51 protein-coding genes (2 of these 51 only partly in view) are annotated in these 57,671 nt (G+C 67.7%); 28 read left to right on the forward strand and 23 right to left on the reverse strand.

The features are described from left to right. From A6745_RS11705 to atzF, 6 genes are all read right to left on the reverse strand, one after another. Positions 1–286, reverse strand: the 5' end (the start) of a protein-coding gene (locus tag A6745_RS11705) for an anti-sigma factor family protein (RefSeq protein WP_066127111.1). It extends 536 nt beyond the left edge of the window; the window shows 286 of its 822 coding nt (coding positions 1–286); it begins with the start codon at positions 284–286; its stop codon lies beyond the left edge, outside the window. A gap of 1 nt (position 287) precedes the next feature. Next, the gene (locus A6745_RS11710) at positions 288–812 is read right to left on the reverse strand and encodes an RNA polymerase sigma factor (protein WP_066127118.1); all 525 of its coding nucleotides are present in this window, start codon (positions 810–812) and stop codon (positions 288–290) included. 20 nt (positions 813–832) lie between these two features. Next, on the reverse strand, positions 833–1,210 hold the full coding sequence (locus A6745_RS11715) for a COG4315 family predicted lipoprotein (RefSeq protein ID WP_066127120.1): 378 nt from the start codon (positions 1,208–1,210) through the stop codon (positions 833–835). 118 nt (positions 1,211–1,328) lie between these two features. Beyond that, on the reverse strand, positions 1,329–2,051 hold the full coding sequence (locus tag A6745_RS11720) for a GntR family transcriptional regulator (protein ID WP_082853027.1): 723 nt from the start codon (positions 2,049–2,051) through the stop codon (positions 1,329–1,331). Between the two features lie 13 nt (positions 2,052–2,064). Further along, positions 2,065–5,676: an urea carboxylase gene (uca, locus tag A6745_RS11725; RefSeq protein ID WP_066127129.1), complete on the reverse strand. Its 3,612-nt coding sequence runs from the start codon at positions 5,674–5,676 to the stop codon at positions 2,065–2,067. Between the two features lie 20 nt (positions 5,677–5,696). After that, positions 5,697–7,526 (reverse strand): allophanate hydrolase, encoded by a 1,830-nt coding sequence (gene atzF / locus A6745_RS11730; protein WP_066127132.1) that lies wholly within the window; start codon positions 7,524–7,526, stop codon positions 5,697–5,699. Positions 7,527–7,957: 431 nt separating this feature from the next. On the opposite strand from atzF, the gene urtA reads away from it, so the two are divergent. The 8 genes from urtA to A6745_RS11770 all read left to right on the forward strand — a co-directional run bounded on the left by urtA (position 7,958) and on the right by A6745_RS11770 (position 18,413). Beyond that, a complete protein-coding gene (gene urtA, locus A6745_RS11735; RefSeq protein WP_066127136.1) occupies positions 7,958–9,211 on the forward strand; it encodes an urea ABC transporter substrate-binding protein in 1,254 nt (417 codons plus the stop codon). Positions 9,212–9,232: 21 nt separating this feature from the next. Next, a complete protein-coding gene (urtB, locus tag A6745_RS11740; RefSeq protein ID WP_066127139.1) occupies positions 9,233–10,867 on the forward strand; it encodes an urea ABC transporter permease subunit UrtB in 1,635 nt (544 codons plus the stop codon). Further along, a complete protein-coding gene (urtC, locus tag A6745_RS11745; RefSeq protein ID WP_066127146.1) occupies positions 10,864–12,021 on the forward strand; it encodes an urea ABC transporter permease subunit UrtC in 1,158 nt (385 codons plus the stop codon). Before urtB ends, urtC begins: the two co-directional genes overlap by 4 nt. Positions 12,022–12,127: 106 nt before the next feature. After that, positions 12,128–12,961: an urea ABC transporter ATP-binding protein UrtD gene (gene urtD, locus A6745_RS11750; RefSeq protein WP_231886016.1), complete on the forward strand. Its 834-nt coding sequence runs from the start codon at positions 12,128–12,130 to the stop codon at positions 12,959–12,961. 170 nt (positions 12,962–13,131) lie between these two features. Next, positions 13,132–13,830 carry an urea ABC transporter ATP-binding subunit UrtE gene (gene urtE / locus A6745_RS11755; RefSeq protein WP_066127149.1) on the forward strand — a complete coding sequence of 233 codons (699 nt, stop codon included), beginning with the start codon at positions 13,132–13,134 and terminating at the stop codon, positions 13,828–13,830. A 270-nt stretch (positions 13,831–14,100) separates the two neighbouring features. Continuing rightward, on the forward strand, positions 14,101–16,107 hold the full coding sequence (locus A6745_RS11760) for a gamma-glutamyltransferase family protein (RefSeq protein ID WP_066127152.1): 2,007 nt from the start codon (positions 14,101–14,103) through the stop codon (positions 16,105–16,107). A gap of 156 nt (positions 16,108–16,263) precedes the next feature. After that, positions 16,264–17,355 (forward strand): tartrate dehydrogenase, encoded by a 1,092-nt coding sequence (locus tag A6745_RS11765; protein ID WP_066127155.1) that lies wholly within the window; start codon positions 16,264–16,266, stop codon positions 17,353–17,355. Positions 17,356–17,432: 77 nt separating this feature from the next. Then, complete coding sequence (locus tag A6745_RS11770) at positions 17,433–18,413, forward strand: Bug family tripartite tricarboxylate transporter substrate binding protein (protein WP_066127158.1); 981 nt, start codon at positions 17,433–17,435, stop codon at positions 18,411–18,413. Positions 18,414–18,688: 275 nt separating this feature from the next. On the opposite strand, the gene A6745_RS11775 is transcribed toward A6745_RS11770, so the two are convergent. The 8 genes from A6745_RS11775 to A6745_RS11810 all read right to left on the reverse strand — a co-directional run bounded on the left by A6745_RS11775 (position 18,689) and on the right by A6745_RS11810 (position 28,544). Further along, positions 18,689–19,834: a mechanosensitive ion channel family protein gene (locus tag A6745_RS11775; RefSeq protein WP_066127160.1), complete on the reverse strand. Its 1,146-nt coding sequence runs from the start codon at positions 19,832–19,834 to the stop codon at positions 18,689–18,691. 447 nt (positions 19,835–20,281) lie between these two features. Further along, entirely contained in the window at positions 20,282–21,199 is a 918-nt protein-coding gene (locus tag A6745_RS11780; protein ID WP_066127165.1) for a LysR family transcriptional regulator, read from the reverse strand. A gap of 23 nt (positions 21,200–21,222) precedes the next feature. After that, positions 21,223–21,705, reverse strand: a complete 483-nt coding sequence (locus A6745_RS11785; protein WP_066127169.1) for a YajQ family cyclic di-GMP-binding protein — start codon at positions 21,703–21,705, stop codon at positions 21,223–21,225. A gap of 208 nt (positions 21,706–21,913) precedes the next feature. Beyond that, entirely contained in the window at positions 21,914–23,503 is a 1,590-nt protein-coding gene (gene ggt, locus A6745_RS11790) for a gamma-glutamyltransferase (RefSeq protein WP_066127172.1), read from the reverse strand. 44 nt (positions 23,504–23,547) lie between these two features. Then, the gene (locus tag A6745_RS11795) at positions 23,548–24,525 is read right to left on the reverse strand and encodes a Bug family tripartite tricarboxylate transporter substrate binding protein (RefSeq protein WP_066127175.1); all 978 of its coding nucleotides are present in this window, start codon (positions 24,523–24,525) and stop codon (positions 23,548–23,550) included. A gap of 140 nt (positions 24,526–24,665) precedes the next feature. Then, complete coding sequence (locus A6745_RS11800) at positions 24,666–25,382, reverse strand: M23 family metallopeptidase (protein ID WP_082853029.1); 717 nt, start codon at positions 25,380–25,382, stop codon at positions 24,666–24,668. Between the two features lie 226 nt (positions 25,383–25,608). Next, on the reverse strand, positions 25,609–26,985 hold the full coding sequence (locus A6745_RS11805; protein WP_066127178.1) for a methyl-accepting chemotaxis protein: 1,377 nt from the start codon (positions 26,983–26,985) through the stop codon (positions 25,609–25,611). Between the two features lie 182 nt (positions 26,986–27,167). Then, a complete protein-coding gene (locus tag A6745_RS11810) occupies positions 27,168–28,544 on the reverse strand; it encodes a ClcB-like voltage-gated chloride channel protein (RefSeq protein ID WP_066127183.1) in 1,377 nt (458 codons plus the stop codon). Positions 28,545–28,827: 283 nt separating this feature from the next. On the opposite strand from A6745_RS11810, the gene A6745_RS11815 reads away from it, so the two are divergent. The 5 genes from A6745_RS11815 to A6745_RS11835 all read left to right on the forward strand — a co-directional run bounded on the left by A6745_RS11815 (position 28,828) and on the right by A6745_RS11835 (position 32,344). Further along, on the forward strand, positions 28,828–29,145 hold the full coding sequence (locus A6745_RS11815) for a glycine zipper domain-containing protein (RefSeq protein ID WP_066127185.1): 318 nt from the start codon (positions 28,828–28,830) through the stop codon (positions 29,143–29,145). A 61-nt stretch (positions 29,146–29,206) separates the two neighbouring features. Further along, positions 29,207–29,767, forward strand: a complete 561-nt coding sequence (locus A6745_RS11820) for a hypothetical protein (RefSeq protein ID WP_066127188.1) — start codon at positions 29,207–29,209, stop codon at positions 29,765–29,767. Between the two features lie 169 nt (positions 29,768–29,936). After that, positions 29,937–31,115 carry an MFS transporter gene (locus tag A6745_RS11825; protein WP_066127189.1) on the forward strand — a complete coding sequence of 393 codons (1,179 nt, stop codon included), beginning with the start codon at positions 29,937–29,939 and terminating at the stop codon, positions 31,113–31,115. A gap of 199 nt (positions 31,116–31,314) precedes the next feature. Then, a complete protein-coding gene (locus A6745_RS11830) occupies positions 31,315–31,689 on the forward strand; it encodes a hypothetical protein (RefSeq protein WP_066127192.1) in 375 nt (124 codons plus the stop codon). Between the two features lie 271 nt (positions 31,690–31,960). Beyond that, the gene (locus A6745_RS11835) at positions 31,961–32,344 is read left to right on the forward strand and encodes a DUF4148 domain-containing protein (RefSeq protein WP_066127193.1); all 384 of its coding nucleotides are present in this window, start codon (positions 31,961–31,963) and stop codon (positions 32,342–32,344) included. A gap of 105 nt (positions 32,345–32,449) precedes the next feature. Here the strand turns inward: A6745_RS11835 and A6745_RS11840 are convergent, their stop codons facing one another. The 3 genes from A6745_RS11840 to A6745_RS11850 all read right to left on the reverse strand — a co-directional run bounded on the left by A6745_RS11840 (position 32,450) and on the right by A6745_RS11850 (position 35,297). After that, positions 32,450–33,331, reverse strand: a complete 882-nt coding sequence (locus A6745_RS11840; protein WP_066127194.1) for a DMT family transporter — start codon at positions 33,329–33,331, stop codon at positions 32,450–32,452. An 8-nt stretch (positions 33,332–33,339) separates the two neighbouring features. After that, positions 33,340–34,302, reverse strand: a complete 963-nt coding sequence (locus tag A6745_RS11845) for a helix-turn-helix domain-containing GNAT family N-acetyltransferase (RefSeq protein WP_066127197.1) — start codon at positions 34,300–34,302, stop codon at positions 33,340–33,342. 131 nt (positions 34,303–34,433) lie between these two features. Beyond that, on the reverse strand, positions 34,434–35,297 hold the full coding sequence (locus tag A6745_RS11850; protein ID WP_066127200.1) for a pirin family protein: 864 nt from the start codon (positions 35,295–35,297) through the stop codon (positions 34,434–34,436). 291 nt (positions 35,298–35,588) lie between these two features. On the opposite strand from A6745_RS11850, the gene A6745_RS11855 reads away from it, so the two are divergent. Then, positions 35,589–37,673, forward strand: coding sequence for an EAL domain-containing protein (locus A6745_RS11855; protein WP_066127203.1), 2,085 nt, complete (start codon positions 35,589–35,591; stop codon positions 37,671–37,673). Between the two features lie 86 nt (positions 37,674–37,759). Here A6745_RS11855 and A6745_RS11860 read toward each other — a convergent pair whose 3' ends face one another. Next, positions 37,760–39,025: an MFS transporter gene (locus A6745_RS11860; protein WP_066127206.1), complete on the reverse strand. Its 1,266-nt coding sequence runs from the start codon at positions 39,023–39,025 to the stop codon at positions 37,760–37,762. An 83-nt stretch (positions 39,026–39,108) separates the two neighbouring features. Between A6745_RS11860 and A6745_RS11865 the strand changes: the two genes are divergently transcribed. After that, positions 39,109–39,819 (forward strand): ArsR/SmtB family transcription factor, encoded by a 711-nt coding sequence (locus A6745_RS11865; RefSeq protein WP_066127211.1) that lies wholly within the window; start codon positions 39,109–39,111, stop codon positions 39,817–39,819. Positions 39,820–39,896: 77 nt separating this feature from the next. Here the strand turns inward: A6745_RS11865 and A6745_RS11870 are convergent, their stop codons facing one another. The 4 genes from A6745_RS11870 to A6745_RS11880 all read right to left on the reverse strand — a co-directional run bounded on the left by A6745_RS11870 (position 39,897) and on the right by A6745_RS11880 (position 43,105). Continuing rightward, on the reverse strand, positions 39,897–40,160 hold the full coding sequence (locus tag A6745_RS11870; RefSeq protein ID WP_066127213.1) for a hypothetical protein: 264 nt from the start codon (positions 40,158–40,160) through the stop codon (positions 39,897–39,899). A 337-nt stretch (positions 40,161–40,497) separates the two neighbouring features. Beyond that, complete coding sequence (locus A6745_RS28670; protein WP_156513363.1) at positions 40,498–40,950, reverse strand: hypothetical protein; 453 nt, start codon at positions 40,948–40,950, stop codon at positions 40,498–40,500. Between the two features lie 111 nt (positions 40,951–41,061). Then, a complete protein-coding gene (locus tag A6745_RS28675; RefSeq protein ID WP_156513364.1) occupies positions 41,062–41,448 on the reverse strand; it encodes a hypothetical protein in 387 nt (128 codons plus the stop codon). Positions 41,449–41,773: 325 nt separating this feature from the next. Continuing rightward, a complete protein-coding gene (locus A6745_RS11880) occupies positions 41,774–43,105 on the reverse strand; it encodes an IS5 family transposase (RefSeq protein WP_066124824.1) in 1,332 nt (443 codons plus the stop codon). A gap of 199 nt (positions 43,106–43,304) precedes the next feature. Here A6745_RS11880 and A6745_RS11885 point away from each other — a divergent pair, with 199 nt between their 5' ends. The 7 genes from A6745_RS11885 (at position 43,305) to A6745_RS11915 (ending at position 50,350) form a co-directional block, all read left to right on the forward strand. Next, positions 43,305–43,964 (forward strand): response regulator, encoded by a 660-nt coding sequence (locus A6745_RS11885; protein WP_066127220.1) that lies wholly within the window; start codon positions 43,305–43,307, stop codon positions 43,962–43,964. Continuing rightward, complete coding sequence (locus A6745_RS11890) at positions 43,961–45,316, forward strand: ATP-binding protein (protein ID WP_066127223.1); 1,356 nt, start codon at positions 43,961–43,963, stop codon at positions 45,314–45,316. Before A6745_RS11885 ends, A6745_RS11890 begins: the two co-directional genes overlap by 4 nt. Before the next feature lie 93 nt (positions 45,317–45,409). Next, positions 45,410–46,861 carry a Do family serine endopeptidase gene (locus tag A6745_RS11895; RefSeq protein ID WP_066127230.1) on the forward strand — a complete coding sequence of 484 codons (1,452 nt, stop codon included), beginning with the start codon at positions 45,410–45,412 and terminating at the stop codon, positions 46,859–46,861. 175 nt (positions 46,862–47,036) lie between these two features. Beyond that, positions 47,037–47,711 carry a response regulator gene (locus A6745_RS11900; protein WP_066127233.1) on the forward strand — a complete coding sequence of 225 codons (675 nt, stop codon included), beginning with the start codon at positions 47,037–47,039 and terminating at the stop codon, positions 47,709–47,711. Next, on the forward strand, positions 47,708–49,051 hold the full coding sequence (locus A6745_RS11905) for a sensor histidine kinase (protein ID WP_066127235.1): 1,344 nt from the start codon (positions 47,708–47,710) through the stop codon (positions 49,049–49,051). Before A6745_RS11900 ends, A6745_RS11905 begins: the two co-directional genes overlap by 4 nt. A 151-nt stretch (positions 49,052–49,202) precedes the next feature. Then, positions 49,203–49,889: a CPBP family intramembrane glutamic endopeptidase gene (locus A6745_RS11910; protein ID WP_066127238.1), complete on the forward strand. Its 687-nt coding sequence runs from the start codon at positions 49,203–49,205 to the stop codon at positions 49,887–49,889. Between the two features lie 116 nt (positions 49,890–50,005). Beyond that, the gene (locus tag A6745_RS11915) at positions 50,006–50,350 is read left to right on the forward strand and encodes a hypothetical protein (protein ID WP_066127243.1); all 345 of its coding nucleotides are present in this window, start codon (positions 50,006–50,008) and stop codon (positions 50,348–50,350) included. Between the two features lie 135 nt (positions 50,351–50,485). On the opposite strand, the gene A6745_RS11920 is transcribed toward A6745_RS11915, so the two are convergent. Continuing rightward, positions 50,486–50,950, reverse strand: coding sequence for a MarR family winged helix-turn-helix transcriptional regulator (locus tag A6745_RS11920; protein ID WP_197488142.1), 465 nt, complete (start codon positions 50,948–50,950; stop codon positions 50,486–50,488). Between the two features lie 276 nt (positions 50,951–51,226). Between A6745_RS11920 and A6745_RS11925 the strand changes: the two genes are divergently transcribed. From A6745_RS11925 to A6745_RS11950, 6 genes are all read left to right on the forward strand, one after another. Next, entirely contained in the window at positions 51,227–52,558 is a 1,332-nt protein-coding gene (locus A6745_RS11925; protein WP_066128756.1) for an MATE family efflux transporter, read from the forward strand. A gap of 206 nt (positions 52,559–52,764) precedes the next feature. After that, complete coding sequence (locus A6745_RS11930) at positions 52,765–53,652, forward strand: NAD(P)-dependent oxidoreductase (protein ID WP_066127246.1); 888 nt, start codon at positions 52,765–52,767, stop codon at positions 53,650–53,652. Positions 53,653–53,751: 99 nt separating this feature from the next. After that, complete coding sequence (locus A6745_RS11935) at positions 53,752–54,333, forward strand: amino acid synthesis family protein (RefSeq protein WP_066127252.1); 582 nt, start codon at positions 53,752–53,754, stop codon at positions 54,331–54,333. Positions 54,334–54,410: 77 nt separating this feature from the next. Beyond that, a complete protein-coding gene (locus A6745_RS11940; RefSeq protein WP_082853032.1) occupies positions 54,411–55,376 on the forward strand; it encodes a Bug family tripartite tricarboxylate transporter substrate binding protein in 966 nt (321 codons plus the stop codon). Positions 55,377–55,422: 46 nt separating this feature from the next. Beyond that, a complete protein-coding gene (locus A6745_RS11945) occupies positions 55,423–56,376 on the forward strand; it encodes a 2-hydroxyacid dehydrogenase (RefSeq protein WP_066127256.1) in 954 nt (317 codons plus the stop codon). A gap of 1 nt (position 56,377) precedes the next feature. Further along, a protein-coding gene (locus A6745_RS11950) for an aldehyde dehydrogenase family protein (protein WP_066127260.1) crosses the window boundary here: on the forward strand, positions 56,378–57,671 show its 5' portion. It continues 152 nt past the right edge of the window; 1,294 of the gene's 1,446 nt are visible here — the first part of the coding sequence; it begins with the start codon at positions 56,378–56,380; its stop codon lies beyond the right edge, outside the window.

Raw genomic sequence — 57,671 nt, forward strand, 5'->3', positions numbered from 1 at the left:
CCAGCGCTCCCCAGCGCCGCTCGGAAACCGACGTGCGTCGCGGTGGGGACAAGGGCAGGCGCAACGGCAAGGGCTCGTCCAGCACGGGATCGAGCAGCTCGCGCAGGGCATCGTTCTGCCGGCGCCAGCCATCGACGCGCTGGCGCGCCTCGGGCTGCTGCGCCAGGAAGGCGGCGACCTCGGCGCGGCGCGCCTCGGGCAGTTGGCCGTCCGCACAGGCATGCAGATCGGCTTCGGTGATGGGCGTCCCGGTGGCCGGGACGGCGCGCAGGGTTTCGTCGCTCATGTCATTTGACGCTTTGCAGCCGGCTGGATGGCCGGGCTTCCTCTTCAGGCCGCGCCATCAGCGCGGCCAGTCTTTCACGGGCCCGGGACAGGCGCGACATGACCGTGCCGATCGGCACGTCCAGCACCTGCGCGGCATCCCGGTAGCTGAACTCCTCGACGGCGACCAGCAGCAGCACTTCGCGCAGGTCGGCCGGCAGCCGTTGCAGGCAGCGGTCCAGGTCGCGCAGTTCCAGGCCATCGGCCTGCGCCGCGCGCACCGGAATCTCGGGCACTTCGGGTTCGGCGCCGTACTCGGCCTGGCGCCGCTGGGCGCGCAGGCCGTCGATGAAATGGTTGTGCATGATGCCGAACATCCATGCGCGCAGTTCGCCGCGCCGCTGCCAGCGCGAGAACCGGCCCCAGGCACGCTCCAGCGTGTCCTGGACCAGGTCATCGGCCTGCTCGCGGTCCGCGGTGAGGCCGCGCGCGTAGCGCCGCAGGCTGGGGATGCAGGCCACGATCCGGGCCTCGTCCTCGGCGCGCATGGCGATCCGGCCTCCCGCTATCAGGGCTTGATGACGTGCCAGACGCCGCCCACGCCGTCGCCGGTCTTGTCGCCCGCCTTGGTGTCCTTGATGAACAGGTAAACCGGCTTGCCCTTGTAGGCCCATTGCTTGGCGCCGTCGTCCCGCGTGGCGAGGCTCCAGTCGCCATCGGGCTTGGCGCCGGCGGCCGCCGCCACGGGCGGCCAGTTGGTGGCGCATTGGCCGTTGCAGACGCTCTTGCCGCTGTTGGCCTGGTCCTTGTCGAACGTGTAGAGGGTCATGCCCTTGTGGTCGACCAGGATGCCATCCTTGGTCATGGCGGGCGACTGGGCCTGGGCGCCGGCGGCGTACAGGGCGGAGACGGCGATGAAAGCGGCGGCTGCGGTACGGATGGACATGTCTGGCTCCTTTGGGGACGGGGCACCGGGCCGGGGTGGCCCATTGAGTAAGCACCTCACCCCTACAGACGATGGCGGGCCGCGCTTTATTCCAATCCTGCCCCGATCCATCGCCGGTTCAAGGATGGCCGCTCCTGGCCTGGTGCAGCATGTGCAGGGTGATCTTGCGTACCTCGGCCTTGCTGATCTCGATATGCGACTTCAACATGATGCGCGCGGGCTCGGCATTGCGGGCCAGGATGGCACGCAGCACCGCGGCGTGCTCGTCATAGGTCGCGTCCACCCGGTACTCCTTGGTGAAATCCAGGCGGCGCACCAGGCGGATCTTCTCGGTGACGTCGCGATGGATCTGCGCCATTTCCGAATTGCCCACGGCGGCGACCAGCGCGCAATGAAAGGCCTCGTCGAGCTGGGCCACCAGTTTCCCATCACGGATGCGCTGGTCCGGCGGCACGAGCCAGACATCCTGAAGGGCGCCCAGGATGCCGGTCGGATCCATCTCGGATCGCCCGCAGAGGCGGTCCACCGCGGCCAGCTCCAGCACGATGCGCACGTCGTACAGGGCCTCGAACCGCTCGAAATCGAACGGACGGACCTGCCAGCCGCTGCGCTGGCGCACCAGCAGGAAGCCCTCTCGTTCCAGGCGCGCCAACCCCTGCCGGATGGGCGTGCGGCTGACGCCCAGGCGCGCCACCATGTCGGCCTCGCTGAACATGTCGCCCGGCAAGAGGCGGAACTCGAACAGGTCCTCTTTGACACGCTCGTACACGGCATCGGCCAACGACCCCGTGCCAGCCACCAGCGGACGCAGGCCCGTCGCCATCAATAGGGTCGTTCGCATGTCAGGTCTCGCCTCAATCGGTATCGTCATCCAGCACGACGAGCGGATCGCCCATGTCGACCCGCTTGCCCGGGCCGCAGTGTATCGCGGCGACCGTGCCCGCCCTCGGCGCGGCCACGACCAGTTCCATCTTCATCGCCTCGATCACCACCAGCGGATCGCCCGCCCGCACGGACTGGCCGACCTCGACCGGAATCTTCCACACGCTGCCGGACATGTCGGCGGCCACCAGGCTCTGGCCTGCGGTCAGGGGCACATCGAGGATGTCGGCGGCCGGCTCCGGCGCCGGCGCAACGCCGTCCTCCGCCTGCCAGAGCGCCACCTCCGCCTCGAACGCCGAACGTTGCCGCGCACGGAACGATTCGATGCTGTCGGCCTGCTCGGCCAGGAAGCGTTCGTATTCGGCGAAGTCGAACGTCTCCTGTTCGAGACGCAGGCCGATACGACCCGCGCGGAAATCCGCTCTCATCCCATCCAGCTCGGCCTCGCTGACCGGATAGAAGCGCACCTGGTCGAAGAAGCGCAGCAGCCAGGGCTTTTCGTCCTGGAATACCGGATTCTTCAGGAACTTGTTCCAGATGGGCAGCGTGCGGCCGACCAACTGATAGCCGCCGGGCGAGTCCATGCCGTAGATGCACATGTAAACCCCGCCGATGCCTACCGTGCCCTCCGCCGTGAAGGTACGCGCCGGGTTGTACTTCGACGTCAACAGGCGATGGCGCGGATCGATCGGCACCGCGCACGGCGCGCCCAGATAGACGTCGCCCAGGCCCATCACCAGGTAACTGGCGTCGAACACGATGCGCTTGACCTCCTCCCGCGAGGACAGGCCATTGATCCGCTGGATGAAGTCCACGTTGTTCGGCAGCCACGGCGCCTGGGCGCGCACGGTCTCGCGATAGCGGTCGACCGCGCCCAGCGTCGCGCTGTCCTCGAAAGCCATGGGCAGGTACACGACACGCGTGGGCACCTTGACCTGCGACGCATCGGGCAGCGACTGCTCGATCTGCAACAGACGGGCCACCAGCTCCGATTGGGCGATGCGCCGTCCCTCGTAGCGGATCTGCAGCGAGCGCACGCCGGGCGACAACTCCTGCACACCCGGTATCGGATCGGCCTGCAGCGCCTGCATCAGCAAATGCACGCGCAGCCTCAGCGCCAGGTCCAGCACGTTCTCGCCGTACTCCAGCAGCAGATAACCGTCCCCCGCCTGCCGATAGGCGACCGCCGGCCGACCTTGCGCCGCCGGCAGGCGGGCGACGATCGCGGACGTCTCGCTGCCAGGGGCCGGCACGTCTGGCCGCAGGGGCGCCAGGCTCTCGATACTGGCATCCTGGGCACGCTCCAGCGCGACGGCCCGCGCATAGTCGATCCGCTTGAAGCGGATGCGGTCTCCCGGCTTGACCTGGCCCACCTTCCACAGTTCCGCGCGGGCGATGGTCACGGGGCAGACGAACCCGCCCAGGCTGGGGCCGTCGCGCGTCAGGATCACCGGGCTGTCTCCCGTGAAATTGATGCTGCCGACCGCGTACTCGCAATCATGGATGTTCGAGGGGTGCAGCCCCGCCTCGCCACCGTCCTGGCGCGCCCAGGTCGGCCGGGGCCCCGTCAGCCGGACGCCCAGGCGATTGGAGTTGTAGTGCACCTCCCAATCAGCGCGGAAGAAGGCATCGATGGCTTCCTGCGTGAAAAAATCAGGAGCGCCATGCGGGCCGTACAACACCCCGATCTCCCAGTGGCTGCCGTACTCGGGCGCCAAGTCCGCGGCGGGCGCCTGCGGCGCGCGCGTGGCGCAGGGAGCATCCGACAACCTCGAATCCCCCCTGCCCAGCGGCAGCATGTCCCCCATGCGCAGGATGCGTCCGGCATGTCCGCCGAACTGGCCCAGCGCGAACGTCGAGCGGCTGCCGAGATACACCGGCACATCGAATCCCTGGCGTACGGCCAGGTAGACGCGGCATCCGCTGGACACCCGGCCCGTCTCCAGCGTCTGGCCCGCACGCACGCCGATGGGCCGCCACATCTGCACGGGCTTGCCGTCCAGCATCGCGGCGCACGTCCCCCCCGTCAGCGCGATGACCGTGTCGCAGTGAAAGCGCAGCGTCGGTCCCGCCAGGGTGGCTTCCAGCCCGGCCGCCTCGGGCGCATTGCCCACGATGCGGTTGGCCAGCCTGAAGGCGTAGTCGTCCATGGGGCCGGAAGGCGGCACGCCGATGTCCCAATAACCCGTGCGGCCAGGATAGTCCTGGATGCTGGTGTAGGTGCCCGCCTGCAGCACCTCGACCGCGGCAGGGCGGTAGGCGAACGACTCCAGGAAGCGCGTGGAGACCTTGCCCTCGCGAAAGGCGGGGTCGTCCACGATCTGCCGCAGATAGTCCAGGTTGGTGGCGATGCCGTGCAGGCGTGTCCGCGCCAGTGCGTCGGACAGGCGGTCCAATGCCTCCTGCCTGTCCTTGCCGTGCACGATCAGTTTGGCCAGCAACGGATCGTAGAAGGCAGGCACATCGGTGCCCGTCTCGATCCATCCGTCCACCCGCGCATCAGCCGGAAAACGCACTTCGGTCAGCACGCCCGGCGACGGCTGGAACTGGCGTAGCGGATCCTCGGCATACAGCCGCACCTCGATCGACGCGCCGGCGGGCCGCACCTGCATCGCCTGCCAGTCCAGATCGCCCGCGGCCACGCGCAGCATGCACGCGACCAGATCCAGCCCGGTGACCGACTCGGTGACGGGATGCTCGACCTGCAGCCGCGTATTCACCTCCAGGAAATAGAAGCTGTCGCGGGCGCCGTCGTAGATGAATTCGACGGTGCCGGCGGAACGATAGGACACCGACTCGCCCAGCCGCACCGCGGCCTGCAGCAGACTCTGCCGCGTGGCCTCGGGCAGCAGCGGCGCCGGGGTTTCCTCGATCACTTTCTGGTTGCGCCGCTGCACCGAGCAGTCGCGCTCGCCCAGCGCGGCCACGCGCCCCTGGCCGTCGCCGAATATCTGGACCTCCACGTGGCGTGCGCCGTCCACGTAGCGCTCGATGAAGACGCCGCCGTCGCGAAAGAAATGCGTGCCCATGCGCTGCACGCCCTCGAAGGCGGCGCGCAGCTCGGCGGGATCGGCGCAACGCGACAGGCCGATGCCGCCACCGCCCGCGGTGCTCTTCAACATGACCGGGTAGCCAATGCGTTCGGCCTGCGCAAGCGCATCGTCCAGCCCCTCCAACAGACCCGTGCCGGGCGTCATGGGCACGCCCGCGGCGGCCGCCAGTTCCCGGGCACGGTGCTTCAAGCCGAACTCGCGGATCTGCGTTGGCGTGGGCCCCACGAAGGCGATGCCGGCGGCCTCGCAAGCCTCGGCGAACTCGGCGCTCTCGGACAGGAAACCATAGCCGGGGAAGATCGCCTGCGCCCCTGTCCGACGCGCGGCGTCCAGCAACGCGTCGATGCGCAGGTAACTGTCGGCGGCTTTCTCGCCGCCCAGCGCCACGGCCACGTCCGCGGCGCGCACGTGCGGCGCATCGCGGTCCGGGTCGGAATAGACGGCCACGCTGCGGATGCCCAGCGCCTTGAGCGTGCGAATGGCCCGCACGGCGATCTCGCCACGGTTGGCGATCAATACGGTATCGAACATGCCTGTCGCTCCTGGTTCGCTCAACGTGCCGTCGTGGTGTTCAGGCTGGCGATGAACGCCCGCCACCCACCGAATTCGGTGATGTCGCGGGCGCCCTGCAGCGCACGCGGTTCGCAGATGAATCCCTTGACGAGACGGCCATCGGCCAGTTCCAGCGTGCCGATGCCCAGCGGTGCGGGCACTTCGGCCACGAAACCGCCGAAGGCCGCGGCGGGCACATCCCACAGTTCGACGATGAGGGATGCGCCGCGATCGCTGTGGACCAGGCCCGGCTTGGGCGGCATGGTGTTGGCCAGCGCGTACAGGCGATAAGTCGCGGCGGTGAGGGTCTGCTCGGCCAGCACCGCGCCGCGCGAGGTCAGTTGATGGTTCAGCGGCATGCCGGTCAGGTGCGCGCCCACCACGGCGACTCGGATCGTGCCCGTCTGCGGCACGCCGCGGGCAGGCTCGGCGGCAGGCGCCGGCGCGCCCGTGGCGCCCAGCGGCAAAGCGCGGCTGGCCTGCCAGGCGCGGCCGAAGACAGCCAGCGCATCGTCCTGCCACGCGGCGCCGATCAGCGTGATGCCCGTGGGCAATCCGTCCTCGCGCATGCCGGCGGGCAGCGCCAGCGCGCTCAGGTCGGCCAGGTTGGCGAAGTTGGTGTAGTGACCCAGCCGCGAGTTCAAGGCGATGGGGTCGGCCAGCAGTTGCTCGATGGTATAGATCGACGGGGCTGTCGGCACCACCAGGGCATCGAAGCCGGACAGCGCGGCGTGGATGACGCCCGTGAGTTCGGCGCGGCGATACTCCGCGCGGAAGGCGTCGGCGGCGGTATAACGCGATGCCTGCTCGACAATGGACCGCACCACGGGATGAATGGCCTCGGGTTGTTCGCGCCACAGGCTTTCCACCGCGCAGAACCGCTCGGCGACCCACGGTCCCTGATAAAGCAGGTCGGCCAGCTCCATGAAGGGCGTGAAGTCGATGGGCTCGATGACCGCCCCCAGCGCCTGCAGGTCTCTCAGCGATTGCTCGAAGGCGCGGCGCGACTGTTCGTCGCCATGGAACTCGGGATGAGCCGGCACGGCAAGGCGGGGCGCACTCGGCCAAGGCAATGCCGAATCGGGACGGACGCGCGAGTATGGATCGCGCGGGTCATGGCCGCCGGCGATGCCGGCGACCAGGCTCGCGTCATCCACGGTCAGCGCGAACACGGAGACGCAGTCCAGCGTGCGGCAGGCCGGCACCACGCCCGCCGTGCTGAGCCAGCCTCGCGTGGGCTTGAGCCCGACCAGATTGTTGAATCCCGCCGGCACGCGGCCCGAGCCCGCCGTGTCCGTGCCCAACGAGAAGACCGCCAGTCCGCGCGCCACGACCGATGCCGAGCCCGAGCTGGATCCCCCGCTGACGTAGGCCGGGTCGAAACTGTTCGCCACGGGTCCGTACGGCGAACGCGTCCCCACCAGGCCCGTGGCGAACTGGTCCAGGTTCGTCTTGCCCACCAGCACCGCGCCCGCCGCGCGCAACCGGGCGACGACGGTCGCGTCCTGCTCCGGCACATACGCGAACTCGGGGCAACCCGCCGTCGTCGGCCAACCGGCCGCGTCGATGTTGTCCTTGATGGCGAACGGCACGCCGTACAGCGGCAGCCGGGCCCGATCACCGCCTGCGGCTTCCAGCCGCTCGTCCAGCTCGCGCAACTGCGCGGCAAGGCGGCTGTCATCCAGCCTGGCGATCCACGCGTTGTCCTGCGGATCGAGGTCGAGATAGGGCGCCAACAGGTCGCCGGGCGCGGCGCCGGCCGCATAAGCTTGCTGCCATCGCGCAACGGTCCAGCCGGACCGGGACTGAGTATCTGTGCTGGCGTTCATTGAAGGATTCCATCTGGGATTCAAGTACGGATTCATTAAGCAACAGCCATGCCAAATCACGCATTCCCCAAGAAACAAGCCTGTATGAACGGATTTTCAGAGCGGCAAGCATGCGATTCCCTCCAACCAGCAATGAGCCGAGACGGCGCGTATCGCACCATTTACGAGCATGAAATGCACCCCATCGAAGCGTCATGCACCACAGCGGCCGACCTCCCCGGCCAAGGGTTATCCCGGTTCGACGCCCCTCGCGCCGAGTGGCGAATACGGCTTTTGACGTATTGGCATGGGTCTTGCTTTTGTCCCCTGGTCCGCACTCGATACGCCGCCCCTTCGCCGGCGGATGAAGACCCCGCGGACTGTCGGGTAGTCGTTCCCTTCTCGGAAAACAAGCATGCCGGCACGAGCCGGCCTCTATCACAGGAGTCACCATGCAACGCAGACTAGTCCTCAAACAACTCACCGCGGCGAGCCTGCTGGCCATGGCTGGAGGATGGGTGTCGACCGCGGCTGCCGCCGACACCATCAAGGTCGGCATCCTGCATTCGCTGTCCGGCACCATGGCCATCTCGGAAACGTCGCTGAAGGACGTGGCGCTGATGACCATCGACGAAATCAACGCCAAGGGCGGCGTGATGGGCAAGAAGCTCGAGCCCGTGATCGTGGACCCGGCCTCGAACTGGCCGCTGTTCGCCGAGAAGGCCCGCCAGTTGCTCAGCCAGGACAAGGTCGACGTGGTGTTCGGCTGCTGGACCTCGGTGTCGCGCAAGTCGGTGCTGCCGGTCTTCAAGGAACTGAACGGCCTGCTGTTCTACCCCGTGCAGTACGAGGGCGAAGAGCTGGAGAAGAACGTGTTCTACACCGGCGCCGCACCCAACCAGCAGGCCATCCCGGCGGTGGAATACCTGATGAGCGAGGACGGCGGCGGCGCCAAGCGTTTCGTGCTGCTGGGCACCGACTACGTCTACCCGCGCACCACCAACAAGATCCTGCGCGCCTTCCTGCATTCAAAGGGCGTGAAGGACAGCGACATCGACGAGGTCTACACCCCGTTCGGCCATTCCGACTACCAGACCATCGTGGCGAACATCAAGAAGTTCGCGGCGGGCGGCAAGACGGCCGTGATCTCCACCATCAACGGCGACTCGAACGTGCCGTTCTACAAGGAACTGGGCAACGCGGGCCTGAAGGCCACCGACGTGCCGGTCGTCGCCTTCTCGGTGGGCGAAGAGGAACTGCGCGGCGTGGACACCAAGCCGCTGGTCGGCCACCTGGCCGCGTGGAACTACTTCCAGTCGATCAAGAACCCGGTCAACGCCGAGTTCGTGAAGAAGTGGAAGGACTACGCAAAGGCCAAGAACCTGCCGAACGCGGCCACCGCCGTCACCAACGATCCGATGGAAGCCACCTACATCGGCATCCACATGTGGAAGCAGGCGGTCGAGCAGGCCAAGACCACCGACGTCGACAAGGTGATCGCGGCCATGGGCGGCCAGAAGTTCACGGCGCCGGACGGCTACACCATCGAGATGGACAAGACCAACCATCACCTGCACAAGCCCGTGTACATCGGCGAAGTGCAGGCCGACGGCCAGTTCAACGTGGTCTGGAAGAGCAAGGGCCCGATCCGTGCCCAGCCCTGGAGCCCGTACATCCCTGGCAACGAAAGCAAGCAAGGCCTGTAAACGCGGACTAAGGGCGCAGCCATGCGACTTGCGGCACTCACCGGCCGGTTGGGCCGGTTCCTGCTGGGCTGCGCGCTCGGCCTGGCGGCCTTGGCCGCCAGCGCCGGCGCGCAGGGCCTGGACCCGGCGTTGCTGGCCCCCCTGGCCGGCGACGAGACCGACGCCAAACTGGACGCCATCGACCGCCTGGGCCGCCTGCCCGATCCCCAGGCGGCCGAGGTGCTGAAGGCGCTGGGCGACGGCCAGTTGCTGGCCACGCCCGCTGGCCGCGTGCTGATAGAGCGCGACGGCGGGCAGGTGCTGGACGCCGCCACCGGGCAGCCGCAGGCCAGGCCCGATGACGCCGACAGCGTCATGATCAACAATCGCCTGCGCCGCGCCATCAGCGGCGCGCTGGCGACGTCCCAACTCTATTCCAAGGAGCCCGCCGAACGCCTGGCCGCCGCGCAGCGCCTGCAGCAGAGCAGTGACGCCAGCCGCCTGCCGCTGCTGGGCGAGGCGTTGAAGCGCGAGACCGACGCGCAGGTGCGCGGCGCGCTGGAGATCGCGCAGGCCCGCCTGCAACTGGCCTCGGACGATCCCGCCCTGCGCCGCGCCGCCGCGCAGGCCCTGGGCGAAACGCGCAACGCGGCCTTCCGTCCGATGCTGGCGGCGCTGGTGCAGACCAATGCCGACGGCAGCCACGCCGAACCCGACGCCGGCGTGCGCGAGGCCGCCGAGGCCGCGCTGCGCGCGATCGACCGGCACATGGCCACGCTGGAATGGGCGGGCAATCTCTTCTACGGCATCAGCCTGGGCAGCGTGCTGCTGCTGGCCGCGCTGGGCCTGGCCATCACCTTCGGGCTGATGGGCGTGATCAACATGGCGCACGGCGAACTGCTGATGATCGGCGCCTATACCGCCTACATGGTGCAGACGGTGTTCCGCCAGTACCTGCCGGGCTGGATCGACTGGTATGTGGTGGCGGCGCTGCCCGTGGCCTTCCTGGTGACGGCACTGGTCGGCATGGCGCTGGAGCGCACCGTGATCCGCTGGCTGTACGGACGGCCGCTGGAAACCCTGCTGGCCACCTGGGGCATCAGCCTGATGCTGATGCAGACCGTGCGCACGCTGTTCGGCGCGCAGAACGTCGAGGTCAGCAATCCCAGCTGGATGTCGGGCGGCATGACGGTGATGGGCGGACTGGTGCTCAGCTACAACCGCATCGCCATCATCGTCTTCGCCATGCTGGTGGTGTTCTTCGTGTGGCTGCTGCTGAACCACACGCGCCTGGGACTGTTCGTGCGCGCCATCACGCAGAACCGCCGCATGGCCGACTGCGTGGGCGTGCCCACGGGCCGCATCGACATGCTGGCCTTCGGCCTGGGCGCGGGCATCGCCGGCCTGGCGGGCGTGGCGCTGTCGCAGCTGGGCAACGTGGGCCCCGACCTGGGCCGCGGCTACATCGTGGATTCGTTCATGGTGGTGGTGCTGGGCGGCGTGGGCCAGCTTGCCGGCACGGTGATCGCGGCGCTGGGCCTGGGCGGCGTCAACAAGTTCCTGGAGCCCTACGCGGGCGCGGTCATGGCCAAGATCATCATCCTGATCCTCATCGTGCTGTTCGTCCAGAAGCGGCCGCAAGGCCTGTTCGCCCCACGCGGCCGGAGCGTCGAATGAAACCCGCCTCGTTTCCTCCCGATCTGCTGGCCTGCGCGCACCGGCCGCTGTTCGCGCCGCGCGCGTGGCTGGCGCTGGCCATCGTGGTCGGCCTGCTGGCGCTGCTGCCCGCGCTGAACCTGTTCTTCGCGCCGGGCCATGCCCTGCACGTGTCCTCGTACATGGTGGCGCTGGCCGGCAAGTTCATGTGCTACGCCCTGGCCGCGCTGGCGCTGGACCTGGTGTGGGGCTACGCCGGCATCCTGTCGCTGGGGCATGGCCTGTTCTTTGCCCTGGGCGGCTATGCCCACGGCATGTACCTGATGCGCGCCATCGGCCGCGATGGCGTCTACCAGAGCGACCTGCCCGACTTCATGGTGTTCCTGAACTGGAAGGAATACCCCTGGTACTGGGCCTTCACCGAGCACTACGCCTACGCCCTGCTGCTGGTGGTGCTGGTGCCGGGCGTGCTGGCCTTCCTGTTCGGCTACTTCGCGTTCCGCTCGCGCATCAAGGGCGTGTACTTCTCGATCATCACGCAGGCGCTCACCTACGCGGCCATGCTGCTGTTCTTCCGCAACGACACGGGCTTCGGCGGCAACAACGGCTTCACCGACTTCAAGCGCATCCTGGGCTTCGACATCACCGCGCCGTCCACCCGCGCCGTGCTGTACTGGATCACGTTGCTGGCGCTTGCCGGCTCGCTGGTGGCGGCGCGCATGGTCACGCAGTCCAAGCTGGGCCGCGTGCTGACCGCCGTGCGCGACTCGGAAAGCCGCCTGCGCTTCCTGGGCTACGAACCACTGGGTTTCAAGCTGTTCGTGTGGACGCTGTCCGCCGTGATGTGCGGCATCGCCGGCGCGTTGTACGTGCCGCAGGTGGGCATCATCAACCCGGGCGAGATGTCCACCGAGAATTCCATCGAGATGGTCATCTGGGTGGCCACCGGCGGGCGCGGCACGCTGGTCGGCCCCATCATCGGCGCGGGCGTGGTCAATGGCCTGAAAACCTGGTTCACCAGCGTGGCGCCCGAGTTCTGGCTGTATGCGCTGGGCCTGATCTTCGTGCTGGTCACGCTGTTCCTGCCGCAGGGCATCGTGGGGCTGGCGCGCCGCTGCGCGCAGCGCTGGCAAGCGCGGCGCGCGCCGGTGCCTGCGCGGGAGCAGAAGGCATGAACGCAGCCGCCCATTCCAGACACTCCCTTGGAGAACAGGCATGCCACGCCACGAAGGGACATACATGAACGCCCCGAACCGCCCCTCGCACATGGACAAGGTGATGATGGCCGATGCCGACGACGCCGCGCTGCGGGGCGGCGCGGGCGGCGACGCCAGCTATGGCCGCGTCAGCGCGGGCGGGCTGGACACCACGCACGGCGCCATCCTGTACCTGGAGGACATCACCGTCAGCTTCGACGGCTTCAAGGCGCTGAACCAGCTGACGCTGGACATCGGCGTGGGCGAGCTGCGCTGCATCATCGGTCCCAACGGCGCCGGCAAGACGACCATGATGGACGTCATCACCGGCAAGACCCGGCCCACCTCGGGCACCGCCTACTTCGGCCAGACCATCGACCTGACCACGCTGTCCGAAGCCGACATCGCCCATGCGGGCATAGGCCGAAAGTTCCAGCGGCCCACGGTGTTCGAACAGCACAGCGTGTTCGAGAACCTGGAGCTGGCGATGAAGACCGACAAGCGCGTCAGGCCCACGCTGTTCTCGCGCCTGTCCAGCGAACAGGGCGACCGCATCGCGCAGACGCTGGACCTGATCCGCCTGCGCGCGCACGCGGCGCGGCCCGCGGGCCTCTTGTCGCACGGCCAGAAGCAGTGGCTGGAGATCGGCATGCTGCTGATGCAGGAACCGCGCCTCTTGCTGCTGGACGAACCCGTGGCCGGCATGACCGACGCCGAGACGGAGCGCACCGGCGAACTGCTGAACGAACTGCGCGGCAAGCATTCGCTGATGGTGGTCGAGCACGACATGGATTTCGTCACGCAGATCGCCGGGCCGGGCAAAGTGACGGTGCTGCACGAAGGCTCGGTGCTGGCCGAAGGCACGATGGCCGCCGTGCAGGCGCATCCGCGCGTCATCGAAGTCTATCTGGGCAGGTGATGAATGACGCCCACCCCTACGCTCACTACGTTCGCTGCCCCTCAAGGGGCTCAGCCGCCTTCGGGCGGCCGGGCGGCGGCTGGTGGGCCCACCCCTGCGCTCACTACGTTCGCTGCCCCTCAAGGGGCTCAGCCGCCTTCGGGCGGCCGGGCGGCGGCTGAGGAACCTCAATGCTCGAAGTAACGTCAGTCAACCAATACTACGGCGGCAGCCACACGCTGCGTGGCGTCTCGCTGTCGTTGAAGCGCGGCGAATGCCTGGCCCTGCTGGGCCGCAACGGCGTGGGCAAGACCACGCTGCTGAAGTGCCTGATGGGCGTGCTGCCCGTGGCCAGCGGCAGCGTCACGCTGGACGGCCACGACGTGACGAAGCTGGCGCCGCACCAGCGCGCCGCGCGCGGCATGGCCTATGTGCCGCAGGGCCGCGACATCTTCGCGCGGCTGACGGTGGAGGAGAACATCGTGATGGGCATGGCGACGCAGCCCGCGTCGAAGGCTCGCCGCATCAAGGACGAGGTCTTCGAACTGTTTCCCGTGCTGCGCACCATGCTGAACCGGCGCGGCGGCGACCTGTCGGGCGGGCAGCAGCAGCAACTGGCCATCGCCCGCGCGCTGGTGGCCGAACCCAGCCTGATCATCCTGGACGAGCCGACCGAAGGCATCCAACCGTCCATCATCAAGGACATCGGCCGCGTCATCCACATGCTGCGCCAGCGCGGGGACATCGGCATCCTGCTGTGCGAGCAGTATTTCGACTTCGCCCGCGAACTGGCGGACCAGTTCGTGGTGCTGTCGCGCGGCGAAGTGGTGGCCAGCGGCGACCGCACGCACATCGACGGCGACGACGTCAGGAAGCATCTTTCGGTGTAGGCACCGGGGGCGCGGCACGGACCGCCAGCGGCGCCGGCTGCGTCACGCCGCATTTGCTTGACACATCAACAAAGGGAAAACTCCTGTGTCGGAAGCTCACCTTCTGTGGGAGGATTTTGCACGCCCATGGGTTAACGGTATGGCCTTGTTCAACAAGCAAGGGGAATTGCAGGACATCGCCAGCTCGATCCGTGATGCCATGCGGCATGCCGCGCCGCCGCCACAACGGCGCGGACCATCACTGCTATTCAACGCTATCAAGGATTCTCGATGAAGAAGAAAACCCTGCCGTTGCTCGTACTCATGGCCTTGAGCCTGCCGCTGGCAGGTTGCGGCGGTAGTGACTCGGACGACGAGTCGCCTCCCGTCGTCACCAACCCGCCGCCCACGCAGGAACCCACGATCATCGCCGACGCGGATCCGTCCAGCTGCTCCGTGGTGTCCAGCAGCGGCAGCGCGGTCGTGGTGGGCTCCGGCCAGGCCGGCGATCCGGCCGCGCCGGAACCCGCCTCGGGCTACCGCCTGGGCTACAAGGCCAAGTACGCCAGCAAGTACATGGTGGTCGCCAACACGCCGCTGGCCACCAAGGCGGGCTGCGACATCCTGCGAGCGGGCGGCACGGCCGCCGATGCCGCCATTGCCGTGCAGGCGGTGCTGGGCCTGGTCGAGCCGCAATCCAGCACCATCGCCGGCAGCGCGTTCATGATGTATTACGACGCGGCCACCAAGCAGGTCACCGCCTACGATGGCCGCGAGACCGCGCCGGCCGCCGCCACGGGCTACTACCTGGCCCGCCAGGACCAGGCCGATCCGGCCTCGCCCGGCCCCGTGCCCAGCGCGCGCCGCAGTGGCCGTTCCATCGGCGTGCCCGGCGTGATGCGCATGCTCGAAATGGCCCACAAAGAGCACGGCAAGCTGGAATGGAGCGAGCTGTTCGACGAAGGCATCCGCCTGGCCGACGACGGCTTCAAGATTCCCGGCCGCATGGGCAGCGCCCTGGCCAGTTCGGCCAACTCGCTGCGCCTGGACGCCGATGCGGTGGCGATCTACTTCGACGTGAACGGCAACGTCCGCCAGACCGGCGACACGATGACCAACGCGCCTTACGCCCAGACGCTGCGCGTCCTTGCGGAGAAGGGCGCGGACGGGCTCTACACCGGCCGCATCGCGCAGGACATCGTCAACAAGGCCAAACAGACGGTGGGCGCCGACCCGGCGCGCACGCCCATCACGCCCAGCCTGATGACCACCGACGACCTGGCCGCCTACCAGGCCAAGAAGCGCGAGCCGGTCTGCATCACGTACCGCAACGCCTACTACGTGTGCTCGATGTCCCCGCCTTCGTCCGGCGGCATCGCCATCGCGCAGACGCTGGGCATCCTGGAGAACTTCGACCTGTCCGGCTACGCCCCCACGGGTCCGCTGGACGAAGGCGGCATCCCCTCGGTGATGGGCGTGCACCTGGTATCCGAGGCCGAGCGCCTGGCCTATGCCGACCGCGACAAGTACGTGGCCGACACCGACTTCGTGCCCCTGCCCGCCCGCGGCGTGGCCAGCATGCTGGACAAGAACTACCTGAAGTCGCGCTCGAACCTGATCAACACCGCCGCCAGCATGGGCACCGCGACGGCCGGGGTATTCGACTCGGTCACGGCACGCTTCGGCATCGACAATACGGTGGAGTACGGCACCACGCACTTCTCCATCGTCGATACCTACGGCAACGTGGTGTCCATGACGACGACCGTCGAGTCGAGCATGGGGTCCTACCACATGACCAACGGCTTCCTGCTGACCAACCAGCTCACCGACTTCAGCTCGGCTCCGATCGGCAGCGACAGCAACCCCGTCGCCAACCGCGTGGAAGCCGGCAAGCGCCCGCGCAGCACGATGGCGCCCACGCTGGTCTTCAAGGGCACCGAACCGGGCGACTTCCTGATGGCCACCGGTTCGCCGGGCGGCGGCACCATCATCCAGTACGTGGTCAAGACGGTGGTGGGCGCGTTGGACTGGAAGCTCAATGCCCAGCAGGCGACCTCGCTGGTCGACTTCGGCGCCAGCAACTCGCCCAACACCAGCATCGACACCTCCAACACCACGCTGGACCTGACGCCCTTGCAGGACGGCCTGCGCTCCCTGGGCCACGGCATCAGCGCCGGGGCGCAGTCCAGCGGCATCTCGACCATCATGCGAGTGAGCAAGGATGGTGCGTTGCAACTGGAAGGCGGCGTCGATCCGCGTCGTGAAGGCATCGTGCTGGGCAACGGCGCGCTGTAAGCGCGATCGCATGCGCCGCGACGCCTGCTTGGTCGCGGCGCATTGTTAACTGTGGGTAAATGCAGTTTTGACCTGTCCGCGCGTCATCGCGCGGACAGGGCGCGTAGAGTCCGGCGATAGCCCCGCCGCGTCCGGCGGACGCAGGAGACCTACGCAATGAAGACGTACCGCATCGCCACCATCCCCGGAGACGGCATCGGCAAGGAAGTGATTCCGGCCGGCCGCCGCGTGATGGAAGCCCTGGCCGAGACCCAGGGCGAGTTCCGCTTCGAGTTCCAGGATTTCGACTGGGGCGGCGACTACTACCGCCAGCACGGCGTCATGATGCCCGACGACGGCCTGGACGACCTGCGCGACAAGGACGCCATCCTGTTCGGCTCGGCGGGCGACCCGCACATTCCCGATCACGTCACGCTGTGGGGCCTGCGCCTGAAGATCTGCCAGGGCCTGGACCAATATGCCAACGTGCGTCCCACGCGCATCCTGCCCGGCATCGACGCGCCTCTCAAGCGCTGCGCCCCGCAGGACCTGAACTGGGTGATCGTGCGCGAGAACTCCGAGGGCGAATACGCCGGCGTGGGCGGCCGCGTGCACCAGGGCCTGCCCATCGAGGCCGCCACCGACGTGTCGATGATGACGCGCGCCGGCGTCGAGCGCATCATGCGCCATGCCTTCCGCCTGGCGCAGTCGCGCCCGCGCAAGCTGCTGACCGTGGTGACCAAGTCGAACGCGCAGCGCCACGCCATGGTCATGTGGGACGAGATCGCCGTGCAGATCGCCGCGGAATTCCCCGACGTGAAATGGGACAAGGAACTGGTCGACGCCGCCACCGCGCGCATGGTCAACCGCCCCGCCTCGCTGGACACCATCGTGGCCACCAACCTGCATGCCGACATCCTGAGCGACCTGGCCGCGGCGCTGGCCGGCAGCCTGGGCATCGCGCCCACCGGCAACATCGATCCCGAGCGGCGCGGCCCGTCGATGTTCGAGCCCATCCATGGCTCGGCCTTCGACATCATGGGCAAAGGCCTGGCGAATCCGGTGGGCACGTTCTGGTCCGTCGTGATGCTGCTGGAGCACCTGGGCGAGCATGCCGCCGCGCAACGCGTGATGGCGGCGGTGGAGGCCGTGACGGCGGATAAGGCACTGCACACGCGCGACCTGGGCGGCCGCGCGGGCACCGAGCAAGTCACCGAGGCGGTCTGCCGGCACGTGCGGCAAGCCGGTTCGGCGCAGAAGGCGGCGTAACGCGCCTTCCGCACCATCCCCGCCCGCCAGACATCACACCAACAGCGGCGCGGGTTTCCATCCTGGAGGAGACACGCATGAACAAAACGCTGCAACACGCGCGCGGCCTGGTGGCCGTGGGCATCGCCCAACTGCTGCTGGCGGGCGCCGCGACGGCGCAATCGTATCCGGCCAAGCCCATCACGCTGATCGTGCCCTTTCCGGCGGGCGGCACCACCGACGTGCTGGCGCGCGCGCTGGGGCAGGACCTGGGCAAGCGGGTGGGCCAGCCGGTGATCGTCGAGAACCGGCCCGGCGCGGGTTCGACGCTGGGCGCCGACTATGTGGCGCGCACCGCGCCCGACGGCTACACGCTGCTGATGGGCGCGGTGCACCATACCATCGCCACCAGCGTGTATCGCAAGCTGAACTACGACTTCCAGAAGGACTTCGCGCCCATCACCACGGTGGCCCTGGTGCCCAATGTGCTGGTGGTGAATCCCGGCGTGAAGGCCACGTCCGTGCAGGAACTGCTGGCGCTGGCCAAGGCGCAGCCGGGCAAGCTGACCTTCGGGTCGAATGGCGTGGGCACCGGCCAGCACCTGATCGGCGCGCAGTTCGAGGCCCTGGGGGGCGTGAAGCTGCTGCACGTGCCGTACAAGGGCAGCGGGCCGCTGACGGCCGACCTGCTGGGCGGCCAGATCGACATGTCGTTCGACACCATCACGCCGGTGCTGCCGCACGTGCAGCAAGGCAAGCTGCGCGCGCTGGCGGTGACGACGGCCCAGCGCTCGAAGGCCCTGCCGGACGTGCCGACCCTGCAGGAAGCCGGATTGCAGGGCTTCGACATGGGCACCTGGTTCGGCGTGCTGGCGCCCAGGGGCACGCCCGATGAAGTGGTGAAGAAACTGAACGCCGAGATGGTGGCGATCATCCATTCGCCGGACTTCGGGCGGCGCATGGCGCAGATCGGAGCCGTGCCCGTGGGGAACAGTCCCGCGGAGATGGCCACGCAGATCCGCCAGGATACGCAGAAGTATGGAACGCTGGTGAAGGAGGCGGGGATTTCGTTGGATTAGCCCGCCGCCAGAAGCCCGGCTCGGGATCAGGCGGCCCCATCCATGCAGGCTTCCAGGTTCAGCAGCACCTCCTGGTCCGTCTGCAGGTACTGGGCGCTATCCCATTTGCGCAGCTTTTTTGCTTCCATGGAAGGTGTCCTGGTATTGCCTGGCCAATGACAGCGCGGCCTTGATTATCTTTTGATGGAGTGGACTTGTCCTCACCTGCCAGCAGGATCACTATCTCCGAGCCGCGCCGAGTGAAATAGGCGGTGGGCCCCACGGCCAGTGGCGGCTTACGCCGGCCCCAATGGCCCCAGCGCCCCCCCGCCCACCGCTCCTTCATCGGCCTTCTGGCTCGCCGGCGCGACATGATCGTGATGCGGTGGCTTCGGCTCGGCATCCTCTTCCTGCACCCGCACTCTCGGCAGATACTCGGGCCGGTTCTCGTGCACCCACGTGATCAGGCCCTCGCGGATCTTGCAGCGCAGGTCCCACGCCTCGCCCGAGCCGCGCGCGCTGACCAGCGCCCGGATCTGCATGGCGCGGTCGGTGGTGTCCGTGACCTGCAGCACGCAGACACGGCCGTCCCACTCGGTGGTGGCTTCGCATAGCCGCTTCAGCTCTTCGCGCAGCGGGTCCAGCGGTGTGCGGTAATCCACCCACAGGAACACCGTGCCGATCAACTGCGAGGTCGTGCGCGTCCAGTTCTCGAACGGGTTCTCGATGAACCACTGCAGCGGCACGACCAGGCGGCGTTCGTCCCAGATACGGATGACGACGTAGGCGCCGGTGATTTCCTCCACCCGGCCCCATTCGCCTTTCACGATCAGCACGTCGTCGATGCGGATGGGCTGCGTCAGCGCGATCTGCAGACCCGCGATCACGTTGCCCAGCACGGGCTTGGCCGCGAAACCCGCCACCAGGCCCAGCAGCCCGGCGGAGGCCATGATGCTGGCGCCGATCTGGCGCGCGCCGGGCAGGGTCAGCAACATGGCTGCGAGGCCGATCACCAGGATCATCAGGTTCACGCATCGCCCCAGCACGCGCGTCTGCGTCTGGATGCGGCGCGCGTCCAGGTTGTCGGCCACGTCGGCGGGATTGAGCATGACGATGCCGTCGGCCACGCCTTCGCAACTGCGCATGGCCAGCCAGGTCAGCATGCCGATCAGCACCAGGCGCGACACCATGGAGATCAGCGGCAAGCCTGGCAGCGTATCGGGCGCGCCCTGCAGCACGACGTGGAAGGCAAATGCGATCAACAGCCAGAGGCTGGGTACGTAGGCACGGCTGACGACCAGCGACGCCAGCGGCCGCTTGCGCGTGACGCGGCGCAGGACGACCGCGCCGACGCGGTGCGCCAGCCAGGCAAGGCCGACGCCGATCACCGCGGCGACGGCGAACACGAGCAGGGAATGGCGCGTGACGAACTCGGGTTCCATCGAAGGGGCTCCCGATGGCGATGAGACGGATACAGCCCATACCGTACCGAAGATTGCCGCACCGCAACACCGCTCTGGCAGTTTTTTTACAACCGGATCGATTTGGTCAAGGCGGCGGCCTGAGTGTCTGGCGATGCCCCGTGGGCCACCAGCGGCCCGCCGCCTTTGCCCCAGCGTCCGGGGCCGCGCAGCTGGAAATCGCGCCCTTCCTGAAGGTTGGGGCCGGAGGAGAATCCGGTGAAGGGCGCCTTGCGGTGCCCTCCAGCCCGTTCCCGCGTGAGGGCGGAAATAGGGGCCGGAGACATATTACCTGCTGTGATCGAATATTTAAGATCTCGACGCCATTGTTGACATTGCTTGTCGGATTGTTGACGTTGCTTGTCATTCGCGCACTTCTTGCGCAGACCGTTGCGCTATCCCCACGAGGGATGGGCTGCGCTGGCGCCGCTACCAGCTCTCGTCTTCGCCGCCCTGCCGCCGGGCCTCGAAGTGCTCGGCCAGGAAATCCACGAACAGCCGCACCTTGGCCGAAAGATGGTGCTTCTCGGGAAACACCGCGTAAATGTCCGCGGGCGGCAAGGCGTAGTCAGCCAGCACCTGCTCCAGCCGTCCGCTGCGCAGATAGCGCGCCAGATCCCATTCGGCGCGCTGCAGGATGCCCAGCCCCGCCAGGCCCCAGGTCATGGTGACCTCGCCATCGTTGCTGCTGAGGTTGCCGCGCACCTTCACGGTCTCGCTGGCGCGGCCCCGCGTGAAGCGCCACAGGTTGTAGGCGGCCTCGTTCTGGCGCAGCAGGATGCATTGGTGCCGCAGCAGGTCGTGCGGCGCATCGGGCCGGCCATGCTCGTCCAGATAACGCGGCGCCGCGCACACCAGGCGGCGGTTGGGCGCGATCTTGCGGGCGATCAGCCGCGTATCGGGCAGGTCGCCGAAGCGGATGGCCAGGTCGAAGCCATCGCGCACGAAATCCACGGCGTGATCGGTCAGCTCAAGCTGGATGCCCACCGCCGGATGCCGGCGGCAGAACACCGCCACCGCGGGCGCGATGTAGCTGCGGCCGAAGCCCAGCGGCGCGTTCACTTTCAAGAGCCCGCCGGGTTCGGCCTGGCGGCTGGAGATCAGCCGGTCCAGGTCTTCGAGCTCGCCCAGGATGCGGCGGGCGTTCTCCAGGTACAACTCGCCTTCGGCGGTCAGCCCGATGCGGCGCGTGCTGCGGTTCAGCAGCCGCACGCCCAGCCGGGCTTCGATCTGCGCCAGCCGTTTGCTGACGGCGGCGGGTGTCACGCCCAGTTCGCGCGCGGCGGCGGAAAAGCTGCCGGCGCGCACCAGCTCGACCACCAGCGCGAGTTCCTGGGAATGCCCCATGGCCGCCGGCGCGCGCGTGGGGCTCAGTCGCGGAAGTTCTCGAACTGCAGCGGCAGGTCGACGTCGGTCTTGCGCAGCAGCGCCATGACGGCTTGCAGGTCGTCGCGCTTCTTGCCGGTGATGCGCAGCTTGTCGCCGTTGATCTGGCTCTCGACCTTCATCTTGCTGGCCTTGATGGCGGCGACCAGCTTCTTGGCCGTGGCCTGCTCGATGCCCTGCTTGATGGTGACCTTCTGGCGCGCGCCGCCCAGGTTTTCCAGGGGGTCGGCGACGTCCATGCAACGCACGTCGATGTTGCGCGCCGACAGGCGGCCACGCAGGATGTCCAGCATCTGCTTCAATTGGAACGCGGATTCGGCGACCTGGGTCACGTCGTAGCCTTCCAGCTCGAAGCTGGCCTTCGTGCCCTTGAAATCGAAACGCGTGGACAGTTCACGATTGGCTTGGTCGACCGCGTTGGTCAACTCGTGCTTGTCGACCTCGGAAACGACGTCGAAACTGGGCATGGCAGTGATCCTCTTGCTTGCTTGAAGTTGGGAATACCGCAGTTTATGCCGATTCGCGGCGCGCCATCCGCCGCGCAGGCGCGCCAGGCATGGCTATCGGACCTGGACGGCCATGCCTGTACTGCGGGCCCAGCGCGAAGAATGCCTGCCGATCCTCCAGGCGATGCGGCCGGTGTTCATGGTTCCACAATCGCCACGCGGCCGGGATTCAGAACCCGACGGCCTGCCCGTCGCGGCGCGAATCCGACGCCGCGATGTAGCCGTATTCGCCGCGCTGGATCAACTGCGCCGCGCCGAAATCCAGGCTCAGCGGCGGCGCCACCGTCAGGTTGTGGCCACGGTCGCGCAGCGCCTGCGCCACGTCGGCCGGCAGATGCGACTCCACCGTCACCACCGGACCGTTCTCGACGCGGAAGCGCGGCGCGTCGCAGAGGGCCTGCGGGTTCTGGTGGAACGCGCCCAGGCGCGCCATCACCTGCAGGTGCCCCTGCGCCTGCATCGAGCCGCCCATCACGCCGAACGCCATCACCGGCTGGCCGGCGCGGGTGACGAAGCCCGGAATGATGGTGTGCAGCGGACGCTTGCCCGGCGCCACGCGGTTGACGTGGCCCGGCGTCAGCACGAAGCCGCAGCCCCGGTTGTGCAGCGAGATGCCCGTGTCCGGCACCACCACGCCAGACCCGAAGCCGTGGTAGTTGGACTGGATGAAGGACACCATGGTGCCATCGGCATCGGCCGCGGCCAGGTACACCGTGCCGCCCACCGGCGGCGCGCCCGCGCCCGGCGCGCCGGCGCGGTCCATCGACACCAGCCTGGCGCGCTCGGCCAGATAGGCCGGGTCCAGCAACTGCGACGTGTCCACCTTCATGGTGGCCGGGTCGGAGATGTGGTGATGCAGGTCGGCGAAGGCCAGCTTCATGGCTTCCAGGCCGACGTGATAGAAATCGGCGCTGTCGCGGCCCATCGATTCCAGGTCGAAGCGATCCAGGATGCCCAGGGCGATCAGCGCGGCGATGCCCTGGCCGCTGGGCGGGATCTCGTGCAGCGTGTAGCCGCGGAAATCCTGCGTCACCGGCTCGACCCACATCGGCTGGTGGGCCGCCAGGTCTTCGGCGCGCAACGCGCCGCCGGTGTTGCGGGCGTGCGCGTCGATGCGCGAGGCCAGTTCACCGCGATAGAAGCTTTCGCCGCCGCTTTCGGCGATCAGGCGCAGCGTGCGCGCCTGCTCGGGAAAGCGCCAGTGCTCGCCCGCGTGCGGCGCGCGGCCCAGGCGCAGGAACGCTTCCTTGAAGCCCGGCTGCCCGGCCAGCTTGTCCGCCTGCGCCGCCCATTGGCGGGCCACCGTGGGCGACACCGCGAAGCCCTCCTCGGCATAGGCGATCGCCGGTTCGAACAGGCGCGCGAACGGCAGCTTGCCGTGCCGGTCGGACAGCGCCTTCCAGCCCGCCACCTGGCCGGGCACGGTGACCGTGTCCCAGCCGATGGGCGGCATGGCGTCGCGGCCGGCGAAGTACTCGTCCGTCCAGCCCGCCGGCGCCACGCCGGTGGAGTTCAGGCCCTGCAACTGGCCGTCTTTCCAGACCTGCACGAACATGTCGCCGCCGATGCCGTTCATCACCGGCTCGACCACCGTCAAGGCCATGGCGGTGGCCAGGGCCGCGTCGACCGCGTTGCCGCCCTGCAGCAGCATGCGCAGGCCCGCCTGCGCGGCCAGCGGCTGGCTGGTGCTGACCACATTGCGCGCCAGCACGGGCATCTTCTGGGAGGGATAAGGGAACGACCAATCGCAGGACGACATGAATGAACTCGGCGATGAATGAAAAAAACGAACCTTGCTGCCGCTTACTGCAGCGACATGCCCGATTGCTTGATCAGGGCCTCGGTGCGCGGCAGCTCGGCGTCGACCATCTTCTCGAAGTCGGCGACCGAACCGCCGACCGGCTCGGCGCCGGTGGTGGCCAGCTTGGCACGGAAGTCCTGGTCCTTCAGGGCACGGTTGATCGAGGCGTTGAGCTTCTCGACGATCGGCTTGGGCGTGCCCTGGGGCGCGACGATACCGTACCAGGGCGCCACGTCATAGCCGGGGTAGCCCTGTTCGGCCACCGTCGGGACGTTCGGCGCCATTTCCGAACGCTTGGCGGTCGAGATGGCCAGCGCGTTCAGCTTGCCCGACTGCACGTAGGGCAGCGCGGTCATGATGGTGTCGAAGTACATGGAGACCTGGCCGCTGAGCAGGGCCGGGATGGCGTCGCCGGCGCCCTTGTAGGGCACGTGCACGATGTCGATGCCGGTCAGCTGCTTCAGCAGCTCGCCTGCCAGGTGCGAGGTGGTGCCCGCGCCGAACGAGGCGTAGGTCAGCTTGCCCGGGTTCTTCTTGGCGTACGCGATCATCTCGGGCAGCGTCTTGAAGGGCTCGTTCGGGTTCGACAGCAGGATGTTCGGCGTGATGGCCACGACCGCCACCTTCTCGAACGAGGCGGGATCGTAGCTCAGGTTCTTGTACAGGAAGCGGTTGGTGACCATCGAGGCCGGGCCCGACATCAGCAACGTGTAGCCGTCGGCCGGCGAGCGGGCGGCGGCCGAACTGCCGATGGCGGCGGCGGCGCCAGGCTTGTTCTCGACGATGACGCTCTGGCCGTATTCCTTGCCCAGGGCCTGGCCCAGTTGGCGCGAGATCAGGTCGGTGGCGGCGCCGGCCGAGAACGGCACGATGATCTTGATGGGCCGGTCGGGCCAGTTGTCGGCGCTTTGCGCCGAGACCGGCAGAATGGTCGCGCCAGCCAGCAGGCCCAGGCCCAGCACGTAATGTTTGATGCCCATGGCAATCCCCTTGTGCGTTATCGAATGATCGCGCTGGTCAGTGCCAGGCGCGAGTCCGCTATTAGAAGCGCCGCAATGGCCGCATGAAGGGACCACTTCCGCACTGCAACAAGGAACCAATGCCCAGGGAAAACCCTGACTCAACGCTTGGGCAGGGCGCCCAGGGGGTTCACGGGCTTGCCGTTCTGGCGCAGTTCGAAGTAGACCGCCACGCGGGAAGCGTCGCTGCTGCCCATCTCGGCGATGGTCTGCCCCTGCTTGACGGCCTGGCCCTGCTTCACCAGCAGCTTGTGGTTATGGCCATAGATGCTGAGGAACCCCCCGGCATGCCGCACGATGACCAGGTTGCCGTAGCCGCGCAGGCCGTTGCTGGCGTATTCCACCGTGCCCGCGGCGGCCGCCTTGACCGGCGTGCCGGTCTTGTTGGCGATGGTGATGCCCTTGGAGCTGACACCGTTGTAGCCGGACACCATCACGCCCTCGGCGGGCCAGGTCAGGGAAATGCCGCGTACGGGCGTCGCGGGCGAATCGGGAATGGGCGCGCGCCCCTTGGGCCTGGGCGAAGTGGGCTTCGGCTCGGAATCGGCCGCGCCGGGGCTGTCCTCTCCGGGCGGCCGCACGCGCAGGATCTGGCCTTCGCTGATGCGGTCGGCGTTGGGCAGTCCGTTCCAGCGCACCAGATCGCCGACCGACTGCCCGGTGTCGCGCGCGATCTTGGTCAGCGTGTCGCCTTCCTGCACGCGATATTGGCCCGGACCGACCTTGGTGGCGGCGCAGGCGGCCAGCAGGGCCAAAGCCAGCACGCCGCCCGCCAGCCGCGCCCGCCGCCCCCCGCCCGGCCCCGCGCCGGCCGACATCGTGGGCGGAACAGGATGAAGAGGCACGGGTGAAATGAGCGGCAGCGACACGGTCCGGAGGGCGGGAGAATGTAAATGTAAATTTGGCCCGCCAAGGGTACCAAGAAATGCCGGCCTTATCCGCCGCCAATTATGGCCGGGCGTAAAGGCTGTAAGAAGGCATGTAAAAAACGCCCTGCGCCGACCGTTTCAAAGGCAGCCGGCGCGAGGCGGACAGGGTGGTCCCTCAGGCCGCCCGCAGCCGGGGCACCGCCACCAGGATGCGCGGAGACGGCGAGGTCGGACCGCTGCCCACCGCCTGCGCCGTCAGGTCGTGCGTCACCTCGCCCAGGCAGGCGGATTGCGTCAGCGACACGTCCACCACCTCGCCCATGATCTCGGTCACGCTGCGCGCCGACGACACGATCTCTTCCATCGTCGTGCCCGCCTGGCGGACCTGCTCGGCGCCGCGCTCGACCTGCTGGCGCGACGAGTGGATCAGGCTCTTGATCTCCTTGGCCGCCGACGCGCTGCTCTGCGCCAGGTTGCGGACCTCGGAGGCCACCACCGCGAAACCCTTGCCGTGCTGCCCCGCGCGCGCGGCCTCGACCGCGGCGTTCAGGGCCAGGATGTTGGTCTGGAAGGCGATGTTGTCCATCACGCCGATGATGTCCGAGATCTTGCGCGAACTGGCCGTGATGGCATCCATCGCGCCGATCACGCCCTGCACGGTCTGCCCGCCGGCCTCTGCCACGCGGCAGGCGTCCAGGGCCAGCCGATTGGCCTGTCCCGCGCGCTCGGCGTTCTCGGTCAGGCCCTGCACGGCCTCGCGCAGCGTCTGCGCCGCCGTGAAACGTCGCGTGATGTCGGTGGCGTACTTCACCACCTTGAACGGCCGGCCATCGGCATCCAGGATGGGGTTGTAGCTGGCCTCTATCCATACCTCGCGGCCCCCCTTGCCGATGCGCAGGTATTGGCCGGCATCGTGCGCGCCATTGCCCAGCTTGCGCCAGAAATCGGCGTAGGCCGCGCTGCGACGCTCGTCCGGCTGCACGAACATGCCGTGATGCTCGCCCACGATCTCGTCCAGCCGGTAGCCCATGGCCCGCAGGAACAGGTCGTTGGCGTGCAGGATGGTGCCGTCCAGGTCGAACTCGATCACCGCCTGCACCTTCGAGATGGCCGCCAGCTGGCCCTGCGCATCGTCGTTGCGCCGCTGCTCATCGGTGACGTCGGTGGCGTACTTCACCACCTTGAACGGCCTGCCCTGGCGGTCGCGGACGGGGTTGTAGCTGGCCTGCAGCCAGACCTCGTGGCCGTCGTGCGCCACGCGCCGGTAGCGCCCGGCGTCGTGCATGCCCTCGCCCAGCCGGCGCCAGAATTCGGCGTAGGCCTCGGATTCGCGCACGTCCTCGTCGACGAACATGCAATGATGCTGGCCGACGATCTCGTCCAGGTCGTAGCCCATGGTGTCGAGGAAGTTCTGGTTGGCCGCCAGCACGTGGCCGCCCAGATCGAACTCGATGACCGCCTGGGAGCGGTGGATGGCCTCGATCTGGCCGTACAGGTCAGCCAGATGGCGCTGGCGGGTACGGCCCAGAATGTTGTCCAGGAAGCGCGACATTTGCACACCCCTCCCCCGGGCATGCCGGAGCGTTCATGGAATTCACCGTACTGCAATTTCTGGATGTTGTAGATGAAACATATCTTGTCAATCAAAGATGAACATCAGGGTTATCGCTAACACCGGATCTCGATTTTGATTCATTGACATACGCCCCCGCGGAGGATGCGAGGCCGCGCCCCTCAGTCTTCGCGGCCCTTGGGCAGGCGCGCGCCCAACAGCGCCTGCACCCGGCGGTTGCGGGCCAGCGAGCGTGAATACATCGAATCGGGCCGCAGCCCCCGCGCGATCACGAAGCCGGTGACGCAGGCCAGCATCAGCGGCAGCATGGCCTCGTAGCTCAGCGTCATCTCGAAGATCATCAGGATGGACATCAGCGGCGCGTGCGTGGACGCCGCCAGCAGCGCTCCCATGCCGACCACCGCATAACTGCTGACCGACGACACCGAGCCCGCCGGCAGCATGCCGTGCAGCGCGGCGCCGTACAGATGGCCCATCGCCGCGCCCACGAACAGCGTGGGGGTGAAGATGCCGCCCACCGCGCCGGAACCGACGCTGCCGGCCGTGGCCACGATCTTCATCAGCAGCAGGATGGCCACGGCCTGCCAGGCCCACGGCTGGTGCAGCATGGAATTGACCACGCTGTAGCCGTTGCCCCACACTTCGGGCCAGCCGATGGAGATGGCGCCCACCACCAGGCCGCCCGCCGCCAGCCGCGCCCACAACGGGCGGACCAGGCGCGTGAAACCCTGCTTGGCGCCATCGAGCAACGCCAGGTAATACGGCGCCGTGACGCCGGCCAGCAGGCCCAGCCCCAGGTAATTCAGCACCTCCCAGCCCGACACGAAGTCGAAGGCAGGCATGTGATAGACGGCGTCGTAGTTCAGCAACTGGCGCGTGACCATGTTGGCCGCCACCGACGACACGATCAACGGCACCAGCGTGGCCGACGACACCGCGCCGTAGACGATCTCCGATACGAACAACGCCCCCGCGATGGGCGCGTTGTAGGCGGCGGTGATGCCCGCGGTGGCGCCGCAGGCCACCAAAAGCCGCAGATGACCGGGCGGCAGCACCAGGAAGCGGCCCAGCACCGAGGACAGCATGGCGGCCAATTGCACCATCGGCCCTTCGCGGCCGATGGAGGCGCCCGAACTGATCGAACTGAGCGACGCCATGCTGCGCGCCAGCGTCTGGCGCAGGCCGACGATGCCGCGGCCCAGCGCGATGGCTTCCATGTAGTCGCCCGCGCCGCGCCGGGGAAGCCGCGTGTTGGCCCATTGCAGGATCAGCCCCGCCACCACGCCGCCCGATGCGGGCAAAAGCAGCCGCTCCCACCAGGCCAGGCCGCGCGCCAGGGACACCATCCCGTGCGCGGGCGCGCCGCCGAGCCACGCCTGCACGAATTCGAGCGACTCGCGGAAGGCCACGGTGGCCAAGGCCCCCAGGATGCCGGCCACGGCGGCCGCCAGCAGCGTGGCGGGCAGGCGGTCGGCGACGAGTTGGCGCCGTACCCAGGCGGCGCCGGGTACGCGCCACGGTTTCAGCGGCGGGAACATGGGCCGGAATTGTAGTCTCCGTCGCAACGGAACGTATCGAATTGCGCCTCTGCTGACGGCAGGACAGCAGGGGGGGAGCCGCACGGGAAACAGCCGCTTACGCCTCGTAGCCAAACCCTAGCCTGCCGGATGGCGTCGCGCTCAGAATGGTTTCCAGCCCTGCCTGCGGGGCATCGCCCGGGTGCCCCTTGCAATGCAACGTACCCGCTGGCCGTGCATTGCAACCAGGCAGCCTTCGCAACTCCCGCGGCGCGGCGCGCCGCTTCGGACAAGGAGCCAGACAATGTCTAATCTTCGCCATGCTCTCTCGGACGCCAAGCTCGAAGAAGCCAAGGAATCGGTGCAATCGCTGCTGACGCGCGTGGACCAGTTGCTGGAATCGAATGCAGCCCACGCCGAAGACGCGGCCCGTGGGGTGGCCCACCGCGTCAAGCGCCAGGCACACGGATTGCGGCGCATGGCCCGGTCGCGCAACGTCAAGCGCGTCGCTGCCCGCACCGACCGCTACGTGCACCGGAACGCCTGGAAATCCATCGGCCTGGCCGTGGTGGTCGGCGTCGTGGCGGGCGCCCTGTCGTCGGCGACCGCCCTGCGCCGCTGAAGCGCGACCGGACTGGCGCCGTGCCGGTCCCCGCGGCGGCGCTCACGGAAAGGAGCGTTCCATGTCTTTGATCGTCGCTGCACGCTTTGAGACCTTCCCCGCCGCGGAAGAGGCGGCCCGCAAGCTGTTCGCCTGCAATTTCCCCGAGGAGGCGGTGAACATCTTCTTCGTCAACCCGCCCGGCTGGCACGACCGCCATCCGCTGGGTGGCGACCGCACCGCCGACCCCGACGCGCGGGGCGCCAGCAAGGGCGCCCTCATGGGCGCCGGCCTGCTGGCCACGCTGGGCGCGGCCGTGGGCGCGGGCATCCTGTTCGCGCTGGGCAGTACCGGTTTCGAACTGGTGGTCGCCGCAGGCTTGGGCGCCTACGTCGGATCGTTGATGGGCGCCATGCGCCGCGCGGGCCGCCGCAGCAAACGCCAGCCCGGCCACCCGGACGTACAGGTGCGTCCCTCGGGCGTGCTGGCGGCCGTGCAGGTGTCGCCGCAACAGGAAGCGCAGGCAGCGCAGATCCTGCGCGACGCGGGCGGCGTGGACGTGGAACGCGCAAATGGCCGCTGGCGCGACGGCAAGTGGGTCGACTTCGATCCGGTGCAGCCGCCCCAGCCGGAACCTCACTGACGAAGCCTGCGCGCGGTCTGGCGTAAACCAGGACTGCGCGCGGTTCTTTGTATAAGTACAATACCAACCTCAGACGCCGCTTTGCGGCGCCCTCGCCGTTCCCCCATTCCCCCGCCTCCCGCACCGCCTCGCGCGATGCGCGTCCGGCGCTTCGCGCTTTACCCGTGGCATGCCGCAACAAGATGCTTTCGACTTCAAGAAGATCGCCATTCCGGCGTTCGGCCCCTCCCTTTTCTACGGCCTGAGCAACGGCGCCATCATGCCGGTGGTCGCCCTGACCGCGCGCGAACTGGGCGCCTCGGTGGCGGTGGCCGGGCTGATCGCCGCGCTGATCGGCATCGGCTCGCTGATCAGCAACATCCCTTCGGCCCTGCTGACTGAACGTTTCGGGGAAAAGCGCGCCATGATGGGCGCCGCGGCGTTGAGCATCGCCGGGCTGCTGATGGCCATCATCGCGCCGCACGTCTGGGTGCTGGCGGTGGCCATGTTGATGCAGGGCGTGGCGCAGTCGGTGTTCCAGCTGGCGCGGCAAAGCTACATGATCGAGATCGTGCCCCTGCACCTGCGTGCCCGGGCGCTGTCCACGCTGGGCGGCACGACGCGGATCGGCACCTTCGTCGGCCCGTTCGCCGGCGCGGCGCTGATCCATTTCCTGGGGCTGGACGGCGCCTATTGGGTCGCCACCGCCGCCATGCTGGTCGCCGGCCTGATCGCCATGACCGCTCCCGACATGGAACCCAAGGAAACCGGCGGCGCCAACGGCCCTCGCGTGGGCATCGCCCAGGTCGCTCGCAGCCACGGCCAGGTCTACATGACCCTGGGCGTGGGCGTGATGCTGGTCAGCGCGCTACGGGCCTCGCGGCAGGTGGTCATCCCGCTGTGGGCCGACCACCTCGGCCTGGACGCCACCACCACGTCGCTCATCTACGGCCTGGTCGCGGCGGTGGACATGTCCGTGTTCTATCCGGCGGGCAAGGTGATGGATCTGCGCGGCCGCGTCTGGGTGGCCTTGCCATGCGCGCTGCTGATGGGAGGCAGCCTGATGGCGATTCCGCTCACTGGGGGAATGATCAGCTTCATCCTGGTGTCCTTGCTGCTGGGGTTCGGCAACGGCATCGGTTCGGGCATCGTGATGACCCTGGGCGCGGACTCGGCCCCGCCCGCCGCGCGCGCCCAGTTCCTGGGCATCTGGCGCTTCATGGCCGACCTGGGCACCAGCGGCGGCCCGGTCGCGCTGTCGGGACTGACCGCCATGGCGTCGCTGGGCGCGGCGTCCTTCGGAGTCGGCACCCTGGGACTGATCGCCGCCGCGGTGTTCTGGCGATGGTTGCCGAGACGCGTCTCCTGAGTCGGAAAAACCTCATATTTCAAAACAATACTAGCTGTTATACTCGAATTGTTTATGGTCGTTGAATTATAAATTTCAGAATACTGACTTTATCCTGAACGTGGCGCCACGCAGAATGCAGTCACCGGGAACGCAACGAGCCGAGGCGGAATACGCCGCCCGGGTTCGCTCCCTGGACTGATGACCGAGGAGGTCCGCCATGCAAACCCTTACCCTGACCACCGCAGCCCTGACGCTATCCGCCCTGATCGGTGCCCCCGCCCACGCGGACAACGTCGAACCCAACAACACCCCGTTCCAGGGCGTCTACAGCCGGCACGATGCCGGCGCTGCCGACCGCGCCCAGATCAAGGCAGACCTGGCCCATGCCAGGGCCCACGGCCTGGTGTCCAACGTCGAACCCAACAACCTGCCCTTCCAGGCGGCCGCGCAGGCCGGCAAGACCCGCACCCAGGTGAAGGCGGAGCTGGCCGAGGCCCATGCCCGAAACCAGGTCTCGAACGTCGAGCCCAACAACCTGCCTTTCCAGGGCAGGTCCCGCCCCGCGCCTGCGCAGTTGGCCAGCAACCGGTGACCCTGCCGTGCCAGTTCCGCCTGGCATGCGAACGCGGCGGGCCCTTGCGGCCCGCCGTGAGGGATTTCGCCCGGCCATTGGCCCAAAAACGTTGATATTAAAAGATACAAAACTCCATTTGTTGATTTTTTGGAATAATCATTTTCGGAATACAGGGTTTATCCTTAGTTCTGTGCGGAGCAGAATTCAGTCCATCGGGAAACAAACACGAACCTTGACGGAAATGACCCGCCAGATTCGGTCCCAGGACTGATGACCAAGGAGGTCTACCATGAAAGCCCTTACCCTTACCGCCGCCGCCCTAGCCATGTCGACCCTGATCGGCGCCACCGCTTACGCCGCCGACAACGTCGAACCCAACGACACCCCCTTCCAGGGCGTCTACGGCCAACCCGACAGCAACGTCACCCGCACCCAGGTCGAAGCCGAACTGGCCCAGGCAAAAGCGAACGGCCTGGTGTCGAACGTCGAGCCCAACGCCCAGCCCTTCCAGGCCGTTGCCCGGACCGAATCGGCCGGCAAGACCCGCGACCAGGTGGTTGCTGAACTGGTCCAGGCCCGTGCCCGCGGCCTGGTGTCGAACGTCGAACCGAACGACCTGCCCTTCCAGGGCGCCTACCATCCGGCGCCTTCGCAACTGGCCAGCGGCGAATAAGCAAGACCAGGCAACACCGGCGAATGAACCGCGCACCCCGAAAGTCGGACATCGATCCAACCTTTGGGGTGTTTTTCATGGCGGAGCTTGACGAGCGATCCCAGCTCAAGGCAGCGCCCGTGATCGTGTCGCCAGAAAAAGGCCGAGGCAGACCAGCGCCAAGGCGAGCATCACTTCCGCCGCAGGGAGCCGCTTGCCGAGCAATGCTTCGAGCACGGCGGCCGTGACGGGTCCAAGCGCCTGAAATGCGGCAACCTTGCTGGCCTCCAGCTTCGCCAAGGCCCAGAGCCAGCAGAAGTATCCGACCCCGCTGGACACGCCGATGAAACCCACCGCCAACCACTGCGGGGGAGTCAGCGCGGGCATGAGCGGTTCGGATACCGCCAGGCAGTACGCCGACAAGAAGAGAACCGCGGCCAGCATGGCAAGCCGGCACGTCGCCAGCGCGGGGTAACGCCGCAGGTACGGGCGATACAGCAGGCTGGTGGATGCCCCGATGACCGTGGCGCCCACCGCCGCGGCGATCCCGAACCCCGCCCCCCGGACCGTGCCCGCGGCGGCTGGCGCCGCGAGCAGCAGGTAGGCCACCCCGCCGAAGGCCATCGCGATCCCGGCCGAGCGCCACGCGTCGAACCGTTCTCGCCGCGCCATGACGGCCAGGCACATCGTCATCAATGGCATCGTCGAGAAGACCAGCGCGCACGTCGTGGCCGGCACCGAGATCAGCGCATGATTGAGCAACAGGATCAGGATGGCGAACTGGAAGATCCCCAGCACGGCAATGCCGACGGCGTCCCTTGGGGCATACGAGGGAAAGCGCGCCCGGTGCAAGGGCAGGAGCAGGACCAGGACGCCGATCAGATAGCGCAGGAATGCCAGCGTTGCGGGCGGCACATCCGGGGAAACCATCCTCGTCAGGACCATCGCCGCCCCCACGAGCGTTCCCACCGCCGCGGCGGCCGCCAGCGCGTCCAGGTCCTTGCCCATTGCTCAGTTCATGCCGTCGCGGCGCTCACCGCGCGCCTGCGTGTGAACTGCTGCTCCGTCACGACGCTTCCCCATTGCTGGCCGACCTCCTGGCAGGTCAACTCGAATCCCAGCGCCTCGTACAGCCGGCGCGCCGCCGCCAGGCCCTCGAACGTCCAAAGCTGGATCGAGGGAAAGCCGAACTGATCGCAGAACCGCACCGCTTCGGTCAGCAGGCGGCGGCCGATCCCGGACCCTCGGCAGCCGTCGTCCAGAATGAACCATCTCAGATGCGCCTGATGGTTGCCCAGGTCTTCGCCGTCTATGGCGATCGAACCCACGATGCGCTCATTGAGCACCGCGGTCCAGACACGGTTGCAAGGCGCCCCCAATCTGCCGGCGAACTCGGCGACGCCCGCCGCAACCTGGCTCTCGAAGAACTGGCCGAATCCCGCATGCCTGGAATAGAAGGCTGCGTGCATCTCGGCCATCCGGCCGATGAGCCCCGGCCGGTATCCCTGTTCGATCCTGACGGGATCGCCAGCGGGAGCACTGGCGGCCTGACGAGCCGCTCTCAGCGCACGGGCATATTCGGCAAGTCCCTGGGCGACAGCCTGCTGCTGCGAGGGATTGAGATGCCGCATCGCCGTCACGACCTGGCGCCTGCCGAACGCGTGGATGTCCTGGACCGACGCCCGTCCCCTGGGCGTCAGCACCAGTTGCTTCTGGCGCGCATCCGCTGGCGCGGGCTCCTCGGCGATTTCTCCCGCGGCGATGAGCTTTGCCAGCATGCGGCTGATGCTCGACTTGTCCAGCCCCAACGCCACGACGAGCTGCGCCGCGGTGGTCGCGCCCCGGCCGTCGATCTCCAGCAAGGCATGCACCGCCGAGGCCGAATAGGACGTGCCGGCCAGGGTCGGCTGCATGAATCCCAGCTCTCTCACCAGGGTGCGAGAAGCCGAACGGATCTCGTCGACGGACTTCTGGGACATGGACACGATGCTTCCTCCATAGTTGGTCAATACAACTTATAAGTTGCAATATACAACCAAATAGGGAAGAGGCATCCCGGGGCGGCAGGGATTGCCCATAGGACAAACCCTGATGACGGCTGCACAGGCCCTCAGGCCGGGATGCCGCCGAACCGCCCGCTCTGGAAGTCGCGGAAGGCCTCGATGATCTCGGCCTGCGAATTCATCACGAAGGGGCCATGGCCCACGATGGGCTCGTCGATCGGCTCGCCGGTCAGCACCAGCAGCTTGGCGTCCTCGCTGGCCGACAGCGCCACGCCTTCGCCGTCACGGTCCAGCACCGCGACCTGGCCACTGCGCAATGCGGTGCCGCCGACCGACAGGGAACCGCTCAACGCGACCACCGCGGCATTGTGGCCAGCCGGCAGCGGCAACGCCAACTGGGCGCCCTGGTTCAGGCGCGCGTCCCAGACGTTCACCGCGGTGAACGTCTGCGCCGGGCCACGGGCCGATCCATACTGTCCGGCGATCACGCGCAGCGTGCCGGCGCCATCGGGCAGCGAGACCTGCGGGATGTCGCGGGACAGCAGCGCCTGGTAGCGCGGCGGGCGCATCTTGTCGCGGGCGGGAAGATTCACCCACAACTGCGCCATTTCCAGCCGCCCGCCGCGCCGGGCAAAGGCCTGCGAATGAAATTCTTCATGCAGGATGCCGCCCGCGGCCGTCATCCACTGCACATCGCCCGGACCGATGACGCCGCCCTGGCCGGTCGAGTCGCGATGCTCGACCTCGCCGTCGTAGACGATGGTGACCGTCTCGAAGCCCCGATGCGGATGCTCGCCCACCCCGCGCCGGCGCTGCGTGGGCTCGAACTCGGCCGGACCGGCATGGTCCAGCAGCAGGAACGGGCTCAGATGCCCGGCCGCTCCGTGATATGAAAACAGGGAGCGCACCGGAAAACCGTCGCCCACCCAATGAGAACCCGGCGCGCTGCGCACGCCCAACACATGTTTCATGGCAACCTCCTGGCGCAACGACGCGCCGCGATCGCACGACGATAGTCCGGCCGCGCCCATCCGCATAGCGCCACCCGCGGCAAGCCGTGTTCCATCCATGGAACGCCCCCTTCGCGGGCCGTCCATGACATGCCACGGCAGCTAACCGAGAGGACTGCCGCGGGTTTACAACGACCGGCCATTCCCTTAACGTCCCCCAACGAACGTGCACACCCGCAGACGGGCGCACCAGGGATACTCCCTTGTCCGAGTCACTGGCGCCCGTGCCCGCCGATGTTCCGGGATTGCCTCATGCCTAGACCACGCATCGTGCAACTGAACCGGGCCAGCCTCGGCCGGCTGGCCAGCGCCACGACGTTGCGCGTGATGCGCGAAGGCATGGTCTGGACCCTGCCCTGCCTGCTGGTCTCGGCGCTGATGCTGCTGCTGTCGTACGCGTCCCTGCGGCTGAATCTGCCCGAGGCCGCCCGCATGCTGGGCCAGGCCCACGAACAGCTCGACGCCACGATGCCGTTCCTGGTCGCGGCGGCCATCGGCTACATGCTGGCCCTGCGCTACCGCCTGCCCCAGTTGCCCTGCGCCTTCCTCTGCCTGGCCTACGTCGCGGTCGTGCACAGCCTGCTGGCGCCCTACCCCCAGGCCGCCGCCACCCTGACCATCTTCATCGCCATCGTCGCGCCCCTGGCCAACGTGCCGCTGATGGCCTGGCTGCACCGATGGCGCTGGACGCGGCTGGCGCCCGCCGACTTCGTCGACGACAACGTCCGCGACACGCTGAACATGGTGATCCCCGGCCTGATCAGCACCGCCCTGGTCATGGCCACGCTGTCCTTGCTGCCGCTGATGCCCGCCATCACCGACTTCAGCATGCCGCTGGAGCTGGCCTCCTCGGCGCATCCCTATCTGGGCGGTCCGCTGATCGCCGGCGTCAACGCCCTGCTGTGGTTCTTCGGCATCCATGGCTATCACGCGCTGCTGCCGCTGACGCAGGCGCTGGACGAGGCCGCGCGGTTGAACGCGGCGGGCGCGCTGCCTGGCCTCGCCATGGACTACGCCCTGAACAGCGCCCTGCTGGGCGCCTTCGTCTACATTGGCGGCGCGGGCGCCACGCTGTCGCTGGTCGCGGCGATCCTGGTGTGTTCGCGCAGCAATTCGCTGCGCGTGCTGGCGCTGGCGGCGATACCCGCCTCGCTTTTCAACGTGAACGAGATTCTGCTGTTCGGCCTGCCGGTCATCCTGAACCCCCGGCTGCTGGTGCCCTTCGTGCTGGCGCCGATGGTCAATGCGGCCATCGCGCTGGCGGCGGTGCAGTTCGGCTGGATCGCCATTCCCTCGGTGGGGCTGCCGATGACCTCGCCGGTCGTCTTCAACGCCTATCTGTCCACCGGCGGCGAATGGAGCGCGGTGGCGCTGCAGTTGGGCCTGCTGGCCCTGGGCGCGGCCATCTACGCCCCTTTCGTGCTGACGCAGGAGCGCCGCCGCCAGGAACCCGTCTCCATTCCGCTGCGCTCACTGGACACCACGTTCACGCGCCTCGAAGAAGAGTCGATGCTGTACGCGCGGGATCCCGTCATCAATGCGCGCCGCAAGGAAGAAGCCCAGCGGGAAGCGCTCTCGCGCATCCGACGCATCGACGACCACGAGTTCTATCTGGAATACCAGCCGCAGGTGTCCGTGGACACCGGACTGTGCACCGGCTGCGAGGCCCTGCTGCGCGCCAGGGGGCCGGGCCGGCGCGACGAGGAAGGCTCGCCCATCGAGTTGCTGCAATGGCTGGACGATGCCGACCTGATCTGCGACCTGGACCTGTGGGTGGCCACGCAGGCGGTGCGGCAGCATCATGCCTGGCAGGCGCAGGGATTCACGCTGCCCATCACCATCAACATCACCGGCGGCACGCTGGCGTCCCCCCGCCATTGCGACCGGTTCATCGCCATCCTCGAACAGGCCCACGGGCAGATCTCGGTGGAGTTGACCGAGAACGCGCTGGTCGACGACACCGACGCGCTGCGCCTGGCCTTCGAGCGCCTGCATGCCATCGGCGCCCAGATCTACCTGGACGACTTCGGCAGCGGCTATTCGGCGCTGGGCTATCTGCACAAGTTCGACATCGACGCGATCAAGATCGACCGCAGCTTCATCGTCGCGCTGGACACGCCACGCGGCGCGAAGGTGCTGGCCGGCCTCCTGCGGCTGTGCGAAGCGCTGAACCTGCGCATCATCGTCGAGGGCGTGGAGACGGTCGAGCAGTTGCGGGCGCTCACGTCCAGCGCCGGGATCGTCGTGCAGGGCTGGTACTACAGCAAGGCATTGCCGGCCGAGGACGTGGCGGCCTACGTACGGGAACGGGCCGAGGGCCGGTTCGAGGGCCACTGAGCGCGCGGCGCCTTTTTGCCGTCATCTGCAGCCATCTGCCGCCATTTTCCCCGTCTTCCGCCATCTGACGCCGCCTTCCGCCGTCTTTACGCCGCCACGGCCGCACGCAGCCGGCGCCGGCCCGCCAGCAGGCACGCAATGGACGCGACCTGCACGGCCGCCGCAACGCCGAACAACCCTCCCTCGGCGGCCGGTCCCTGCCATTCGCGCAACACACCGAACACCGCCGGCGCAAAGGCATAGCCGCCCTGCGCGATGGCCACCATCAACGGCACGGCGCGCATGGCATCCGCGCGCGCGAACTCGGCCTGCGCGATCGTGGGCGGCAGCGAGGTCGCGTTGCCGATGCCCAGGCCGAACAAGGCCACGCCCAGCCAGGTCAGGGCAGGCGCATCGCCCATGTCCGCCCCCATCCACAGCACCACCGAGCCCAGCACCTGCAAGGCATACGACGCGCAAGCCGCCAGGCGGCGGTCCGCGCCGGCCGGCACCAGCCAGCCCGCCAGGGTGCGGCCCAGGATGGCGCAGGCGGTCGCCAGGCCCATCGCCATGCCCGCCACGCGTTCGCCCATCGCGGGAGCCAGCAGGGAATACATGTGCGCGATCAAGCCGATCTGCGCGAACAGCCCCAGGGCCATGGCGCCGGCCAGCGTGACGAAGCGGCGGTCGGCGCGCCAGGACAGCACGGGCGGCAACGCGCGGACATCGGCCTGGGCCGAAGCGGTGGCTTCCGAGGGCGGCAGCCCATCGGGCCACTGGCCCAGTTGCTGCGGCGTGCGAGAGAATACGCCGCCGCACAGCAGGGCCAGGCAGGCCACCATCGCCACGCCCACCAAGCCCGCCGCCCCGCCGAATCCCACGGCGCCGATCAGCAGCACCCACAAGGGCGAGAAGATCACGCCGCCCACGCTGGCGCCGTTGTAGGCCATGGCCAAAGCCCATGGCCGGCGCGCGGCGAACCACGGTGCGATCAGCGCATTGACCGCCGCCGCGCCCAGGCCCACCCAACCCGCGCCGCTGACGGCCGCCGCCAGGAAAAGCTGCCACGGCGCCTGGGCCCACGCCCAGCCGCAGGTGCCCAGGGCCGACAGCACCGCGCCCGCGAAGGTGATCCGCGGCGTGCCCCAGGCCCGATACAGGCGCGGCAGGTTGGCCACCACCAACGCCCCCACCACGAAATGCGCCGTCACCGCCGCCGATACCAACGCCACCGGCCACTGCGTGCGTTCGACGACCGCGTGCAGGAAAACAGGCGGGCCATAGAACCCCACGCCCCAGCCGAAGATGGCCAGCACGAAAGTGGCGGCCAGCACACGATGGCCAAAAAATCCGGATTGCACTGCCGCGTTCATGAGTCGGACGTCCTTGTATTGAGCATTGCGGATGGCGGCAGTATGCTCGTCTGCATCGCACACACTTCGATATGGATCAAACCATGGATGCAACCTCCGGTTCCGCCTCGGCGGATACCAGCCTGTCGGCCGTGGCCGCCGCCATAGGCGACCCGGCCCGGGCGCGCATGCTGTGCAGCCTGCTGGATGGCTGCGCCCGCACCGCCACCGAACTGGCGGCGCTGGCCGGGATCAGCGCCTCCACCGCCAGCAGCCATTTCACGCGGCTGCGCGACCAGGGGCTGGTCGAGATCGCCATCCAGGGCAAGCACCGCTACTACCGCCTGGCCACGCCGCAGGTGGCGGCCGCGCTGGAGGCCCTGCTGGTGGTGGCGGGCGTGCCACGCACGCCTTTCATGCCGTCGACGCCACCGCATCTGCACCACGCCCGCACCTGCTACGACCACATGGCGGGCACGCTGGCCGTGCGCATGCACGATGCGATGCTGGCGCAGGGATGGCTGCGGGTGTCGGGTGAAGAATACGCGCTTACGCCCGAAGGCGGGGCGGCGCTGGAGAAACTGGGATTGCGGCCACAGGCGTTGCAGAGGCAGCGGCGGCGGTTTGCCTATCCCTGCCTGGATTGGAGTTCGCGCAAGCCGCACCTGGCGGGGGGATTGGGAGCTGCGTTGCTGGAGCATTTCAGCGAACGCGGGTGGGTGAGCCGGGACCTGGACTCGCGGGCGCTGCGGTTCAGCGCCAGGGGAGAAAAGCAATTCGCCGCGGCATTCGGGTTGACTGCCCAGGCGGATTGATGCGGCGGCGGTGACGCATCGATGTCAGCGCGCCAGGCGAGCCCTTGGAAACGCAGCCCGCCCGCCAATCAGCACGGTCAGTCCTTCAAGGCTTTTTCCAGCAGGCCGCTGACCAGGTCGTTGATGGCCACGCCATCGGCCTGCGCCTTGGCGCGCAGCGCATCGACCTGGGCCTGGGGCAGCTTGACCGCGAATGGCACCAGGCCGGCGGCCTGGTCGAGCTTGCGCTGCTCGCGCCGGTCGGGCACGGCGTCGCCGGCGAAGCGGCTGGGCGGCAGCGTGGACTTGAGTTGGCCCATGATCTTCAGGCCCTTGTTCTTTTCGAGGTCGGTTTTTTTCAAAGCATGCCATCCAGAAAGCGCCGCCTAGCGGCATGAGTCGTGTCGGGATTTTAGTCCCTGGAACCACCATTCAGCGCATTCGCTATCACCGCTCTCAGCGACAGCGGAATCGTATTCGCAGCGCGAATCCAGCTCACCGGAATCATTGAACGCCTCAGGAACGACTAAGATGAAGCCCTTCCGCCCTCCTTCAACAGTGACTGAAGATACTAGCCGCCCCAATGATGGCCAGGCTCTCGAATCAGCCGAATGGCTGGACCGCACGATCCCAGCAGAAAGGCGAGACGCGGAGCCGGCCACATCCAGCGGTCCCGCTCCTCCTGGCGCGCCGACGACATCAAACGGAACCCCAGGAACGCTCGACGTCGATGATCAAAGCATTCAGATCACGAGTCGCGGGAGTATCCACATAGACAGTGGCCATTTCAAACGGATCGATCACCTCCCCCGTGGCTACGCTGAAGCCGCCAACCACATAGCGCGCGAAATATCTGGAACCGTAGGTCGCGTTGACGAACCAATAACCGGAGAACTTCTGAACGAAATATTCTCCGATGAAATAGGCAGTGCGTGCCAGCAACCAACTGCGGTCTGAGTCGGATTCCACGGAGAGGTTCCTGGTGGCCTGATCCACCAATGGAAGCAACCGCGGCGCGTGTGTCAAAACTGCGTGCGAAGGCGAAATACCCAGCAATCCGACAAACTCTACAAGACTGGGAAGTAGGGATTGATAGAAAGCATCGAATCCTTCTTCTCTGTTTTTCAGAAGCCCTGAATCCTCGTTGGTCATTATGAATTCCATGGCCGATTGGGTAGCCACCAGTTGCGCGAATCATCTTTACCTATGCTAATCAACCGAACCATACCGTTGAGCGCGGCGCAGGAGTTCTGAAGAGCGCATTCACTCGGAACAGTCAGAGAATCCCTCAACAACCAAAGCCCGAACTAGTTCTGTCGAACAGTCTATATAACCCCGGGAATTCTTTTCTTTATCAACAAACACATCTCGGAAGAAGCCTGGCAGAGACGCTTGCCATGCTTCAAATGAAAGTTCCGTATTCGCACGCACAGTTAACTCGCTTTGCAGCGTAGGATCCCCCTCGGGCATACCCAACAGGGCCAATTCAAGACCGCAGCCTTCAGCGATGAATGCAGGGAACTCCTCATATTTTCCGCATTGATCAAAAAGCAGCTCTAGACCCAACGTGCCACTCAATCTTGCAGCCAGCCACGCAAGCACATGCGGAGATTTGAAATAAACATTTGCCAAAAAGTACTTCACAGCCATTTCTTATCTCTCCGCACGCTCGGCACCATCACGTACCGAATCGGGTTGTCTGGATCGGGTAGGCGGCCATGGCGCTGCATGTATCGATGCGGCAAATCCTGTTTTCATGTCAAATTTTTATGAGGCGGGAGGCAGCACTATATACAAGCCACGACCGCGTGCGCCATGAAAGATTGGCATTATGCTCATCGGGCGCTCCTCGCACATGGCGTGCATCCTCGTGCCTCGTCCACCCGGCTCGCCTGACAGGAAGCGCGCAATGCTGAAGAAATAGTCGGCCCTGAACAATCAGGTTCTGGGTCGACCAAGCAATGTGACGCCCTGGTTATCTCGGCACAGTCACTGTCATCGCGGTAAAGCAGTCCATCCATAGTGCCAGGAGCAGGGCGTAAAAAAGCCGCAGCCGGCGCAGCAGCAGGCGGATGTTGTGGCCCGCGCCACACAGCACGGCATGCATCGCATCGCCCAGCGCGCCCTTGAGCCAGTTCCGCCCCAGCTTGCCGTCAGCCTTCATGTGTCCGATGGTCGGCTCGATGGCGCTGCGGCGCTTGATCATCGCTTTCAGGCCGCGAGTCAGGCCGCGCCGCTGGCCTGAGCGTAGGATCTGCACACCCGGCACTTCGACCCCGCGGTAACCGCGATCCACGACCGCCGTGGTGATCGGGCTTTCGGCAATGATCCCCGCCTGCTCCAGCGCCTCGGCCAGCGTGTGCCCGTCGTACGGATTGCCCGGCATCGAGCGCGCGCCCACCACGAACCCTTCCTTGAGCGTCGTGGAGATCGACACCTTCACCCCAAACTCGTAGGGCGTCCTGGCCTTGCCCTTGCTGATGCATTCGACCTCGGGCGCATGCAGCGCGTACAACTTGTTCTTGTCCTTCGGGCGCTGATCCAGGATACGTTTGGTCCGTACCATCAAGTCTTGCAGCGAGGCGCGCGCCGTCACCTGCACCCGATCCATCTGCCGGTCGATGTCACGCCAGACCCGCCCCACGCGCGAGCGCAATGTACGCAGCGACTTGTTCATCCGCTTGAACTGCCGGGCGTGCGCATACCGACCTATCTGCACGGCCAGCCTCGGCGCCTCGCGGTTGTAGTTCTGCCGCAGCTTCAATCCGTGTTCGGTCGCCGCCTTGACCAGGTGCGCGCGACTGCGCTCGAGCAATCGCGAATCGGTCGGATGCGAGATCGCCTTGGGAGCCACCGTCGTATCCACGATCACCGTCTTGAAGCTGGCCGCGCGCAGCAGTCCGCCGCCTTTGGCTGCCGCCACGGTCGCAGCCAGCAACTCCTCCACTCCCGCCTCGCCCAGACGAGTGCGCCAGCGCGTCAAACTCGACGCGTCGATCGGCGGCTCGGTCTGCAAATAGGTCTCGCCGGTGAATACCTGCCAGTACGGGTTCTCCACCCAGCCCCACACCACGGCCTCGTCCGACAGATCGAACGCGTGTTGCAGGTACAGCAGCCCGGCGATCAACCTCGGCGACGTGGCGGGGCGGCCTCGGCCCGAGGTGAAACCCGATGCGCACACGGCCTCTATGCGCTGCCAGTCCATCAGATCGGCCAATTGCACGATCGGATGCTTCAGGTTGATCTGTTCGCGCAATGGATGGCGGAACAGATCGCCGCTCCGGGCTGCTGGCGTCTTCGGGCCCATCTAAACCTCGGATAAATTTGCAGGAAAACGGGCTTCTATTATCTCCAATCCTGCAATTCCTCACCACCTATCCTGCTTGGAAAGCCCTATGAAATAAGGCTCCGCAGGATTGTTCAGGGCCGACGAAATAGGCTTCCCACGATCAAAACCCACAAAATCGCCTATCCTAGAACGTCCGTGCGTTCCTGACTCCCCACCCATGCGCATCCTCCTGGTCGAAGACGACGCCATGATCGGCGAAAGCGTGCTGGACTGCCTGCGCGCGGATGGCTACGCGGTCGACTGGGAACGCGATGGCCGGGCCGCCTCCACGGCTTTGCGCGCCACCGTGTACGACCTGGTCCTGCTGGACCTGGGCCTGCCGCTGCAAGACGGTCTGTCCGTGCTGCGCGAACTGCGCGCCCGCCGCGACCGCACCCCCGTGCTGGTCGCCACCGCCCGCGACGCCGTCAGCGACCGCATCGCCGGGCTGGATGCCGGCGCCGACGACTATGTGGTCAAGCCCTACGATCCCGACGAACTGCTGGCGCGCGTGCGCGCCCTGCTGCGCCGCAGCCAGGGCCGCGCCGAACCCCTGTTCGAGCATCGCGGCGTCACGGTCGACCCGCAGACGCGCGAGGCCTCGATCAATGGCGAACCCGTGGCGCTCACCGCGCGGGAATGGGCGGTGCTGCAGCCGCTGATCGCTCGGCCCGGCGTCATCTACTCGCGCGCGCAACTGGAAGAAAAGCTCTACAGCTGGCGGGACGAGATCGCCAGCAACGCGGTCGAGGTCTACGTGCACGGCCTGCGCAAGAAGCTGGGCCATGACTTCATCCAGACCGTGCGCGGCGTGGGCTACGTGATTCCCAAGCAATGAAGATACCGTTGGGCCATTCGCTGCGCGCGCGGCTACTGCTCTTCCTGCTCGCATCCATCTTCGCGGCGGCTTTGGTGCAGGCCGTCGTGGCCTACCGCGGCACGCTGGCGCAGACGGATGCCATCTTCGATTCGCAGCTTCGCAATACGGCGCTGTCACTCAGCGCGGGTGGCGGACGCCTGGGCGCGCCGCCCATGCCCGTGCCCGGCGAACCCGTGGCCCGCCCCGAAGACCTGATCATCCAGATCTGGACGGCCAGCGGCACGCAGCTCTACAAATCCGCCTCGGGCCGCCTGCTGCCCGATCCCGTGCTGCTGGGCTTCTCCGACGTGAAATCGGGCGATACCTCGTATCGCGTGTACGCGATGGCCACGCCGTTCCAGGTCACCCAGGTGGCGCAGGACGTGCGCGTGCGCAGCGCCACGGCGCGCGCGCTGGCGTTGCGCTCGGTCGGCCCCATCGTGGCCGCCGCGCCGCTGCTGATGCTGGTGGTGTGGTGGGTGGTCAGCATGTCGCTGCGGCCGGTGGCGCGCACGCGGGCGCAATTGGCCGCGCGCCAGCCTGATGATCTGTCGCCCGTCTCCGATGCCGGATTGCCGGACGAGATCCGGCCCTTGGTGCAGGAACTGAACCTGCTGCTGGCGCGCGTGCGCCAGGCCTTCACGCTGCAGCAGCAGTTCGTCGGCGACGCCGCGCATGAGCTGCGCACGCCGCTGGCCGCGCTGGCCCTGCAATTGCAGGGCTTGCGGCGCGCGGGCGATGATCCGGCCGCGCGCGAACTGGCCATCGGCCGCCTGTCCGAAGGCGTCACGCGCGCCACCCGCCTGATCGAACAACTGTTGTCGATGGCCCGCTACGACGCGGGCAGCCCGCCGCCCACGCTGGCGCCCACCGACCTGGTGCAGGCAGTGCGCGAAGCGGTCGCGCAAGTGCTGCCCGCGGCCAATGCGCGGCGCATCGAGATGATGCTGGACGGTCCGGACCAGGCCATGGTGGCCGGCCAGTCGGAGGCCCTGGTGCTGCTGGCGCGCAATCTGCTGGACAACGCCGTGAAGTATTCGCCGGAGGGCGGCCAGGTCCGAATAGGCATCGAGCCCGCGCCGGGCGGCATGATCGTGCTGGTCGTCGACGATACCGGCCCCGGCATCCGGCCCAGCGAACGCGAGCGGGTGTTCGACCGCTTCTACCGCACCGATCCCGGCATGGCCCAGGGCAGTGGCCTGGGGCTATCGCTGGTACGCACGCTGGCGCGGCGCCACGGCGCGGAGGTCGAGCTGTCGGATGCGCCGGGCGGAGGGTTGCGCGCGGCTGTCGCCTTCCACGTCCCCGACGCCGTCACCGCGACGTCCTGAATTATTTTCGTCCTTGGGTGCCGCCTTAAGATTCGCCTAAGACAGCCCCGGCACCATGGCGCCATGTTCAAAAACATGCTCCAAGGAGCCGACATGAGCGCGACGCAAATCACCCCCAGCCGTCTGGTCATCGCCCTGCTGGCCGCAGGCGCCATCGGTGGCGCAGGCACCACCGCCCTGCTGGCCACCACGCCCGCGCATGCCCAGGCGCAAGCGCAGGCCCCGGTCAACACCGTGGCGCCGCCGAACTTCGCGCAGATCACGCGCCAGTACGGTCCCGCCGTGGTCAACATCAGCATCACCGGCAGCACCAAGGTGTCGGACCAGGATGATCCCTTCGCGCAGTTCTTCGGCCAGTTCCCGGGCTTCCCCGGCGGGGGCCGGATGATGCCGCGCGGCGGCCAGCGCGAAGTGCCGATCCGCGGCGAAGGCTCGGGCTTCATCATCAGCGCGGACGGCACGATCCTGACCAATGCGCACGTCGTGAAGGACGCCAAGGAAGTGACGGTCAAGCTGACCGACCGCCGCGAGTTCCGCGCCAAGGTACTGGGCTCCGATCCGCAGACGGACGTGGCCGTGCTGAAGATCGACGCGTCGAACCTGCCCGTCGTGAAGATCGGCAACGTCAACGACCTGGAAGTGGGCGAATGGGTGCTGGCCATCGGCTCGCCGTTCGGCCTGGAAAACACCGCCACCGCCGGCATCGTCAGCGCCAAGGGACGCTCGCTGCCCGACGACACGTCGGTGCCGTTCATCCAGACCGACGTGGCGGTCAACCCCGGCAATTCGGGCGGCCCGCTGTTCAACTCGCGTGGCGAAGTGGTCGGCATCAACTCGCAGATCTACAGCCGCACCGGCGGCTACCAAGGCCTGTCGTTCTCGATTCCGATCGACGTGGCCTACAAGATCAAGGACCAGATCCTGGCGCACGGCAAGGCGCAGCACGCCATGCTGGGCGTGACCGTGCAGGAGGTGAACCAGGCGCTGGCCGACTCGTTCAAGCTGAAGTCGCCCTCTGGCGCGCTGGTGTCCAACGTACAGCCCGGCAGCGCCGCCGAAAAGGCGGGCCTGAAGCCGGGCGACGTGGTGCGCAAGGTGGATGGCCGCGAGATCGTGTCGTCGGGCGACCTGTCGTCCTTGATCAGCCTGTCCTCGCCTGGCCAGAAGATCAGCCTGGAAATCTGGCGCGATGGCGCCGTCAAGGAACTCACCGCCACGCTGGGCCACATGAGCAAGCAGCAGGCCTCAGCGGGTGATGAGAGCGACGGCCAGTCCGGCCAGGGCCGCCTGGGCCTGGCGCTGCGTCCGCTGACGCCGCAGGAACAGCAGGCGGTCGGTGCCCCGGGCGTGCTGGTGCAGCAGGCCGGCGGTCCCGCCGCCCGCGCGGGCATCCAGCCGGGCGACGTGATCCTGTCGGTCAATGGCGTGCCGGCCAGCAGCGCCGAGCAGGTCCGCTCCGAGGTGTCCCACGCCAAGGGCACCGTGGCGCTGCTGGTGCAGCGCGGCAGCGACAAGATCTTCGTGCCGGTGCGTATCGGCGGGTAAAGGTTCGATTGGTCGATGGGCTGGTGTTCACCAGCCTTTTTGAAGGGCGTGCGTCGAAGGACGTACGCCCTTTTTTTACCTTACGATGTCGGCTCTGCTACCCGGAAAGGCTGTCATGCCCGACGCTGGAGATGGCCCGCCAGGGCCGTGTCCTTCCGGGCTCCTGGAGGAAACCATGCGGATCCTGCTGATTGAAGACGAGGCGGAATTCGCCAAGCCATTGCGCAGCGCCCTGGAACGCGACCGCTTCGTGGTCGACTGGGTGCCGGACATCGCGCAGGCCAGCGTAGCGTTGCGCACAGGCACGCACCAAATCGTCCTGCTCGATCGCACGTTGCCCGATGGCGATGGGCTGGCCCTGATCCGGCCGCTGCGCAAGCACACGCCGGGCGTGCCGATCATCGTATTGAGCGCCCGCGGCGAGTTGGCCGACCGCGTCGCCGGACTGGACGATGGCGCCGACGATTACCTGGTCAAGCCTTTCGAACTCGAAGAACTGCTCGCTCGCATGCGCGCGGTGCGGCGGCGCCCGAACGAGCTGGCGCCGGACGAGGTGACTGTCGGTGGACTCGTGTTCGACCTGGCCTACGGCGAAGCATGGGTCGGCGGCAAGCAGTTGGAACTGCAAAGGCGGGAAGCGAGCGTGCTGACCGCGCTGGTGCGCCGCCGCGGCCGTACCGTCCTGCGCGAGATGCTGGAAGAAGCCGTGTACGGCTTCGACGACTCGATCCAGTCGAACACGCTCGACTCCCATGTCTCGCGCCTGCGCCGGAAATTGGGCGATGCAGGCGCCGGCGTCGAGATCCACACCGTCAGAGGGGTGGGATACCTGCTGAGAGACGCGGCTTGACGCGCCGCGCTCCCAGGAATGAGCGCCGCCAGCCTTCGTTGAAGGCACGCCTCATCGCCAGGCAGCTCATTCTGCAGTTTCTGGCGATCGCGGCGGCCGCCATCGGCTTCGTCCTGTTCTTCGTCAACTCGGCGCTGGACGGCATGTACGCCGACGAGTCGGTCGTGAGAATCGCCGCCGACGCGATCGTCCGCGATGCGGCCGGCAATGCCGCCGTGAACATGACGCCCGCCTTGGCACAACTGCGGGAAGACGCGCCGAATCTCTGGTTCGCGGCCCGGCTCGGCGACGGCCTCGTGGTCTCCTTCGGCCAGGTGCCGCCGGCGCTCGCGGCGCTCGTGCCCCATCTCGACCAGCTTTCCTCCGCGGACCTGCGCGGGCAGGCAGCGCCCTATACGCTTTCCGCCGTGGTGCGGCAGACCTCCGGTCCGGCGGGCGACATGAACATCATCGCGCATGGCCGCGTCCAGCCCTTCTCGGCGCTGATCACCATGGCGTCGAACGTCGTGGCAGTCGCCATTTTTCTCGCCTTGGCGCTCGTCTCCGTGCTCGCGACGCCATGGATCGTCAGGCGCGCATTGGCCGGCATCGTGAAGACCGCGGACGAAACGGAGCGGATCGACGCACAGCGCCGCGGCATCCGGCTGTCCGAGGACAATGTGCCGCGCGAGATCGGTCCGATGGTTCGCGCCTTCAACGCGGCGCTCGGCCGCCTCGATGAGGGCTATGAGCGGCAGAACCGCTTCATCGCTTCGGCAGCCCATGAACTGCGCACTCCGATCGCCGTCCTGCGGATGAAGATCGAGGCCGCGGACGACGAAGGCATGCGGAGCCTGCTGCCCGACGTTTCGCGCCTGGCGAATCTGGCCGAGCAACTGCTCGACCTGCATCGGCTGGACAACGGGGCGCCGACCGAACGGATCGATCTGGCGATGCTTGCACGCACGGTCGCCGCCGACCTGGCGCCCGTGCTGATCGCGGCGGACAAGGCCATCGAGGTCCGCGTCGAACGGCCCGCAGAGATCGTGGGCAACGCCGGATCGATGGCGCGCGTGCTGACCAATCTCATACAGAACGCCGTGGAGCATGGCGGCGATCGGGTGATCGTGCGCATACGCGGCGCCTGCCTGGAAGTCGAGGACAACGGGTGCGGCATTCCTGAAGAAGAGCACGAGCGGGTATTCGAACCCTTCCATCGGCTGCGGCCGCGCGATTCCGGCACGGGGCTCGGCCTGAGCCTGGTCAAGCAGGTCATGGATCACCACCACGGCCGCGTCACCCTCTCGACAGCGCCCGGCGGTGGCGCGCTCCTGCGACTGGAGTTTCCTTCGGCCCATTGAGCCCGCCGCAGCCAAGGTTGGCGCAATGTTGTCCAGCGATGCTATCGGGACCGGGCGACGCCGGCGGCCGTCGCCGCGCCTGCCTTGTCCAACGGGGAGATCCGCGGCAAGCCGCTGCCGGCACATGCCCTCTGGTCATTCGTGAGGTGTCATGATCGACGTGGATCGATGGAAAGGGCCCGGCTGGCCCGAAATGCTGGCCGGATTGGCGGCCTATGGCGTGCTTCTGCTCCTCTTCGGCTTGCTGATGGGATGGCTGCCCGCCAACGACCCCGTGCTTCTGGGCGTGGTCGGCTCGACGGCGGGAGGCGTCGTCGGCGTGGGCGCCTTCGCCGCCGCGTGCGGCTTGCGGATACGGTCGCTGCACCCGTTCGGATTCGTCAGGGCACCGCGCCGCTGGCTAATCGTCGCGACCGGCATGGGCATCGCCGGCTACGGGCTGAATCTGGCCATCCAGTTCGCCTACATGGCAGGGTTCGGCGCCGATGACCCGCAGAGCATATTGCACGCAGCGGCGCGGGGCGGCGCGCTCCCGTTCATGGCCTCGTTCCTGGGCGGCGCCATCCTGACGCCCTTCGGGGAAGAAATCCTGTTCCGGGGCGTCGTGGCGAATGCGCTCAACCGCCATGGCGCCTTCGCGGGCGTCGTCGTCAGTTCACTCATCTTCGGACTCGCGCACGGCGTCAGCGTGATATTGCCTGTCGCGATCATGGTCGGCCTGCTGTCCGCGCTGCTTTTTCGCGCCACGAGATCGATCTGGCCCTGCGTGGTCCTGCACGGGGTCTACAACGGCGCCAACAGCGTCGCGTCGGCGTTGGGCTTCTCGCCGATGCAATAGGCCCTGGAGGTTGCCGGCGTTTTCCGAATCCAGACAATGTTGCGACAACGCTGCGCTGATTAACTGGACGCAGGCTGCCGAGGGCGGCCACGACTCAATCCAGAAAGGAGCACGGAATGCAGCAACCTCTTGCCGTCAAACATCGTCGCGTCATGGCATGCGCATTGTCGATGGCCCTGCAGGGCATGGTCCTGACAGGGTGCATGTCGGGCGCGGAGCGTCGACAGATGAACCTCCAGACCGACGCGAGCACCTGCCAGAGTTATGGCGCTTCCTACGGCTCGCCGGCCTATACGGCCTGCATGCTCGAACAACAGCATCGGCGTGACACCCAGCAACGGGATTCGCTCGAACGCACCCAGATGACGACGGATATTGCAAGGGACGCGCAGATCATGGCCGACCGCGCTCGCAAGGACCGCTGCGATCGCGATCCCGACCGGCGCGAGTGCCGGCGCTGACGCCGTCCCCCGTGCTCGGCACGCGCCAGCCGCCAGCGCCGGGTCCGACAGCCGCCACGGGGCCCGTTTCCAGGCAACGGCCGGGTTCTTCAGCAGGCGCCTCGTCCCGGGTGCCCGCTGGCGTTCCGGGCGCGCCTAGGTTCCGTCACGAAAGCGTTGGGCAAACCCGGGGGACGCGATCACATCGAGCACGGCACGCAGTTGCCCCGCATGCTCCGCGCCGAAAGCGGCCTCGAAGCGCTGGTGCGCGCCGCTCCACAACACCTGCGCCTGCTCGAACCTGGCACGGCCGGCGGCGGTCAGCCGCACGCGGCGGCTGCGCCGGTCGTGCTCGTCGGGAGTCACCTCGACCAGGCCTTCTTTCTGCAGCGCGCGCAGCGTGTGGCCCAGCGCGGAAAGGTCCATCACCAGCAGCTCGGCCATGCGCCCCACCAGCGGCGCGCCGCCCGCGCGATCGATCTGCGACAGGATCGAATACTGCGTGGCGCGCAGGCCCACGGGCTCCAGCGCGTCGTCGTACAGCTGGCCGACGCGGCGCGTGGCCCGGCGCAGCGCGGAATTGGTGCAGATGCTGACTCGCAGCGCGTCGGTGTCGTCCATGGAATTTCCTGGCTACGGGGGCTACGGGGCGCTACCGGGCGGCGCCCGCCTCGCCCATCACCGCCATTCTGCCAGCGATGGCCTCGCGCGGCGGGGCAGAGCGCAGCCGGATGCGTCGACACGATTGACGGATCAAACAACGCGATTCAATAATACTGGTATATACCAATATTTGCTTCGATCAACGTCCCTTCCCTCTCCGAGGTCTCACGCGTGAATGCCTCCCCCGCCGCGGCGCCCATGGCCGCCAAGCCCCACAACCCGCGGCTGAACGCGATGTTGCAGGCCCCCATCCTGCCCACGCTGCTGCGCATGAGCTGGCCCAACCTGCTGATGCTGCTGGCGCAGTCGGGCGCGGCGCTGGTCGAGACCTGGTTCATCTCGCGGCTGGGCACCGATGCCCTGGCCGGCGTGGCGCTGGTGACGCCGTTGCTGATGCTGATGCAGAACATGTCGCAGGGCGCCATGGGCGGCGGCATCTCGTCGGCGGTGGCCCGGGCCTTGGGCGCCGGCCGGCACGAGACGGCCGACAGCCTGGTGCTGCACGCGCTGGTCATCAACCTGATCCTGGGCCTGCTGTTCACGGCGCTGTTCCTTCTGCTGGGCCGGCAGATCTACACCGCGCTGGGGGCGCATGGCGCGGCGCTGGACGCCGCGCTGACCTATTCCGACGTGCTGTTCGGCGGCGTCGTGCTGATGTGGCTGATGAACGCCCTGGCCAGCACGGTGCGCGGCACCGGGAACATGATGGTGCCGGGCGCCGTCATCTGCGGCGGCGCGCTGCTGGTGGTGCCGCTGTCGCCGTGCCTGATCTTCGGGCTGGGCCCCTTCCCTGCGCTGGGCATCGCGGGCGGCGCGTGGGCGCTGCTGTGCTACTACGGCCTGGGCGCGGCGGTACTGGCGTGGTACTGCGCCAGCGGCCGCAACGCCGCGCGCCTGCGCCGCGGGCCGCTGCGGGGCGCGCTGTTGCGCGACATCCTGTCGGTGGGCGGCTTCGCCGCGCTGAATCCGTTGCTGACCAACGGCCTGATCGCGGCCGTCACCGCGCTGGTGGGTGCGTATGCGGGCACGGCGGCGCTGGCGGGCTTCGGCACCGCGGCGCGGCTCGAGTACCTGCTGATTCCCATCGCCTTCGGGCTGGGCGCGCCGATGGTCGCCATGGTGGCGGCCAACATCGGCGCAGGCCAGCCGCAACGCGCCGTGCGGGCGGCGCTGACCGGCGGCGCGATCGCCTTCGCGCTGGGCGAGTGCCTGGGCATCGCCGCCGCGCTGTGGCCGCACGCCTGGCTGCGCCTGTTCGGCGACGATCCGGGCATGCTGGCCGCGGGCAGCACCTACCTGCACATCGTGGGTCCCTTCTATGGATTCTTCTCGATGGGCTTCGCCATGTACTTCGCCTCGCAGGGCGCGGGCCGGCTGATGTGGCCCTTGCTGGCCGGTGTCATCCGGCTGGCGGTGGCGGTGGTTGGGGGGTGGATCGTGCTGCGGCTCACGGGATCGCTCGGGGGACTGTTCGCGATGACGGCGCTGGCGATGGTGCTGTACGGCTGCGTGGTGCTGCGGGCGGTGGCGGCGCCGGGATGGGCAAGGACCGATACGCGGCGCTGAAAGCGCCCATCCGCGCGGATGGCAACCGCCGATTCTCGACCGTCGGCCGGCGGCGTCCGTGCGCCTCGTGCGGGATTTCCCCCCAACGATTAACCGAAGGTTATATCCCACGGCCGAATCGGCACTGGCCGCGAGGCGGCGCCGTTCCTACCATGTCGGCATTGACCTCGCGCTGAAAGCGAGGCGGACATGGAGACAGCCGCATCATGAAAATAGGTTTGATCGGGGTAGGCAACATCGGCGTGCACTTCGCCACGCGCCTCTTGGCCGCCGGCCATGAATTGCGGGTGCATGACCGCAGCGCGGCCGCCGTGGAACGGCTGACGGCCAAGGGCGCCATCGCCATGGCCAATGCGCGCGAACTGGCCTCGCAGGTCGAGATCGTGCTGCTGTGCCTGCCCATGCCGAAGGTCGTGGCCGACGTGGCGGCCGAGGTCGCCCAGGGCAGCAAGGTCCGGATCGTGGTGGACCTGTCCACCACCGGTCCCACGGTGACGCAGGAAGTCGATGCGCTGCTGCGGCAGCGCAACATCGCGCTGGTGGGCGCGCCCGTCAGCGGCGGCACCGCCAATGCCGAGAAAGGCACGCTGGCCGTCATGCCGGCCGGCCCGGAAGCCGCCTTCAAGACCGTGGAGCCTCTTCTGCGTGTCATCGGCAAGAACATCTTCTATCTGGGCGCCGATCCGAGCCTGGGCCAGACCATGAAGATCATCAACAACACGCTGTACGCCACCAGCCTGATCGCCAGCTCCGAGGCACTGGTGTACGGCGTGAAGGCCGGCCTGGATCCCCAGGCCATGCTGGACGTGATCAACGTCTCCAGCGGCCGCTCGTTCGCCACGCTCGAACGCATTCCCCAATGCGTGCTGGACCGCAGCTTCCCCGTGCGCTTCACCACCACGCTGCTGCACAAGGACGTGAAGATGTGCATGGACGAGGCCGAGCGGCTGGGCGTACCCATGCGCGTCAATCCCGTCGCGCGCCAGTTCCTGGCCTTCGCCATCAGCCAGGGCGACGGCGAGCTGGACAACGCCGCCACCATCCGCCACATCGAGCGCTGGGCCGGCGTGGAATTCGGCGCCAAGCCCGACTGATTTCCTCACCTTTCCGATAGACGTACCGACGCGGGCCAGGCCCGGGCCGGCGGGTTCGCTCGCTGGCGGGCGAGCCCCGCACACAACCTGGAGCAAGACATGTCCCTCATCAAGATCCGCAAGAAACTGCTGAACGTCGAGAGCATCTACCACGAAGGCGGCCCGGCCCGCACCGAGCCCATCAAGATGGCCTCGCTGGCCGTGGTGCTGCGGAACCCTTACGCGGGCCGCTACGTGGAGGACCTGTCCCAACTGGTCAAGGACGCCACGGAACTGGCCAAGATGCTGGTGCCCGAATTGCTGGCCGCCGTGGGCGGCGCGGACAAAGTGCAGGCCTACGGCAAGGGCGCCATCGTGGGCCTGAACGGCGAACTGGAGCACGGCGCCATCTGGCACGAGGCCGGCGGCTGGTCGATGCGCGCCGAACTGCCCCAGGCCAAGTCCATCGTTCCCGCCGCCAAGGTCGTGGCGTCGGCCGGCACGCGCCTGCAGATTCCGCTGCATCACATCGAGGCCTGCTACGTGCGCAGCCACTTCAGCACGCTGGACGTGGGCACCATCGACGGCCCGCGCCCCGACGAACTACTGTACGCCCTGGTCGTGTCCACCGGCGGCCGCGTGCATGAACGCCTGGGCGGCCTGCGCGCGGACAAGATCTCGGTCGGCGACGGCCAGCGCTGAACGCGCGCCCCGCGGAGGCGGCCGGCCACGCATGCCGGCGCCCCGCTGAATCAATAAAAACGTAACGGAGACAACCCATGACTCGTTTTGCCCGCCTCTTGCCGATGCTCGCGTCGGCCCTGTTCGCCTGCTCCGCCGCGCATGCCGCCGAATGGCCCACGCGCCCCATCACCCTGATCGTGCCCTTCGCCGTCGGCGGCAGCACGGACGCCACCGCGCGCCTGCTGGCCGAACGGCTGGGCAAGGAGCTGAACCAGCCGGTGGTGGTGGACAACCGCCCCGGCGCGGGCGGCAACATCGGCGGCGCGCTGGTCGCCAAGGCCGCGCCCGATGGCTACACCTTGCTGCTGGCCACCAGCACCATGACCACCAACGTCTCGCTGTACAAGAACATGGGCTTCGATGTACGCAAGGATCTGGTGCCGGTGTCGCAGGTCGCGCTGATTCCCAACGTGCTGGTCGTCAACAAGGACATGCCGGCGGGCAACCTGAGCGAGTTCGTGAGCTACGTGCGCGGCGACAAGGGGCCGGTGAACTACGGTTCCGCCGGCAACGGCAGCTCGCAGCACCTGTCGGGCGCGCTGTTCAACAACATGGCGCAGGGCCACATGACGCACGTGCCGTACAAGGGCGGCGCGCCGGCCAACACCGACCTGCTGGCAGGCCAGATACAGGCCGTGTTCGCGCCACTGGTCGAGGTACTGCCCTTCATCGACGGCGGCAAGTTGCGCGCCCTGGCGGTGACCACGCAGGAACGCTCGCCCCGCCTGCCCGACGTGCCCGCCGTGCGCGAAGCCTTGCCCGGCTACGAGGTCGTGCTGTGGAATGGGGTCTTCGCGCCGGCCGGTACGCCCCCTCAGGTCACGGACAAACTGGCCGGGGCCATCCGCTCGGTGACGCAGGACGCGTCGGTGCGCAAGACGCTGGCCGACCAGGGTTCGATTCCGGTGGGCAGCGATCCGGCTTCGTTCAAGAAAGTGGTGGACAGCGAGATCGAGAAATGGGGCAAGCTGGTGCAGGTCTCCGGCGCCCGTATCGATTGACGTCGCCACGAGTCCCGACCCCTTTCTTCAGTCCGACACGTAGACCATGAAACCTCTGTTGCTCGTTCTCGTATTCCTCTCAGAAGAACACCGCGCGCTGGTATCCGAACGCTTCGACATGCTGTATGCGCCCAACGACAAGCTGGGCGCCGACCGCGGCAGGGGCGCCGCGCAGATCGCCGAGCGGGGCCAGGACATCCGCTTCGTGCTGACCAATGGCACGAACGGCCTGCTGGCCAGCGAGATCGAGGCCCTGCCCAAGCTCGAATTGATCTGCACCGTGGGCGTGGGTTTCGAGAACGTCGACCTGGCCGCGGCCAGCGAACGCGGCATTCCGGTGTGCAATGCCGCGGGCACCAACGACGCGGCGGTGGCCGATCACGCCATGGCCATCCTGCTGGCGGCGATCCGCAGGCTGCCGTTCCTGAACGCGGGCGTGCGCCACGGCCTGTGGCGCGACGACATCCCGCGTCCGCCGCACGTCTCGGGACGCCGCATGGGCATCTTCGGCCTGGGCGCCATCGGGCGCCAGATCGCGCGCCGCGCGCTGGGCTTCGACATGGAGATCGGCTATCACAGCCGCACGCGGCGCGACGAGCTGGGCTTCGCGTGGTTCGACGACATCGTGTCGCTGGCGCGCTGGTGCGATTTCCTGGTCATCGCGGCGCCCGGCGGCAAGGCCACCTACCACGTGGTCAACCGCGAGGTGCTGGACGCGCTGGGCCCGCAGGGCGTCGTGGTGAACGTGGCGCGCGGCACGCTGGTCGACACGCAGGCCGTGGCCGATGCGCTGCGCGACCAGCGTATCTTCGCCGCCGCGCTGGACGTCTACGAGAACGAGCCCGTGCCGCCCGCCGCGCTGCTGGAATTCGACAACGCGGTCCTGACGCCGCACATCGGCGGCATCTCGCCGCAGGCCATCCATGCGTCGGTCGTGCGTTTCCTGGAGAACGCCGGACAGCATCTGGCCGGCAAGCCGCTGCTGACCCGGGTGAACTGACATGGCCCACGACAACCTGATCGGCGGCGCCTGGGTGCGCGGCGCCCACTATGGAATCAACCGCAATCCCTCGGATCCCGATGACATGATCGGCGAGTACGCGCAGGCCGACGCCGCGCAACTGTCGGCGGCGGTGCAGGCCGCGCAGGCCGCCTTTCCCGCCTGGTCCACCGGCGGCGTGCAGGCCCGCGCCGATGCGCTGGACCGTATCGGCGCCGAGATCCTGGCGCGGCGCGACGAGCTAGGCGAATTGCTGGCGCGCGAGGAAGGCAAGACCCGGCCCGAGGCCATCGCCGAGGTCACGCGCGCAGGCTATATCTTCCGCTACTTCGGCGCGCAGTGCGTGCGCCTGGCCGGCCAGCTGCTGCCGTCCGTGCGGCCCGGCGTGGGCGTGGAGATCACGCGGGAACCCATGGGCGTCGTGGGCCTGATCACGCCCTGGAATTTTCCCATCGCGATCCCCGCCTGGAAGATCGCGCCCGCCCTGGCCTACGGCAACTGCGTGGTCTTCAAGCCCGCCGACCTGGTGCCCGCCTCGGCCTGGGCGCTGGCCGAGATCATCCATCGCAGCGGCATCCCCGCGGGCGTGTTCAACCTGGCAATGGGACGCGGAAGCGTCATGGGCGATGCCCTGGTCACGCATCCCGGCATCGCGGCCATCAGCTTTACCGGCTCGGTCGATGTGGGCCGGCGCATTGCGGTGCAATGCGCCCAGCATGGCAAGAAGGTGCAACTGGAGATGGGCGGCAAGAACCCGCAGGTGGTGCTGGACGATGCCGATCTGGGCCAGGCCGTGGAGCTCTGCGTGCAGAGCGCGTTCTTCTCGACCGGGCAACGCTGCACGGCTTCCAGCCGGCTGATCGTCACCGACGGCATCCACGACCGCTTCGTGGCCGCGATGACCGAGCGCATGGCCTCGCTGCGCGTGGGCGACGCCCTCGCGGCGGACACGCAGATCGGTCCGGCCGCCAGCGCGGCCCAGCAGGAACAGGACCTGCGCTACATCGAGATCGCGCGGGCGGAAGGCGCGCGCCTGGCGGTGGGTGGCAGCCGCGCAACCTGTCATACGGGCAGTGGCAAACCCGGCTATTTCGTGACGCCCACGCTGTTCACGGACACCACGCCGGCCATGCGAATCAACCGCGAGGAAGTCTTTGGGCCGGTGGCCAGCGTGATCCGCGTGCGCGGCTACGAGGAAGCGCTGGACGTGGCCAACGACACGGCGTTCGGCCTGTCCGCCGGCATCGCCACCGCCAGCCTGAAGCACGCCACGCATTTCAAGCGGCACGCGCAAG

The sequence above is a fragment of the Bordetella ansorpii genome (assembly GCF_900078705.1).
GTDB classification, from domain to species: Bacteria; Pseudomonadota; Gammaproteobacteria; order Burkholderiales; family Burkholderiaceae_B; genus Bordetella; species Bordetella ansorpii_A.

Coding starts and splice junctions, on each gene's coding strand:
- A6745_RS11925 (WP_066128756.1), top strand. CDS start 51,227: ATGTTGCAGGCCCCCATCCTGCCCACGCTGCTGCGCATGAGCTGGCCC.
- A6745_RS11830 (WP_066127192.1), top strand. CDS start 31,315: ATGCAAACCCTTACCCTGACCACCGCAGCCCTGACGCTATCCGCCCTG.
- A6745_RS11915 (WP_066127243.1), top strand. CDS start 50,006: ATGCAGCAACCTCTTGCCGTCAAACATCGTCGCGTCATGGCATGCGCA.
- atzF (WP_066127132.1), bottom strand. CDS start 7,526: ATGAACGCCAGCACAGATACTCAGTCCCGGTCCGGCTGGACCGTTGCG.
- A6745_RS11780 (WP_066127165.1), bottom strand. CDS start 21,199: ATGGGGCATTCCCAGGAACTCGCGCTGGTGGTCGAGCTGGTGCGCGCC.
- A6745_RS11795 (WP_066127175.1), bottom strand. CDS start 24,525: ATGGGCATCAAACATTACGTGCTGGGCCTGGGCCTGCTGGCTGGCGCG.
- A6745_RS11715 (WP_066127120.1), bottom strand. CDS start 1,210: ATGTCCATCCGTACCGCAGCCGCCGCTTTCATCGCCGTCTCCGCCCTG.
- A6745_RS11785 (WP_066127169.1), bottom strand. CDS start 21,705: ATGCCCAGTTTCGACGTCGTTTCCGAGGTCGACAAGCACGAGTTGACC.
- urtE (WP_066127149.1), top strand. CDS start 13,132: ATGCTCGAAGTAACGTCAGTCAACCAATACTACGGCGGCAGCCACACG.
- A6745_RS11890 (WP_066127223.1), top strand. CDS start 43,961: ATGAAGATACCGTTGGGCCATTCGCTGCGCGCGCGGCTACTGCTCTTC.
- A6745_RS11885 (WP_066127220.1), top strand. CDS start 43,305: ATGCGCATCCTCCTGGTCGAAGACGACGCCATGATCGGCGAAAGCGTG.
- A6745_RS11850 (WP_066127200.1), bottom strand. CDS start 35,297: ATGAAACATGTGTTGGGCGTGCGCAGCGCGCCGGGTTCTCATTGGGTG.
- A6745_RS11945 (WP_066127256.1), top strand. CDS start 55,423: ATGAAACCTCTGTTGCTCGTTCTCGTATTCCTCTCAGAAGAACACCGC.
- A6745_RS28670 (WP_156513363.1), bottom strand. CDS start 40,950: ATGACCAACGAGGATTCAGGGCTTCTGAAAAACAGAGAAGAAGGATTC.
- ggt (WP_066127172.1), bottom strand. CDS start 23,503: ATGTCGTCCTGCGATTGGTCGTTCCCTTATCCCTCCCAGAAGATGCCC.
- urtD (WP_231886016.1), top strand. CDS start 12,128: ATGGCCGATGCCGACGACGCCGCGCTGCGGGGCGGCGCGGGCGGCGAC.
- A6745_RS11855 (WP_066127203.1), top strand. CDS start 35,589: ATGCCTAGACCACGCATCGTGCAACTGAACCGGGCCAGCCTCGGCCGG.
- A6745_RS11845 (WP_066127197.1), bottom strand. CDS start 34,302: ATGTCCCAGAAGTCCGTCGACGAGATCCGTTCGGCTTCTCGCACCCTG.
- A6745_RS11820 (WP_066127188.1), top strand. CDS start 29,207: ATGTCTTTGATCGTCGCTGCACGCTTTGAGACCTTCCCCGCCGCGGAA.
- A6745_RS11860 (WP_066127206.1), bottom strand. CDS start 39,025: ATGAACGCGGCAGTGCAATCCGGATTTTTTGGCCATCGTGTGCTGGCC.
- A6745_RS11900 (WP_066127233.1), top strand. CDS start 47,037: ATGCGGATCCTGCTGATTGAAGACGAGGCGGAATTCGCCAAGCCATTG.
- A6745_RS11805 (WP_066127178.1), bottom strand. CDS start 26,985: ATGTCGCGCTTCCTGGACAACATTCTGGGCCGTACCCGCCAGCGCCAT.
- A6745_RS11920 (WP_197488142.1), bottom strand. CDS start 50,950: ATGGACGACACCGACGCGCTGCGAGTCAGCATCTGCACCAATTCCGCG.
- A6745_RS11930 (WP_066127246.1), top strand. CDS start 52,765: ATGAAAATAGGTTTGATCGGGGTAGGCAACATCGGCGTGCACTTCGCC.
- A6745_RS11835 (WP_066127193.1), top strand. CDS start 31,961: ATGAAAGCCCTTACCCTTACCGCCGCCGCCCTAGCCATGTCGACCCTG.
- A6745_RS11765 (WP_066127155.1), top strand. CDS start 16,264: ATGAAGACGTACCGCATCGCCACCATCCCCGGAGACGGCATCGGCAAG.
- A6745_RS11800 (WP_082853029.1), bottom strand. CDS start 25,382: ATGTCGGCCGGCGCGGGGCCGGGCGGGGGGCGGCGGGCGCGGCTGGCG.
- A6745_RS11815 (WP_066127185.1), top strand. CDS start 28,828: ATGTCTAATCTTCGCCATGCTCTCTCGGACGCCAAGCTCGAAGAAGCC.
- A6745_RS11770 (WP_066127158.1), top strand. CDS start 17,433: ATGAACAAAACGCTGCAACACGCGCGCGGCCTGGTGGCCGTGGGCATC.
- A6745_RS11880 (WP_066124824.1), bottom strand. CDS start 43,105: ATGGGCCCGAAGACGCCAGCAGCCCGGAGCGGCGATCTGTTCCGCCAT.
- urtA (WP_066127136.1), top strand. CDS start 7,958: ATGCAACGCAGACTAGTCCTCAAACAACTCACCGCGGCGAGCCTGCTG.
- uca (WP_066127129.1), bottom strand. CDS start 5,676: ATGTTCGATACCGTATTGATCGCCAACCGTGGCGAGATCGCCGTGCGG.
- A6745_RS11810 (WP_066127183.1), bottom strand. CDS start 28,544: ATGTTCCCGCCGCTGAAACCGTGGCGCGTACCCGGCGCCGCCTGGGTA.
- A6745_RS11840 (WP_066127194.1), bottom strand. CDS start 33,331: ATGGGCAAGGACCTGGACGCGCTGGCGGCCGCCGCGGCGGTGGGAACG.
- A6745_RS11710 (WP_066127118.1), bottom strand. CDS start 812: ATGCGCGCCGAGGACGAGGCCCGGATCGTGGCCTGCATCCCCAGCCTG.
- A6745_RS11775 (WP_066127160.1), bottom strand. CDS start 19,834: ATGGAACCCGAGTTCGTCACGCGCCATTCCCTGCTCGTGTTCGCCGTC.
- A6745_RS11935 (WP_066127252.1), top strand. CDS start 53,752: ATGTCCCTCATCAAGATCCGCAAGAAACTGCTGAACGTCGAGAGCATC.
- A6745_RS11940 (WP_082853032.1), top strand. CDS start 54,411: ATGACTCGTTTTGCCCGCCTCTTGCCGATGCTCGCGTCGGCCCTGTTC.
- A6745_RS28675 (WP_156513364.1), bottom strand. CDS start 41,448: ATGGCTGTGAAGTACTTTTTGGCAAATGTTTATTTCAAATCTCCGCAT.
- A6745_RS11760 (WP_066127152.1), top strand. CDS start 14,101: ATGAAGAAGAAAACCCTGCCGTTGCTCGTACTCATGGCCTTGAGCCTG.
- urtC (WP_066127146.1), top strand. CDS start 10,864: ATGAAACCCGCCTCGTTTCCTCCCGATCTGCTGGCCTGCGCGCACCGG.
- A6745_RS11865 (WP_066127211.1), top strand. CDS start 39,109: ATGGATGCAACCTCCGGTTCCGCCTCGGCGGATACCAGCCTGTCGGCC.
- A6745_RS11910 (WP_066127238.1), top strand. CDS start 49,203: ATGATCGACGTGGATCGATGGAAAGGGCCCGGCTGGCCCGAAATGCTG.
- A6745_RS11720 (WP_082853027.1), bottom strand. CDS start 2,051: ATGCGAACGACCCTATTGATGGCGACGGGCCTGCGTCCGCTGGTGGCT.
- A6745_RS11825 (WP_066127189.1), top strand. CDS start 29,937: ATGCCGCAACAAGATGCTTTCGACTTCAAGAAGATCGCCATTCCGGCG.
- A6745_RS11895 (WP_066127230.1), top strand. CDS start 45,410: ATGAGCGCGACGCAAATCACCCCCAGCCGTCTGGTCATCGCCCTGCTG.
- urtB (WP_066127139.1), top strand. CDS start 9,233: ATGCGACTTGCGGCACTCACCGGCCGGTTGGGCCGGTTCCTGCTGGGC.